The 48,182-nt window shown below is 63.8% G+C and carries 39 protein-coding genes; 16 read left to right on the forward strand and 23 right to left on the reverse strand.

Annotated features, from left to right (window positions below):
* Positions 1-110: 110 nt before the first annotated feature.
* The 11 genes from pilO to mnxG form a co-directional block, all read right to left on the reverse strand.
* Entirely contained in the window at positions 111-674 is a 564-nt protein-coding gene (gene pilO, locus ACLEJU_RS25780) for a type 4a pilus biogenesis protein PilO (RefSeq protein ID WP_435424415.1), read from the reverse strand.
* Positions 661-1,203: a PilN domain-containing protein gene (locus ACLEJU_RS25785; RefSeq protein ID WP_435424414.1), complete on the reverse strand. Its 543-nt coding sequence runs from the start codon at positions 1,201-1,203 to the stop codon at positions 661-663. Before ACLEJU_RS25785 ends, pilO begins: the two co-directional genes overlap by 14 nt.
* Before the next feature lies 1 nt (position 1,204).
* Positions 1,205-1,996: a hypothetical protein gene (locus tag ACLEJU_RS25790; RefSeq protein WP_435424413.1), complete on the reverse strand. Its 792-nt coding sequence runs from the start codon at positions 1,994-1,996 to the stop codon at positions 1,205-1,207.
* The gene (locus ACLEJU_RS25795; protein WP_435424412.1) at positions 1,980-3,662 is read right to left on the reverse strand and encodes a GspE/PulE family protein; all 1,683 of its coding nucleotides are present in this window, start codon (positions 3,660-3,662) and stop codon (positions 1,980-1,982) included. Before ACLEJU_RS25795 ends, ACLEJU_RS25790 begins: the two co-directional genes overlap by 17 nt.
* A 60-nt stretch (positions 3,663-3,722) precedes the next feature.
* The gene (locus ACLEJU_RS25800; protein WP_435424411.1) at positions 3,723-4,253 is read right to left on the reverse strand and encodes a response regulator; all 531 of its coding nucleotides are present in this window, start codon (positions 4,251-4,253) and stop codon (positions 3,723-3,725) included.
* A gap of 237 nt (positions 4,254-4,490) precedes the next feature.
* Positions 4,491-5,132: a SurA N-terminal domain-containing protein gene (locus ACLEJU_RS25805; protein ID WP_435424410.1), complete on the reverse strand. Its 642-nt coding sequence runs from the start codon at positions 5,130-5,132 to the stop codon at positions 4,491-4,493.
* A gap of 11 nt (positions 5,133-5,143) precedes the next feature.
* The gene (locus tag ACLEJU_RS25810) at positions 5,144-6,658 is read right to left on the reverse strand and encodes a cytochrome c/ABC transporter substrate-binding protein (RefSeq protein ID WP_435424409.1); all 1,515 of its coding nucleotides are present in this window, start codon (positions 6,656-6,658) and stop codon (positions 5,144-5,146) included.
* A gap of 3 nt (positions 6,659-6,661) precedes the next feature.
* Entirely contained in the window at positions 6,662-7,297 is a 636-nt protein-coding gene (locus ACLEJU_RS25815) for an SCO family protein (protein WP_435424427.1), read from the reverse strand.
* Positions 7,298-7,320: 23 nt separating this feature from the next.
* Positions 7,321-7,977 carry an SCO family protein gene (locus ACLEJU_RS25820; RefSeq protein WP_435424408.1) on the reverse strand — a complete coding sequence of 219 codons (657 nt, stop codon included), beginning with the start codon at positions 7,975-7,977 and terminating at the stop codon, positions 7,321-7,323.
* Positions 7,974-9,962, reverse strand: a complete 1,989-nt coding sequence (locus tag ACLEJU_RS25825) for a cytochrome D1 domain-containing protein (RefSeq protein WP_435424407.1) — start codon at positions 9,960-9,962, stop codon at positions 7,974-7,976. Before ACLEJU_RS25825 ends, ACLEJU_RS25820 begins: the two co-directional genes overlap by 4 nt.
* Positions 9,963-9,980: 18 nt before the next feature.
* Positions 9,981-15,836 carry a manganese-oxidizing multicopper oxidase MnxG gene (mnxG, locus tag ACLEJU_RS25830; RefSeq protein WP_435424406.1) on the reverse strand — a complete coding sequence of 1,952 codons (5,856 nt, stop codon included), beginning with the start codon at positions 15,834-15,836 and terminating at the stop codon, positions 9,981-9,983.
* Between the two features lie 550 nt (positions 15,837-16,386).
* Here mnxG and ACLEJU_RS25835 point away from each other — a divergent pair.
* The 3 genes from ACLEJU_RS25835 (at position 16,387) to ACLEJU_RS25845 (ending at position 18,336) form a co-directional block, all read left to right on the forward strand.
* Positions 16,387-17,157: a DUF6708 domain-containing protein gene (locus ACLEJU_RS25835; RefSeq protein WP_435424405.1), complete on the forward strand. Its 771-nt coding sequence runs from the start codon at positions 16,387-16,389 to the stop codon at positions 17,155-17,157.
* Positions 17,158-17,345: 188 nt separating this feature from the next.
* On the forward strand, positions 17,346-17,633 hold the full coding sequence (locus ACLEJU_RS25840; RefSeq protein WP_103447117.1) for a hypothetical protein: 288 nt from the start codon (positions 17,346-17,348) through the stop codon (positions 17,631-17,633).
* 88 nt (positions 17,634-17,721) lie between these two features.
* Entirely contained in the window at positions 17,722-18,336 is a 615-nt protein-coding gene (locus ACLEJU_RS25845; RefSeq protein WP_435424404.1) for a Yip1 family protein, read from the forward strand.
* Between the two features lie 18 nt (positions 18,337-18,354).
* Here the strand turns inward: ACLEJU_RS25845 and ACLEJU_RS25850 are convergent, their stop codons facing one another.
* The 5 genes from ACLEJU_RS25850 to ACLEJU_RS25870 form a co-directional block, all read right to left on the reverse strand.
* Positions 18,355-18,615, reverse strand: a complete 261-nt coding sequence (locus tag ACLEJU_RS25850) for a DUF1652 domain-containing protein (RefSeq protein ID WP_435424403.1) — start codon at positions 18,613-18,615, stop codon at positions 18,355-18,357.
* 217 nt (positions 18,616-18,832) lie between these two features.
* The gene (locus ACLEJU_RS25855) at positions 18,833-19,744 is read right to left on the reverse strand and encodes a DNA-3-methyladenine glycosylase family protein (RefSeq protein ID WP_435424402.1); all 912 of its coding nucleotides are present in this window, start codon (positions 19,742-19,744) and stop codon (positions 18,833-18,835) included.
* Positions 19,745-19,884: 140 nt separating this feature from the next.
* Positions 19,885-20,772 carry a pirin family protein gene (locus ACLEJU_RS25860; RefSeq protein ID WP_435424401.1) on the reverse strand — a complete coding sequence of 296 codons (888 nt, stop codon included), beginning with the start codon at positions 20,770-20,772 and terminating at the stop codon, positions 19,885-19,887.
* A gap of 100 nt (positions 20,773-20,872) precedes the next feature.
* Positions 20,873-21,745 (reverse strand): alpha/beta fold hydrolase, encoded by an 873-nt coding sequence (locus ACLEJU_RS25865; RefSeq protein ID WP_435424400.1) that lies wholly within the window; start codon positions 21,743-21,745, stop codon positions 20,873-20,875.
* Positions 21,746-21,766: 21 nt separating this feature from the next.
* The gene (locus ACLEJU_RS25870) at positions 21,767-22,396 is read right to left on the reverse strand and encodes a LysE family translocator (protein ID WP_435424399.1); all 630 of its coding nucleotides are present in this window, start codon (positions 22,394-22,396) and stop codon (positions 21,767-21,769) included.
* 123 nt (positions 22,397-22,519) lie between these two features.
* On the opposite strand from ACLEJU_RS25870, the gene ACLEJU_RS25875 reads away from it, so the two are divergent.
* The gene (locus ACLEJU_RS25875; protein ID WP_435424398.1) at positions 22,520-22,999 is read left to right on the forward strand and encodes an N-acetyltransferase family protein; all 480 of its coding nucleotides are present in this window, start codon (positions 22,520-22,522) and stop codon (positions 22,997-22,999) included.
* 3 nt (positions 23,000-23,002) lie between these two features.
* Here the strand turns inward: ACLEJU_RS25875 and ACLEJU_RS25880 are convergent, their stop codons facing one another.
* On the reverse strand, positions 23,003-24,136 hold the full coding sequence (locus ACLEJU_RS25880) for an MFS transporter (RefSeq protein ID WP_435424426.1): 1,134 nt from the start codon (positions 24,134-24,136) through the stop codon (positions 23,003-23,005).
* A 352-nt stretch (positions 24,137-24,488) separates the two neighbouring features.
* Here ACLEJU_RS25880 and mexE point away from each other — a divergent pair, with 352 nt between their 5' ends.
* The 5 genes from mexE to ACLEJU_RS25905 all read left to right on the forward strand — a co-directional run bounded on the left by mexE (position 24,489) and on the right by ACLEJU_RS25905 (position 33,258).
* Positions 24,489-25,730, forward strand: a complete 1,242-nt coding sequence (mexE, locus tag ACLEJU_RS25885) for a multidrug efflux RND transporter periplasmic adaptor subunit MexE (RefSeq protein WP_435425058.1) — start codon at positions 24,489-24,491, stop codon at positions 25,728-25,730.
* Positions 25,731-25,742: 12 nt separating this feature from the next.
* Entirely contained in the window at positions 25,743-28,922 is a 3,180-nt protein-coding gene (locus ACLEJU_RS25890; RefSeq protein ID WP_103447103.1) for an efflux RND transporter permease subunit, read from the forward strand.
* Entirely contained in the window at positions 28,919-30,337 is a 1,419-nt protein-coding gene (locus ACLEJU_RS25895; RefSeq protein ID WP_435425059.1) for an efflux transporter outer membrane subunit, read from the forward strand. The genes ACLEJU_RS25890 and ACLEJU_RS25895 overlap by 4 nt, the downstream gene beginning before the upstream one ends.
* A 167-nt stretch (positions 30,338-30,504) precedes the next feature.
* Complete coding sequence (locus tag ACLEJU_RS25900; protein ID WP_435425060.1) at positions 30,505-31,560, forward strand: tetratricopeptide repeat protein; 1,056 nt, start codon at positions 30,505-30,507, stop codon at positions 31,558-31,560.
* 93 nt (positions 31,561-31,653) lie between these two features.
* On the forward strand, positions 31,654-33,258 hold the full coding sequence (locus ACLEJU_RS25905; protein ID WP_435425061.1) for a response regulator: 1,605 nt from the start codon (positions 31,654-31,656) through the stop codon (positions 33,256-33,258).
* A 6-nt stretch (positions 33,259-33,264) separates the two neighbouring features.
* Here the strand turns inward: ACLEJU_RS25905 and ACLEJU_RS25910 are convergent, their stop codons facing one another.
* Positions 33,265-35,376 carry a PAS domain-containing protein gene (locus ACLEJU_RS25910; RefSeq protein WP_435425072.1) on the reverse strand — a complete coding sequence of 704 codons (2,112 nt, stop codon included), beginning with the start codon at positions 35,374-35,376 and terminating at the stop codon, positions 33,265-33,267.
* A 193-nt stretch (positions 35,377-35,569) separates the two neighbouring features.
* Between ACLEJU_RS25910 and ACLEJU_RS25915 the strand changes: the two genes are divergently transcribed.
* On the forward strand, positions 35,570-36,256 hold the full coding sequence (locus ACLEJU_RS25915; RefSeq protein ID WP_435425062.1) for a type 1 glutamine amidotransferase domain-containing protein: 687 nt from the start codon (positions 35,570-35,572) through the stop codon (positions 36,254-36,256).
* 130 nt (positions 36,257-36,386) lie between these two features.
* Positions 36,387-37,196, forward strand: coding sequence for a CSS-motif domain-containing protein (locus tag ACLEJU_RS25920; RefSeq protein WP_435425063.1), 810 nt, complete (start codon positions 36,387-36,389; stop codon positions 37,194-37,196).
* A 16-nt stretch (positions 37,197-37,212) separates the two neighbouring features.
* Here ACLEJU_RS25920 and hppD read toward each other — a convergent pair whose 3' ends face one another.
* Entirely contained in the window at positions 37,213-38,289 is a 1,077-nt protein-coding gene (gene hppD, locus ACLEJU_RS25925; RefSeq protein ID WP_079227918.1) for a 4-hydroxyphenylpyruvate dioxygenase, read from the reverse strand.
* A 302-nt stretch (positions 38,290-38,591) separates the two neighbouring features.
* On the opposite strand from hppD, the gene ACLEJU_RS25930 reads away from it, so the two are divergent.
* Positions 38,592-40,178, forward strand: a complete 1,587-nt coding sequence (locus ACLEJU_RS25930) for an EAL domain-containing protein (protein ID WP_435425064.1) — start codon at positions 38,592-38,594, stop codon at positions 40,176-40,178.
* A 32-nt stretch (positions 40,179-40,210) separates the two neighbouring features.
* Positions 40,211-41,098 (forward strand): EamA family transporter RarD, encoded by an 888-nt coding sequence (gene rarD / locus ACLEJU_RS25935; RefSeq protein WP_400719678.1) that lies wholly within the window; start codon positions 40,211-40,213, stop codon positions 41,096-41,098.
* Here rarD and ACLEJU_RS25940 read toward each other — a convergent pair.
* Complete coding sequence (locus tag ACLEJU_RS25940) at positions 41,061-42,632, reverse strand: TerC family protein (protein ID WP_435425065.1); 1,572 nt, start codon at positions 42,630-42,632, stop codon at positions 41,061-41,063. The genes rarD and ACLEJU_RS25940 overlap by 38 nt on opposite strands.
* 260 nt (positions 42,633-42,892) lie before the next feature.
* On the opposite strand from ACLEJU_RS25940, the gene ACLEJU_RS25945 reads away from it, so the two are divergent.
* Positions 42,893-43,474 (forward strand): LysE family translocator, encoded by a 582-nt coding sequence (locus tag ACLEJU_RS25945; RefSeq protein WP_435425066.1) that lies wholly within the window; start codon positions 42,893-42,895, stop codon positions 43,472-43,474.
* Here the strand turns inward: ACLEJU_RS25945 and ACLEJU_RS25950 are convergent.
* Both ACLEJU_RS25950 and ACLEJU_RS25955 read right to left on the reverse strand, forming a co-directional pair.
* Positions 43,467-44,252 (reverse strand): AraC family transcriptional regulator, encoded by a 786-nt coding sequence (locus ACLEJU_RS25950; RefSeq protein WP_435425067.1) that lies wholly within the window; start codon positions 44,250-44,252, stop codon positions 43,467-43,469. The two genes, ACLEJU_RS25945 and ACLEJU_RS25950, sit on opposite strands and share 8 nt — an antisense overlap.
* A 10-nt stretch (positions 44,253-44,262) precedes the next feature.
* Positions 44,263-44,805, reverse strand: coding sequence for a helix-turn-helix domain-containing protein (locus ACLEJU_RS25955; RefSeq protein ID WP_435425068.1), 543 nt, complete (start codon positions 44,803-44,805; stop codon positions 44,263-44,265).
* Positions 44,806-44,957: 152 nt separating this feature from the next.
* Here ACLEJU_RS25955 and ACLEJU_RS25960 point away from each other — a divergent pair, with 152 nt between their 5' ends.
* Positions 44,958-45,740: an aldolase gene (locus ACLEJU_RS25960; protein ID WP_435425069.1), complete on the forward strand. Its 783-nt coding sequence runs from the start codon at positions 44,958-44,960 to the stop codon at positions 45,738-45,740.
* Positions 45,741-45,773: 33 nt separating this feature from the next.
* A complete protein-coding gene (locus ACLEJU_RS25965; protein WP_435425070.1) occupies positions 45,774-46,661 on the forward strand; it encodes a dihydrodipicolinate synthase family protein in 888 nt (295 codons plus the stop codon).
* A 58-nt stretch (positions 46,662-46,719) separates the two neighbouring features.
* Here the strand turns inward: ACLEJU_RS25965 and ACLEJU_RS25970 are convergent, their stop codons facing one another.
* Positions 46,720-48,138 carry a short-chain fatty acid transporter gene (locus ACLEJU_RS25970; protein WP_435425071.1) on the reverse strand — a complete coding sequence of 473 codons (1,419 nt, stop codon included), beginning with the start codon at positions 48,136-48,138 and terminating at the stop codon, positions 46,720-46,722.
* Positions 48,139-48,182 lie beyond the last annotated feature (44 nt).

Consider the following 48,182-nt stretch of genomic DNA (forward strand, 5'->3'; position numbering starts at 1 on the left):
CGCGAAGGGAGCGACGCTGTCTTCCTGGCTGAACCAGTGCCCCGGTGCCCAAGCCAGCGCTGCCGACACCCCGAGGAACCCGACCCACATCACTGCGCGTTGTGTGTTCATCACGACCTCGACAGGTAGAGGGTCAGGCGCACCCGGCCGTTGAGTTCGGTGTCGCCGATGGATTTGCGTTTGAGTTCGAGGTCTTCCAGCACCAGGGTCGGCAGCTGGCCGATCAGGCCGCGCAGGAAGCCGCGGATCTGCGGGTAGCTGCCGCGCACTGGCAGGATGATCTGGTAGCGCGACAGCTGGGTCTTCGGATCGACGCCCAGGGCGTACTCGCCGCGCGCCAGGCTGATGTGCTCGGCACTGGCCAAATGGTAGAGGCGCTCGATCAGCTCGCTCGCTTCAGGCTGCCCGGGCAGTTGCTGGCGCAGGCTGTCCAGCGCCTGCTGCTCGGGTTTGACGGCGATCTTCAGCTCGCCGCGCTTGACCCGTTCGACCTGCACGCTGGCATCCGCTTCGCTGGCACGCAGTTCGCGCACGGCCTGCCACTCGGGGACCACGCCGGCCATGGCGACAGCGGCGGCGAGCACGGCGACGGCGGCGGCGCCCAGGCCGACCGGGCCGATGCGGCGCAGGCGCTCCTGGAGGACGAGGCTGTTGACAGCATCAGGGACGCGCATGGCCGATCTCCCAGGTAGCGGTAAGGTTGAAGCGCACCGGGTGCTCAGGCTGCCCGGCCACCACTTCATGGTTGAGCAGCGAGACATCGCTGAGCTCGTCGCTTTGCTCCAGGCGCTGGTGGTACTGCAGCATCGCTTCCAGGTTGCGTGCCTCGGCGGTGATGCGCACCTGGCCCTTGCGCGCATCCGGGGTCAGGGTCAGCAGTGCCACGTCCTCCTGCGGCTGCGCTTCGAGCATGGCGAACAGTTGTTGCCAGGGCCGTTGCAATTGCTGCGAGACGCTGCGCATCTGCGCCAGGCGCTCGGCCTGTTCGCGGCTGGCGGCGCTGTTTTGCGGGGCGACCGGGGCCGGGCGACGGCCCAGTTGCAGTTCCAGGCTGTGCAGACGGGTTTCCAGGTCCACCTGCTCGGCCTGCAGCTGCTGTTGCACCAGCACCAGCCCGGCGACGACGACGGCGCCCAGGGCCAGCAGCGACCAGGCCAACGGGCCACTGCGACGGGGCTGAAATTCCAGGTCGAGGCGGCGCATGTCAGGCCACCGCCCGCCACATGGCGCACAGCGGGTCGCTGTCGCCGGCGGGTTGGCACAGCTGCACTGCTGCCAGTTGCGGCACGTCACCGCGCCCCGGGGCATGCAGGTAGACCCGTGGCAAGTGCTCGCCGTACAGCTCGCAGGTGCGCTCGATCAGCGCCTGCAGGGCCTGGTCGCTGTCGGCGCAGCCCTGGGCCAGCACCTGTTGCCAGGCACCACCGGCGGCCAGCAGCAGCACGCTGCGGCGCGGTTCGGCAAGCACGAACAGGAAGTCGCCCTGCTCCAGTTGCGCCGAGCAGCGGTTGTAGGCGGCCATCAGGTAAGGCTGCACCGAACGCAGGCTCACGCGGCTTTCCCGGCCCAGGCTCTGCAGGCCTTGCAACAGAGCTTCGGGCAGCGCGGTGGCGATGCGCGCGGCACCGGCTGGCTCGGGCGAGAGGACGATGCGCCAGTCGTCCAGCGATTGGCCGTAGAGGTTTTCGAAGCAGGCCCGGGCGTAGGCATCCAGCTCGCGTGGGTGGCCGATGGCATCGCTCCACGGCACCAGGCAGAAGCGGCTGTAGCGGGCCGAGAGCAGCACGCGCAACTGGGCGCCTTTGACGGCGTGTTCGGCGAGCAGACCACTCAATGCTTGCAAGGCGGCTTCCCAAGCCGGTTGTGCGGCATCGCAGGTGAACCCGCGGCTGCCCAGCCACTGAGCTTGATTGGCGTGCCAGCGACCCAGGCCGACACCTTCAGCGCCTAGGACGGCGCTGTATCTATAAGAGCCATGATCAGATGAATGTGACACGGTTGATCTCCTCGAGTGTGGTGCGGCCATCACGGACCAGGTCCAGGGCCGAGGCACGCAGCAGGCGCAGGCCGCGCTGGCAGGCCAGCTGCTTGATCTGCGAGAGGGGGCGGCGTTCGACGATCATCTGCCGCAGGTCATCGTCCAGGTGCAGCAGTTCGGCAATCGCGCTGCGCCCGCGATAGCCGCTGCCGCGGCACTGGCCGCAGCCCTGGGCGCGGATGAACTTCCAGCCGGCTACCGCTTCGCGGGTCAGGCCCGAGGCGGTCAGGGTGTCGTCATCGGCCTCGCACGGCGTGCAGCAGTGCGGGCAGGCCAGGCGGATCAGGCGCTGGGCCAGCACGGCGTTGAGGGCCGAGACGAAGCTGTAGGGGTCGACCTGCATCTGGCTGAAGCGGCCGATCACATCGAACACGTTGTTGGCGTGGATGGTGGTGAACACCAGGTGGCCGGTCAGCGCTGACTGCACGGCGATCTGTGCGGTGTCGGGGTCGCGGATCTCGCCGACCAGGATCTTGTCCGGGTCGTGGCGCAGGATCGAGCGCAGGCCGCGGGCGAAGGTCAGGCCCTTCTTCTCGTTGACCGGGATCTGCAACACGCCGGGCAGCTGGTACTCGACCGGGTCTTCGATGGTGATGATCTTGTCCACGCCATGGTTGATCTCGCTGATCATCGCGTACAGGGTGGTGGTCTTGCCGCTGCCGGTGGGCCCGGTGACCAGGATCATGCCGTAGGGTTCGGCAGCCAGCCGGCGCAGGGCGCGCAAAGTTTCGTCGGCAAACCCCAGGGCCTGCAGCTGCACGCCGCTGACGCGGTCGGACAGGTCCTGCTTGTCGAGCACCCGCAGCACCGCGTCCTCGCCGAAGATGCTCGGCATGATCGACACCCGAAAGTCGATCTGCCGTTCGCCGATGGCAACCTTGAAGCGGCCATCCTGAGGCACGCGCTTCTCGCCGATGTCCAGTTCGGCCATGACCTTGATGCGCGAGATCACCTGATCGGCGAAGGCGCTGCCGCTGGCCTTGCCGGCGCCATTGAGCACGCCGTCGATGCGGTACTTGATGACCAGACCCTGGCCGGTCATGCCCAGGTGGATATCGCTGGCGTGCTGCTTGAGGGCGTCGTACAGGGTCGAGTTGACCAGCTTGACCACCTTGCTCTGGTCTTCGCTGATGCTGGTCAGCGACAGGCGTTGCAGCGGGTCGATCTCACCGCTGGCTTCGGCGTCATGGTCGAGGGCGTCGACGGCGTGGAAGCTTTCTTCGTGGCGGGCCAGGAAGGTGGCCAGGTCGGCTGCGTGGGCCAGGTACAGCGGCGCGCCCGGCAGGTTGTCGTCGATCCAGGCCAGGCGAGCGTGATCGAAGGGGTCGGCGAACACGCCGATCAGCTCGCCGTCCTGCTCGATCAGCACGAACTCGCGCTTCAGGCACTGGGCCAGGCTGACCTTGTCGAAGCGCGGGCTGCTGGCCAGCAGGGCCTGGGTTTCCAGCACCGGGTAATGCAGGGTCAGGCCAAGGCGGCAGATGAAGCGGTCGGGGGTTTCGTTGGCCAGGCGCTCCAGGCAGTTGAGCAGGCGCTCGTCGCCCGCTTGCAGGCGGGCCTGGGCCAGGAGTTCGCGGGGGTAGGCGCTGTGCTTGCCTGCACGTGGATCGAGTACGTCTGACATGGCCTGCGACTCCGCTCAGGGGCGCGTCGCAGGCTGGCTTGGCCAGGGCAGCGGGCGCCGCTATTCCCCGGTGAGCAGTTCGTCGTCAGGGCCTGGGGGCTTGGCGCCATTACGGCGGCGATCGGCCAACACCCAGCTGCCATCGTACAACTGCAAGGGGAACGATTGGTTCCTGTTCTGGCGTCGTTCGACAAACCCTTCGGCTGGATCGTCAGTGGCCCTGCGCTGGCGCTCGATGCCCATCAGGTCGAAGATGGCGCGGGCCAGTTCCGCCAACGGGAACGGCTTGAACAGGACATGACTCACACCAAGTTCGGCGGCGCGCTCACGGACTTCGACAGTCGGGTGGGCGGTGATCAGCACGAAATGGCACTGCCTGTTCTTGCGCACGGTCTCCAGGACCTGAAACCCCTCCATGTCGGGCAAGCGGTAATCCAGCACAATCACTTCCGGTGCCAGGCTTTCAGCCTGCTCGATACCACTGGCACCGTCGTGGGCGACGTGAACTTCCAGGCCTTGTGCCTGCAGGTACGCTTGCAGGTTCTGCGCAAGGGTCTGTTCGTCATCGACTACCAATACTCTGTTCACCAAGGTCGACTCCCCAATACTGCCCGGTTACCCGGTTTGCGAAGTGCGGCCTCGATAAGGCTTGAGCAGGCTTCGTGCCAGGCGTGAATAGTCATCTCGCACCACTGTAAGTCATTGATTTTGCAAGGCTGTGCCAAACCCTGCAACACAGGCGTAGGCCCGGTTCCCCACATCCGGGGGAAGTGATGGCACTTTGCCAAACCGTTATTCCCCAGCTTTGGGGAAATCCGTTCGCGGGCCTCAGTCAGCGATCTCCACTGTAGCGGATTGGCGCAAACGTTGGCGCACCGAATCGCGCGCCTGCGCCTGCAACTGGCCGATGAGCGCGGCCCTGGCCAAGTGCAGGCCCTGTTCGGGTATGACCGAGGTGTTATCACTTTGGTTCTGCGCTCCTTGCAGAATTTGCCGGTTGGCCTGGTAGAACGCCTCGACGTCGGCCCGGCTGGGCTCCTCTACCACGCTGAGCCGGGCGTACAGCTGCTGCGCGGCCAGTTCATGGCGCATGTAATCAGCGTACCCTGCCCGATCGAAACCTGCATCCGCCAGACGCCTTTCGAACAGCGCCGGGCTGCCGAAGGCGGCTTCGATTTCGCCAACTTGCGCTGATACCTGCTCATCACTGATGTGAATACCTGAACGTTGCGCCTCCTGCCAGAGCAGCTCCTTGTCGATCAGTTCGTCCAGGGCCTGATCGCGCAGGCGCTTGTACAGCGTCGGGTTGCGGATGCTGGTCAGTGCCCTGCCCTGGGCTTGCAGGTACTCGGTGAAATAACGCTCCAGGCGCATCACATCAATCGTCACGCCGTTGACGCGCGCAGCAGGCACGTCGGCCCAGCTCACCTTGGCGACCACCAGCAACAGGCACAGCAACAGGATCCGCATGGCACCTCCGCTCAAGGGCTGTCCGGCAGCGGCCGGTACGGGGCAACGGCGGTAAAGCGCGGCCCCGGCAGCGCCACCGCGATCACATGGGCACCGGCCATGCCCTGGCGCCTGCCGGGGCCGAAGCCCAGCGCCGGGGTCAAGCCGGTGTCGACATCGTGCAGGCTCTCCAGGGCGGCCACCAGCTGTTCGCGGCTGGCATCGCGGCCAATCTGCTTCAAGGCTTCCGACAACAACTTCACGGCACACAAGGTGCTGACCTGCAGCGACGCCTGGCGTGGATCGAGGCCTTGGCGTCGTTGCAGCCCGGCCAGCGCCGCCATGCCCTGCTCGCTCCAGTCGTCCGGCACGAACGGATAAGCCAGGAACACCCGCTGCGACCACTGCGCTGGCAAGCCGGCCACGGCTGCCGCCACCTGGCTGGAGGCAGCGAACAGGTAGGGCTCACGGCCTTCGGCCTGTAGCGCCTGGGCCAGCGTGGCAAAGGCCTGGGCGCGGCCGACGAAGACGATGCCAGGCCCATCCACGGCCTGGCCGTCAAACGCCTGGATCGCTGGCGGTGCCCAACCTTGCTGGCGCAAACGTTCGCGCACCCGTTCGGCCAATGCCGCCTGCTCGTTGCCGGCGTACACCACGCGCAAGCCATCGGGTGCCAGGCCCAGGCGGCTCCTGGCATGTTCGGCCAGGCTCAGCAATTGGCTATCAATCGCCGGCAAGGGGTCGAAAATCTGTGAACTGCCACCGCTGCGCGGCGTGCTGCCGATCACCGGCACACCCCGCTGTTCGAGCAGTGCTGGCAGTTGCTGATCGAGCATGGGCGCCAGCGGCGTGATCAGGGTGAAGACCTGCTGGTCGAGCAAGCGTTGCAAGGCGAGCTCGGCACTGGCCTGGTCGGTGCCGGTATCGGCCACCAGCAGCTCCAGGCGCCGGCCATGAATGCCGCCCTGCTGGTTGATCTGGGCCACGCCATCTTCCAGCGTGGCGCGCACCACATGGCCGGCTTCGGCCAGCGGACCGCTGGCTGGCAACAAGGTACCCAGGCGCAGCACGCCTTCTTCCACGCCGGGGTCGCGCTCCTCGCCCAAGCGTTTGAGGTAAGCCGTGAGGTTGCGCTGGTCAGCCAGGGTCAGTTCGAAGCGCGGCATGGCGAGGTCCAGCCGCTGACCCGCCGGGTCGATGCCGCGCTGGATGGCGCGGGCCAGTGTGCCGTCGTTGTAGGCCGGGTAGCTGCGCGCGTTGCTTTGTCGTTCACCCTGCCCCAGCGCCAGGCGCTGCCAGTCGAGGCTGGGTGGGCGCACCCCGCCTTCGGCGCGCCCGCGCCCGTCTGCGCCGTGGCAACTGGCGCAGGGCAGTACGCTGGCGGGGACGCTGATGTCGCTGGCGCCGACCCGAGCCATCAGCTGTGCATCGCTGCTCGATACCCCTTGCCGGTACAGGCGCTTGCCGGCCTGTTCATTCGGAGTGAGGTCGAGCGCCAGTGCCGGGCCACAAAGGGCCAGGCTCATCAGCACTGCCCAGGGTTTCATGGCTCAACGCCCGGCCAGCGGTTGGGCCAGCAGCTGCATGCGCTGGGCGATGGCCGCAGGCGGTGCATCCGGGCGGATCTTGCTCCAGCGCTTGCCCGCCACGTCACCGACGATCAGCTGGGTCGAATGCTGCTCGGGGCTGGGCAGGAACTGGCCGATGCGCCCCAGCACCAAGTCGACATCGGCCTTGTCGCCGGTGAGGAACAGCCAGTTGGCGCTGTCCACGCCTTGCTTCTCGGCAAAGGCCTTGAGCGCTGCGGGAGTGTCGTTGGTCGGGTCGCTGCTGATCGACACGAAGGTCACCTGGCTGGCCAGCTCCGGCCCCATGGCATCGCGCACGTCACGCAGCTTGCGGGTGATCAGCGGGCAGGCGTCGGTGCAGTGGGTGAAGATCACGTTGAGCATCACCACCTTGTCCTTGAGCACATCGCTGTAGAAGCGCAGTTCGCGGCCGTTCTGGTCCTTGAGCACGGTGTCGGTGAACCAGGTCTGCGCATCGCGGGTGCCGCCGCCGCTGGTCATGGTCGGCGGTGCCGGTTGCGGGCTCGGGCCCTGCGGCGCATGGCCCTCATGGGCGAACGCGACCGAGCTGAGGATCCACAACACGGCCACCAGGGCCAGCCAGTCGGTGCTGCGCATCGTGGTGTGGCGGGCTGCGCTGCTCATGGCTGCACCTCATTGTGTTCGGCGATGGCGGTGCTCTTGGCGTGCACACGGCGGGCACTCAGGCGGTTGATTTCCTCGACCAGCACGGCCGGGTCGGTAAAGCCGTAGTAGCGGGTCCAGTGGCCCGTGCGGCCATCACCCACCAGGATCAGCGGCGGATGCTGGCTGAGGTCGGCACTGAAGCTGCCGAGGCCCTTGAGGGTTTCAGTGATCGCGTACTGCGAGCCGGTCAGCCAGCTCCAGCCCGGGCCGTGCTGGAAGGCCTTGGCGTAGTTCTGCAGGCGTTTGGCGTCGTCACGCTGCGGGTCGACGCTGATCGACACCAGCTGGATCTCCTCGCCCACACGCCCGCCCAGCTGTTGCTGGACCTTGCCCATGATCGCCGATACCACCGGGCACACCGTGGTGCAGCTGGTGTAGATGAAGCCCATGACCACCAGGTGCTCGCCCACCAGGTCCTTTTCCAGGCGTACCGGCATGCCGTTCTGGTTGAGCAGCGAGACATCGGCAAAGCGCACGCTGGCCTTCTCCTGGTGCGCCGCTGGCGGCTGCCCGGCGTGGCCGTCGTGGTCATGGCCGGCATGGGCCAGGGCCAGGTTGCTGGCCAATGCCAGGCTCAGGGCAAGCAGCTGGAAAGAATGCTTGGCGTTCATCGCACATTCCTCACTTCGGTCTGGGAAGCAGTGGCCTCAGCGGCGGGCAGCACGCGCAGGCTGGTGTAGTTTTCTTCGGCGAACTTGCGCCCGAGCGACGGCGACTGCACATGCAGGTACCAGGCACCCGCCTCGGGCAGGGTCAACGCTGCCTGATATACGCCCTCGCCCACCTCTTCGAGCGGCAAGTTGCGCGGCAGCGACGAGGGCGCCAGGAAGTAGCGCAGGGTCAGGTCGGCGAGGCCTACCCTTGGCCGACCGTCGTCGCCGACGATGCGCACCTTGGCGGTGAACGCCGTTTGCTGCGGCATGGGCTGGTCGAGGCCGATGAACTCGGCATGTGCCCCGCGTCGCTTGCTCGCATCCGGCGCGGCGGCCACCTCGGTGCTGAAGCAATGGATGATCTGCGGCTGGTTGAGCAGAAAGGCCACATCGAAGGTGCCTGCTGCCGGCATTTTCACCGTCGAGCCGTACACCCCGGGGGCCAGCTCGCGCAGGCTGCGGTCGATGACCAGGGTCGCACGGGCCTGATGGCCACGGTTGTTGTAGCCGGACATCGGGGCGTTCATGCCCTCGGCATAGAAGTAGGTGGTGTTGTCCACCGGGTTGACCACGAATACCGAATTGTCGTCCCGCGACACCGACAGCCCCTGGGCCAGTGGCAGGTCACCGGCCTGGCGTGGCGCCGCAGGGCCGGCCTCGAAGCCCTGCACGATCGGCTGACGCCCTTCGCCCAGGCTGCTCAGGTTGATCATGCTGACCTTGGGCGAGGCCAGGCCACGGATGTAGGCATAGCCTTTGGTGAAGGTCAGCTGGTAAGGCTCGGCCGCCACCGGCACGCGGTGGATCAGCGTGTCGGTACTGGCGTCGATCACCAGGGCCTGGTTGTCCAGGGTGTTGAGCACGATGCCCCAGCGGCCATCGCTGCTGAAGCGCATCGGCCCGAGGCCCTGCTCGGCCTTGACGATGTGGCGCAGCTGATGGCTGCGGGCATCGATCACCCGCACCGTACCCTCTTCACCGTCGGCCACGTAGACCGCCTGGGACAACGCCGAGTAGGCTACCGACAGCGGGTGCGGGCCGACTTCCAGGGTTTTCACCAGGCGCATGCCGGGGATGTCGATGATACTTAGCGTGCCGCCGTCACGGTTGCTGACAAAGGCATAGCGCGAGTCGGCGCTGAAAGCGATTTCGTGGTGCCCGGAACCGGTGGCGAACGACTTCAGGGTGCTGCGCGACGGGACGTCGATCACCGTCACCCCGCCTTTGGCCGGGTCGCGGCTGTTGTTGCCAACCCACAGCCGGTGCTGGTCCGGCTGCAAGGCCACGCGTACCGGTGATTCGCCGGCATCCAGGGTCGCCACACGGGTGAAGGTCTCGGTATCGATCACTGCCACCTGGCCACGCTCGGGGATCGACACGAACACCTGTTTGTCATCCCCGGTTGACGCCCAATCCATGGGACGGCCCGGCAGGTCGATGCGTGCCAGGGTACTGGTGATGCCGCCCACCGAAACCGTCGGGTCGATCACGGTGAGGCTCGCGTCCTTGTTCAGCACCAACAGGAAGTAGCTGTTCAGGTCCAGCAGCGGGCGAGCGCCGATGCTGCTCTTGAGAAACAGCGCAACGCGGGCCTTGCAACTCTGGTCGCGGTTGCCGCCTTCGAGCGGTGCCGCCTGCGCCGGGTCGATCCAGGCACCCGGCGCCATGCCCGACAGCGGCTGGCCGCTGGCCTGGTCGGTGACCTTGAAGCGGATGTTGGCAAAGGCCCCTTCACGCACCTCGCCACCGGCCAATGGCCGCGCCTCGAATTCCACCGTCACGCCGTCGCGGCTGAGCCGGTGCAGGGCCTGTGGGTCGACAGCCTCCTGCAGCAGTTCGCGCGGGTCGCACCAGAGCTTTTCATATGCCACGCCCAGGCCGATCAGCGCCACACCCAGCATCACTCCCAGTACTGCGGGCCGCGTTTTCTTGTTCTTGTACATGCTCGCGCTCCCCTTCCCTTACTGGCCCGCGGCAGTTGCCGGCGGTGCATCGTTGGTCACCCGCAGGATGCCCCACAGTCCCGACAGGTTGCCGTAGGCGGCATAGTCGCGGAACAGGTAGTCACCCGGCACTGCGTTGGCGCCACCGGCACTGGGCAGCATGAAGCTGAAGTGCGCCGCTGGCAGCACGCTCTCCTGGGCGCCGATGTACATGGCCATCGGGTTGTAGCCGAAGCGCACCGAGCCGATGCCTGGCAGGTTCGTCGGGTAGCCGTCGAGGTCGTTCTTCTCGGCCTGGTAGTTGTGCAGCGGCCACAGGTGACCGTCGAGCTGGTAGGTGATGCCGCGGCTGCCACCGCTTGGCATCAGCACATGGCTGCGCACCGGCTGGCCGGGCTTGGCATACAGCACCGGGGTTTGCGGGTCGCCGCCAACCAGGGCATTGCTGTAGGCCATGTGGGCATTGGGCACATCGGCGAAACCGAAGCCATCGGCATGGCCGAACGGTGCGTCCGGTGCCAGGCCGAAGCGCAGCCACAGCGGCTCGGTCTTGTAGTTCAACGCCATGTTGCCGTTGTCCTTCGGATCGCCTGGCACGCCGTTGCCTTCGGTGGCGATACCCTCCACCGGGCGGCCGTCGGCCCAGCGCATGTTCATCGAGCGCTGCCACACCGTGACCAGGTCGCGGTAGTCGGGCTGGCCACTGACCTTCACCGTGGCCTGGGCGCGGCTGGCGCTGTCTTCGGTCCAGGTCGCGGTCTGTGGCAGCACGCTCATGCCGGCGACCAGACCCTTCTGCGGCTGCTTGATGACATCCGCCGGGGTCAGGTTGAGGCCACCGAACTCGATCGCAGTGGTGTTGATGTTGTCCACCGTGCGGCCCAGTTGCAGCAGCGGCTTGCCTTCGCGCTCCAGGTGGCCGGCATAGTACTGGTACACCCGGCTCGGGTAGGCACCGCTGTTACCCGCCCGGGGCGGCACGGTCTGCACCGGGTTGGCACCGACGTTGACGCCGTCCGACTTGGTGATGTCGTAGGCCAGCAATTGCGCATGCAGGCCGACATGGCTGGACGGCCGCATCAGGTTGTTGTTGAAGGCGGTGGAGCCTTCGCTGTCGAAGCGGTCGCGCTTGACCACGTTCTGCATCACCGCCGTACTCGGCAAGTCCGGCATGACCAGCGGCAGGCGGTTTTCCAGGGTGATGCTGATGCAGTCGCCGGCATTGGCACGCAGCACCAGTGGCTCCACCGGGACGCCCGCCTTAAGCTTGCCGGTGGCGGTGTCGAGGTCAGCCTTGCGCACGTACAGCACGGCAGTCGGGTCATGCAACGGCGCGCTGTGGCCACCGACGGTAAAGGTGGTGCCGTCTTCCTCGTCGACCACTGTCACTTGCGGGATGCTTGTGCTGCGGCTGTTGAACACCAGGGTGCCGCCATTGGCCTTGAGCGGGCCGCCGACATGCTGGCCGATACCGGCCGGGTCGTTGATGCTGACGCCGTTGCGGTTCTCGAGAATGTCGTTGGCCAGTGCGGCGACGATCTCGTAGCTGCGCTTGACCGTCGGGCGGGTGCCGATGCCATTGGGGTTGGCCGTGGTTTTCGGGCAGATGCCGTCGAAGTTGACCGTGTTGCGCATGGCCACCGGTTGCGGGTTGTTCGGCAGCGGGAACAGGTCGGCGCGTTGTGCGGTGTAGTTGCGCATCACGCCCCAGATGCCGTTCCAGTAGCCTTCCAGGGCCGCATCCATGCTGTACAGGTAATCACCGTTGGTGGCTGCGGAGCTGGAGATCATCGACACAGGTGCCATGAAGCCCATCTGTTCGGAGATGCCGATCATCTGCGAGGCCTTCCAGCCCGAGTTGGAGCTGTTGCCAAAGCCGGAGCCGTTCTGCAGCCACTTCACACCATGCAGGGTGACGTTGTGCTCCTCTTCATGGCCACCAGCGTGCAGGCGCAGGCGCACGTTGTCGCCGGAATAGGTGCGCAGCATGGGCGTGAACGGGTCACCCGGCTCGCTACCGGCCTTGTTGATGTGCGGTGGGAACAAGGTGGTGCCGCCGGTTGGCCCGACCGCCGACGTGATCGCCGAAGGCGCCAGGTTCATGGCCGGGATCGCCCGGTCGGTGCGGCTCTGCAGGGCGTAGCCCAGGTCGCCGCCGAGGCCGTCGGCCTGCATGCCGCGCTTGCCGTCCGGGCCGACCTTGTTCGGGTCGAACACCCGCAGTGCCAGTGGCTCGTTGCGGTAGTTGACGACGAACATGCCGGGGTCATCCACCGAAATGGCCTGCGGGCAGGGCCGGCTGGGGCAGCCTGGGCTCAAGCCGCCACGGGACTCGACCACCGACTCGAGCAGGTTGGCGGCTTTCTGCCGCACAGGCGGGTTGATGGCGTAGCGGAAGCTGTCTGCGGTGGCCGGATAGGCCTGGCCGTTGGGCACGCCATCGGGGCCGGCGCCGACGTACACGCCTGCTTCATAGGCGTGCTGGAAGTCGCTGTACTCCAGGAAGAACTCGCGGTAGCTGTCGTTCTTGCCGTCGCCGTCATGGTCGCCGGTCTGGATCACCGCCTGCCACGAAGTCGGGCCACCGTCCTGGCGGGTGGCTGGATTGTAGAGCTTCTCGCCGGTTTCGGCGTGGTACCAGGTGGAACCGGCAGGTTCGGCCAGCACAGTGGCGTACAGACCCAGTTGCTGGTGAGTGGATGGGCCGAGGTGGTCGTGGGTGAAGATGGTACCCAGCCCCCGGTCGACGTTATGCACGTTGACCAGCGGGTCGGCGAACCAGCGTTGCATGGCGGTACGCGCACCTAGCCAATCGGCCCTACCAAAGCGGCCGAAGTAAGGGTGCTGCTTGGCCGACGGGCACGCGGCTGTGCCGTCGCGGGCATCGCCCTCGGTGCAGCCGTTGAAACTGCGAATGGCATGCACCCGTTCCACCACGCTGCCGGGCGAGAGAATGCCGTCTTCGTAGTTCCAGCCATTGGCCGAACCGTCGGCGGCGGTCAGGTCCCACTTCGGCAGGTGGATGTGCTGGCCGATCACATCGGTGGGCGTGCGTACCTGGTAGTCGTCCATCTCGTAGTACGACGGGATCAGGTTGGTGTGGGTGTACATCGTGCAGTCGAAGGTGTTCATGCGCATCACCAGCGGCTCAGGCGGGCGCTGCTTGGTGATCACTGGCCAGGCATCTTCCCAGAGCGCCAGGATGCGCGCCTGCGGGAAGTGATAGCCAACCTTGTTGTACACCGCATCGAACTGGATGTTGGCGCCCTTGTAGATGCGCGGGCGGTCAGCGGTGAAAGTGGACGCGCCACGGAAGTTCATGCCGGTGAGGCTTTCACCGCTGAAGAACTCGCCGACGCCCGAGGACTGGGTCAGGCGCTTGCCGCGGTCGTCCATGCAGGGCTCGTAGAAGGGTGCGCCTGCGGTCGGCAGCGCACCGTTGGTGCGGAATGCCTTGGCCACCGGCTGGCTGCCGGGGATCAGCGCGTAGCTTGGGTGCTCGGCCTTGGCGTGGAACTGCATGGCGGCCTGCTCGACGTCGGTGCCCTCTTCCGGCAGGTAGATCGGCTTGGCCTTGTGCACCACCTTCGAGAAGTCCAGTTTGGTGGTGGTGGTCACCGCCTCACCGCCGGCGGAAACCCCATCCAGCGCGTGGCGACCGAGGCCACCGTCCCAACCGTCGACCTGGTTCGGGTCGAGATTGGCCCACAGGGCCTTGCCACTTTCCTTCAGCTGCTTGGCCAAGGCCGGATCGAGCATGTCCAGCGGCGGGGTTGGCGGGCGGTTGCCGACACTGCTTTCCATGCCACCGATCCAGAACGGATAGCCGGGGTTCTTCAAGCTGCCGTCGGCGTTGCGGTTGGCCTCGCTACGGTCGACCAGGGCCAGCGAGCCGACTGCCTTGGCCGCGGCTGGCTCGTGGGCGTGGTCATCGTCGCCTTCCTCTTCGTGCGCCTCATCGTCGTTGGCGGCCAACTGCTCGGTGGCGAGCTTGGGTATCACCACCACCTTGCCTGGCATCGGTGCCATGGCCTTGCCTGGCAACGGGACGATGGCCGGAATCGGCGTACCGGCGACGATTTCGCCATCGGGCAAGGCCCTCGCGCCGACGGCTGGCTTGCCACTGCGCAGGGCAAAGGGTGTGCTGTGGTAGCCGTTCTGGCCTTGCCCGCTGACTTCCAGGCGGGTGCCTTCCTCGAACACGTCGTGCACCCGCCACATGGCCCACATACCCTGGGCGAAGTGCGGATAGAAGTGGCAGTGGTAAATGGCATCGCCGGCCACGCGGTTGCGATTGCCGGAACCGCCGTTGGCGATTTCGTAGGTGTAGCCGATGCCCGGCCCGATGCCTTGGGCATCAATGTAGTCGGAGTTGTCATCGTTGGGGTTGAACAGCCACTGATGCCCATGCAGGTGGAAGATGTGCTGCTCGTGGCCGTTGTGGGTATTGCGGAACTTGGTGAAGTCGCCGATGTAGCTGTGGTGCACGTTGGCCGGCTCTGCCGGGTACAGGGCCATGCTGGCCTTGACCCCGGTGGCGCTGGCCGGCGGCACTTCACCCGGGCGGATGTGCTCCAGGCCGACGTTGGCCGGCACATCGACCAGGGTGCCGATATCGCCCACGGTATGCGCGCTGAGGAAGAATTCCTCATAGGCGCAAGACAGGCAGTCATGCATCGGCCCGACGCCCAGGCGGTTGGCCACCACTTCTGCACCCATGCCGCCCGAACCGTAGTTGATCATGAACGAATCGCGCGTCGGCTCCAGCACATGGCCCATCACCGGGTCGGCCCAGTAGCCCGGGAATGCCTGGGTGGCGGCCACTTCGTCGGCGAACTGCGAGGCGAAATCACGGAATGCCTCGAGGCGGTTGGGCAGTGCCGGGTTGCGCTTGCCGATGCTTTCCAGCGGATAGGTGGTCTTGGGGAAACTGCCGTCGGGGTTGGGGCCCATGACGATGGCATCGGTTTCGCTGTTGAGGATCTCATTGCCATCGACCATGGCAATGATCGGCTTGCCGGCCTTGCCTTCGCTGAGCCATGGCTCGGTTTGCGGGTACCGCGCCTGGTAATCGATCACAGGCTGGCCGGTTGCCGTGCGCCCGGTGGTTGCCAGGCGCATTTCTTCTTCGGTGAGGGTATTGCGGAAGGTTCGCCCACCTTTGGGGACGACCACCACCTGGCCGAACAGGCCGTTGGCAACGTTGCCGGCGCCACCCTGGCCGCCGAAGGTCGCGCCTTGGCTGGTGGCGGCGAACGCACCTTCTCGTTCGGCAAACAGGGTGTAGCTACGGGTGTTGCCGGGGGCCACCAGGAAATTGCCGTTGCGCCCGGTGTTGGCGGCGATGTCGCCGATGCTGTTGACGGCCTGCATGCCGTTGACCTGGAAGCCGACGTGGCGGTCGGTCACCTGTTCATCGGCAACGAAGTGCTCACCGCCCTCATTCTCGACTTCGGTTTCCGGGCCTTCCTCCTCGCCCTCCTCGCCTTCTTCAGGGTCGATCCCGTGCTTGTTGGGGTTGGCCTTGTAGTCGAGCAGGTTAGTCAGGTTGACCGTCAGGCAGTCACCGGCGGCCACCCGTAGCACGATCGGCCGCGGGCGCTTGTCGGGGCGCAGGGTGACCTTGCCCGGCACTGCCGCGCCGCCCTTGCTAAGCGGCACCTGGTGGTCGTCCACCACGTCCTCGCGCAGGGCGAACATCATGCCGTTGGCGTTCTGCGCGCCCAGGCGGTTGAACATCAGCGGCTGGTCCAGCGCCACCACATTGGCCACCAGGGTGCGCTGGCATTGCACGGCTGCTTCGGCGGGCGCTTCCCAGCCAAGCAGGGCCAGGACGAATGATGTCAGGACGGGGCCTTTGGACGGGGTCGACATGCTGCACCTCCGGGACACAGGGACACTGCGAATAGGGCAGCAAGGCGTGTGCCATAAGGGGATGGCGTTTAATTTCAGTGAGTTAGAGAGGGAAGCAGAGCCGATTGGGGAGGATTACCCATGGGAATTCCCCGAATTGGGGGATGATAGGCATTGGCGTTTCGGGGATTGAACGACTCAGCGATTACGTGTCGACAGTTCCTACAACTTCATAAGAAGAGTGGCGCTCCTCCAAGAATGGCTTCCTCGCTAGTGTTCGGCTTCAGCATGATTGCAGCTGATTGCCAATTACCAGCCTGAGGAATCAACAGATGAATGACGCTACCGTGAGCCGCGCCGCATCGCCCCCTGCCTGCAGCGTACGGGTACCGATCCTGGCTTCCCTCCACTGCAGCACTCCGCTTATACGCTGCGTGCCCTGCGTCCCGCTCGCCGCCTTGGCTGCAGCCAGTAAAATCTTAATTGGTGCAGCATTTATCGGAGCAGGATTCTACTTGTTACATAAATCAAGTCAGCGAATTCACACCCATGGGTGACTGACTCTGTCTTCATGGGAAAACTCTACACTGCGGCGATTTTATTCACAGCCATTGCCATGTACTGGGCGACTCTCCACTATGAACTCACATTCAGCCAAAATAACCGCGACGAAGTTTATTTTGCAACATTGCTATCCCTGGCCCCACTAGTCTACAGCCCATTTCTAGTCTATCGAATTATTCTAATTAAAAATCTGTCAAGCATTGCCCTTCAGCGAACAACAAGAAAGATTTACTACCAACGCTTTAACAAATTTTTTGTATTCGATTGGAACAACATCGGAGCTGGCTTATTGAGACGTGTAGAATTCGGGGGCTCATCCTTCACCACCCGTTACGCACTCGCATTCGCCCCTCGCCGAGAGGACGGGACTCTTCACCAGGACGACTGCCTCTGGGTCGACAGCAACGGACCTACCGAGTCCGACATAAAGTATGTCGCCGAAGTCTGGGAATACCTGCGCCAATTCATGGATCACGGCCCCGACAAGCTTCCTCCACCGGGAGAACCCAACTGGTGGCACAGGCCCCTGCACGCCATCTGTCTCACCCCAGCAGAAGCCTGGCGCCACTACGCCCCATGGCGAACCGGCGAACCTGGTGAAATGCAACGCAAGAAGAACTGGCAATTGCCATTCTGGGCCGTGCTGTTTCCCTACAACCTTTGCGTAGCCATCTGTTGGTACGTGATATGTCGTCTCTTCAATGTGCGGGCAGCACCCGCACCTCCTGAGGCGTTTGAAGAGGCGCCGATTCAATTCACCAGGCGCAAACGCAAGTAGACCGAGCAGCAACGGACAGGGCCGCCATGCGGCCCTTCGTCGGCCCCCCAAAAATCCCCTGAAACAAGTTGAACATCTGCCTCCAGTAAGATTCCAAAAGATGATACGTGCCATCCTTTTGCCAGGAGTCTGTCGCCCATGCCCTTCCAGCCTTCCCTGCAGTGCCACCGCCCAGGAGCCCAGCGGCCATGAAGATGCCTGGCCGTGCGCCCAACGCCAGTCTGCAGCTCGACTACGTCCGTGACACCCTGTTCGGCCCGGTAGCCCTGAGCGTGGAATGCCAATGCCAGCTCGCCGCCCTCAATCTGCAGGGCCGCCCCGCCCTGCGCCTGCATATCTGCCCGCCACTGCCGGACAAGGTCGAGCGCGCCCACAGCGTGGCGTTCGTCTGGGATGGGCGGAGCTACCGTGGGGTTGTCCGTGACCAAGGCAAATGCGGCGATGGCGGCCTGAACTTGTTGCTGGAACTGCAGTAACAAGTCGATCAACGGCCACGCACCCGGCTGAACCTGTCGCAAACGGCGGATCTCCATAACTACAAGGCCCTGCCTTCTGGAGAACGCCATGAACAGCCCGTTGCTCAAGCTTTTCACCCACCCCGCCGACGCGTGGATCGACATCCGTCGCGCCGAGGAAGACCACCCGCAACAATATCTGCCGCGCCTGCTGGCGCTGGCCCTGATCCCTGCCCTGTGCCTGTTCGTCGGCACCACCACCTTTGGCTGGAGCCTCGCCGCTGAAGACCGCGTGCGCCTGAGCATGGCCAGCGCCGCGCAACTGGCCGGGCTGCTGTATGCCACCACGGTGGTCGGGGTGATGCTGATGGGGGTGATGATCCGCTGGATGTCGCGCGGCTTCGATGCGCAACCAACCCTCAATCAGTGCATCGGCTTCGCTGCCTATTGCGCCACGCCGTGGTTCTTCGCCGGCGTGTTCGGCCTGGCGCCGATCCGCTGGTTGGCACTGCTGGCGCTGGTCGCCGCATCAGCATACGCCACGGTGTTGCTGTACGGCGGCTTGCAGACCTTCCTGCGCCTGCGCAAGGAACAGGCCATTCTGTTTGCCAGCTGCGTGTGGGGGGTGGGGTTGCTGGTGCTGGTGACCATCCTGGTGTCGATGATCCTGTTCTGGAGCAACGGCCTGATGCCGGAATACGTGCGCCCGGCCAGCCTCGGCTGACCGGTGCACTTCAAGTGCTCAGGCGATGGCCCTGAGCACCGGCGGCTGGGTGTCTCGCAGGGTGTGCAGCTGGCCGACCAGATTCACCAGGTCGCGACAACTGTTCAAGCTCTGCAGTGAGACCCCGGAGAGGGTTACGCCCTCCTCCAGGCTTTGACCTTGCCCCAGGCGGATGGTCAGGGTAGTGCCGTCCGGGCAGCTGACCTCGCAGCGGTCGGGCAGGCAGGCCTGCTCGATGATCTGCCGCATTTCCAGCATCGAAACTCCTATTAACGACATGGTACGACCCTCTATGTACTTGGATGGCCTGTTGTGTGTGAGTACGCCTTTGGCAGGCAGGGCGCCAATTGATATTGCACATGCCCAAGCGGGGCGTCCATGCGCCGGGGCAATGATCGTGCGGAAGAATCATCTAGCACCTTAGTGGAAGAACGATGATCGACCTCGCCTGTTCGATCGAATGCTGGCACTTCGCGACAAGCGGTCGCTGACTACCCTAGCTGGCCGCCAGGGACGCCCATAGATGTTGCGCGGCATAAGCGCGCCAGGGTCGCCAAGCCTGGGCGCGTCCGGCCAGTTGTGCGTCGGGCCCTTCCAGCAGGCGCAGGGCCTTGGCCAATGCCACATCGCCCAACGGCAATGCATCAGCCGCACCCGCTTGGCGCAGCGCCAGATAGAGAGCGCTCCAAGGGCCGATGCCTTTCAGCCGGCAGAGGTTGGCCAACAGCGGCGCCAGGGCCTGGCCCTTTCGCAGCAATTCTGGTTCTGCCAGCAGTGCCCGCGCCAACGTACCCAAGGTGGCAGCGCGTGCGCGGGGCATGCCGAGGTTTTCCAGGTCCGCGTTGGCGAGCACCTTCGGCGTCGGGAAGACATGGGTCAGGCCAGCGGCCGGCAGACGCAATGGCTGGCCATGACGCGCCACCAGGCGTCCGGCCAGGGTCATGGCACCCGCTACGCTGATCTGCTGGCCGAGCACCGTGCGCATGGCTTGCTCGCAGGCGTCCCACCCTTGGGGCACGCGCAGGCCTGGGCGGACGGCGAGCAGCTTGGCCATCAAAGGGTCGCGGCACAGCTCGGCGGCGATGCGTGTGGGGTTGGCGTCGAGGTCGAAGAAGCGGCGAATGCGAGCAATCACGCCTGGGACAGCAGAGGCAGGCACGCCGCTGAGCTGGATGAACAGGCGATTGCCGCTGGCGGGCCGGGCTTCGAGTACAGCGTGTTTGCAGGCCACGGGGAAACTGCGGCGATAGGTGCCAGCGCTGAAGGTTTCGATGCCGGGAATGCAGCGGGCGGCCAGGAAGGCCAGGGTCGAAGGCCAATGGTAGGGCGTGGGATAGCGCAGCCACAAAGTGTGCTGGCCCAAGGCATTGAGTGAGCGGTGGACGGCGTGCAGTCGGGTAAGTGGCATCGCTGCATCATGCCAAGATTTGCAGGGTTTGTACCGGCCTCTTCGCGGGTAAACCCGCTCCCACAGGGACCGCACAGATTTCAGAGCCTGTGCAGTATCTGAGGGAGCGGGTTTACCCGCGAAGAGGCCGGTACAGGCAATCAATGATCCAGGCCAGCCCCCTCGCCCGCCATCTGCCCAAACCGCCCGGCGTGGAAATCATCGAACGACTCGGCAATCTCCGCCTGGCTGTTCATCACGAACGGACCATAACCGACAATAGGTTCATCGATCGGCTCACCACTGAGCAGCAGCAGGCTGGTGCCTTCGAGCGCCTCGATTGCCACATCCTCGCCACCGCGCTCCAGCAAAACCAGGCTGGCCGGGCCGGCTTCGCGCTCGCCGTTGACCCGCACGCTACCGTGCAGCACCACCAGTGCAGCATTGTGGCCGTCGGCGATCGGCAATTGCAGGCTGGCACCCGCCTTCAGACGCAGGTCCCATACCTCCATCGGGGTAAAGGTCCGCGCGGGACCAGCATGCCCTTGATAGGCACCGGCAATCACCCGCAGGCTACCGGCGTCGCCTTCCAGTTGCACCACGGGGATATCCGCGGACAATAGCGTCTGGTACCCGGCGGCCTCTCGCTTGTCACGCCCCGGCAGGTTGACCCACAGCTGCACCATCTCCAGCGTGCCGCCGGTACGGGCGAACTCCGGTGAATGGAATTCTTCATGGATGATGCCGTTGGCGGCCGTCATCCACTGCACATCACCCGGGCCAATCAGGCCGCCGGCACCGGTCGAGTCGCGGTGCTCCAGCTCGCCCTGATAGACGATGGTCACGGTTTCGAACCCGCGATGCGGGTGCTGGCCGACACCGCGACGGTCGCTGGTCGAGGTGAAGTCGTACGGGCCGGCATAGTCCAGCAGCAGGAACGGGCTGATCTTGCTGGCCAGGTCGTCGTAGGTGAACAGGCTGCGCACAGGGAAACCATCACCCACCCAATGGGCGTGAGGGCTGCGGTGGATACCCAGGATCTTTTTCATGAGAAGTCTCCTCTCTAAGCTGGGTTGACCTTACCAATGAGCCCAATAAACCGGTAGCTGGGTGAAATGGCACTGATCGTTCCATCAGTGGAACAGCCAGTCACGCTTGCAGGTAATCGAGCACCTTCTGCGAGGCCATCGCCGGATCCTCCTGCATGAAGCAGTGACCACCAGGGACCTGAACGGCGTCCACCATCGGGTTGAGGCTGGCCAGGCGCTGCACCGAATGTGGTACGAATGGATAAGTGTGTTCGCCATAGAGCACCAGCGTCGGCACTTGGATGGCAGTCAACTGCGCCCACATGCGCGACGGGAACGAGCTGAAGATCTCTACCTCGCGGCTGGGCCGGCACTTGAGCACCACCCCTTCGCCGCAGTCACCGATCGCGTGCTCGACATACGCCTGCAGCGCCGCGTCGGTCCAGCCCTTGAAGATGCCACGCCCCTGCAGCGATGCCCGCGCCGCCTCACGGTCCGGCCAATGGCTACGTCGGCTACCAGCCTTGCGCGCCAGGGCATGTCTGCGGTGCAGGCCGACCAGCGCAGCCACACCCATCACACCGATCATGCGCCGGCTGAACAGCACCGGGTCGAGCAATACGGCACGGGCGAACAACCCCGGCTGGCTGGCCAGCATCAAACCGGTCAGCACGCCACCGAAGCTATGCCCCACTGCATAACGAGGAACCTCGCCATATTCCCCACGGCCAGCCTCGAAGGCTTCCACCGCCAGCGCAGCGGTACGGTTCCAGCCGCGGAAGTCGCCGCCATGGTCGCTGTCACCATGACCCTGCACATCGCAGAGCCACAGATCGAAATGTTCACTCAGGCTCAACAGCAACGGCTGGTAGGCCAGACAGCAAAAGCCATTACCGTGCAGGAAATGCAGCAACGGCTTGCCGCTGGCTGGCGAGCGCCAGCCACGCAGGGTGAAGCCTTCGGAGCTGTCAAAGGACCAGGGAATCAACTGCATTGGCTTGCTGTACTCATGGGTTCATGAAAACGCCGATTCTACAAACAGCAACGGGTAGAGTGAAATCACCAGCAGCAAGGCCATCAGGACATTGAACAGCATCAGCCAGCGCGGGTTCTGCAGCAGGTTGCGCAGGGCGCTGCCAAACATCACCCAGACGCCGACGCTGGGCAGGTTGACCAGGGCGAACAGCGCAGCAATCACCACCACGTTCATCACATAACCTTGAGCTGGCGTGTAGGTGGTGATCGCCCCCACCGCCATCACCCAGGCCTTGGGATTGACCCACTGGAATGCCGCAGCACCCCAGAACCCCAGCGGCTTGCGCGCGCTCGGCGAGTCGCCGCCGAGCGGCCCAGAGGTGGCGATCTTCCAGGCCAGGTACAACAAGTAGGCCGCACCGGTGTAACGCAACGCGGTGTACAGCGACGGCCAGGCCTTGAACACCTCGCCGAGGCCCAGGCCCACCGCCAGCACCATGACCATGAAACCGACGCTGATGCCGATGGCATGCGGGATCGAACGGCGCACGCCAAAGTTCACACCCGAGGCCAGCAGCATGGTGTTGTTGGGCCCCGGTGTGATCGAGGAAACGAAGGCGAACAGCACGAAGGCGGTCAGCAGGTCGGCAGAGGCAAGCATGGCAGGCATTCCAGAATTGTTGCAGGTGCTGTCACACTAACGGAGTCGCCCTGCCCAGCGACCGATACAGTTGTATTAAATTATACAGATACACATTACTGTACCGCTCATTAGAACAAGGAAGCCCCCTGCATGAGCCTGACCATCCGCCCTGCTGTTCGCACCGATGCCGCGCAGATTCTCGCCTACATCACCGAGCTGGCCGAGTACGAGCGCGCCCGTCACGAAGTGGTCGCCACACTGGACGATATCGAGCACAGCCTGTTCGATGAAGGCAGCACCGTGCACAGCCTGATCTGCGAGCGCGACGGCAAGGCCATTGGCTTTGCCGTGTATTTCTACAGCTATTCGACCTGGCAGGGCCGCAACGGTATCTATCTGGAAGATTTGTACATCACCCCTGAGCAGCGTGGCGGTGGCGCGGGGCGGGATGTGCTGCGGCACATTGCACGCGAAGCGGTGGCCAAAGGCTGCGGGCGCTTCGAGTGGAGCGTGCTGAACTGGAACGAGCCAGCGATCGGCTTCTACCAATCGCTGGGCGCCGAGCCGCAGGATGAATGGGTGCGTTACCGACTCGATGGCGACAGGCTGTTGGCGTTTGCCAAGGGCTGAACCTCAAACTGCGCCGGGCGTGGCGCGCACCCGGCGCATCACCACGGCGACCAGCAGCACGTTGGTCAACGCCAGCAGACACAGGGTCAGCAACACCCCCATCGAGCCGAAGTGCTCGAACAGAAAGCCGCCCACGACCGGCGTGAGTGCCTGCCCGATCAGCGACGGCCGCGACATGCGCCCCATCAGCAGCACATATTGCGCCGGCGGCATCATCGCCAGCGGCAGCAGCCCGCGCACGATCGCCCGCAGGCCATTGCCGCAGCCGAACACCAGCAAGCCCACCGCCGTAGCTGCCGGGACAAAGGTCACCATCAGCAACCCGATCAACACCAGGCTCACCCAGGCCAGGGCAGTCCAGATCGGGTGGCGCTTGCCCGCCAGGATCTGCAGCACCCGCGACGCCACCTGGCTGGGCCCGAGCATCGCCGCCAGGCCGATGGCCACCGGCAGCGAGTGCCCCAACCCCTGAAGGACGGCCACCAACTGTACGGCGATGGCGGTCATGATGATCGCGCCGATGGCAAACATGCTGGTCAGCAGCAGGTACAGCGGGCGGTCCACGCCGACCGCGTCGCCTTGTGCCTGCGCCTTGGCCGCCACCTCGACCCGCCCACCCGCGGGCAGCACTCGCCAGTACAACGGTGCGACCACCACGATCAGCACCAGTGCGCAGCAAACGCAGGTCGCCCGCCAGCCGAAGTGTTCGATGGCCAGGGCCACGGTCGGCCAGGACAGGGTCGAGGCGAAGCCGGCAATCAGAGTGATGCCGGTAATCGCCTTGCCCGCGCCTTCGCCATACAGCCCGCCGAGGGTGGCGAACAGCGCTTCATACAAACCCATGGCCATGCCAATGCCGATCACCGCCCAGGCCAGCAGGAACAGGCCGAGGTTGTGGCTGGCAGCCATGATCAGCAAACCCACCGCCACAACCGCGCCGCTGGCGGCCATTTGCGGGCGGCCGCCGTAGTGGGCGACCAGCCGGCTGGACAATGGAGCCAGCAGCGCCGAGACCATCAGGCTCAGGGATAGCGCACCGTAGACCCATTGGCTGGGCCAGCCGGTGTCGCGGCTGATCGGGTCGGCCATTACCGCCATGAGGAAGAACGAGCCGCCCCAGACCAGGATTTGCAGCACGCCGAGGAGGACGATGCCGAGGGGGCCAGGCAGGCGGTGGTAAGTGTGCAAGGTGGGGCCTATTTCAGTCGCTGTGCGGGGGGCTGCACTGGCCTCTTCGCGGGTAAACCCGCTCCCACAGGATTATCACAAGCCTCGCGCTGTGTGCATTACCTGTGGGAGCGGGTTTACCCGCGAAGAGGCCAGTGCAGCAGTTAGAGAGCTTAAGCCCAAGCTCCGTCACATGCCCGCAATCGATGTTTGATCCAGACATATCATTGCGCGTGATAATAGCTTTCGCTCCGTTCGATTCGTGCGCCACGCGCAAGACACTCACACTCCGCCTACTACTAATACATTGGCGGAGTTCTCCATGGATCACTCACTCAAACCCTTGCGCTTCCCCCTCGCTGCCCTGGCAGTGGTGGTGCTCAGCGCTTGTGGCCGCACCCCCGACGCCGTGCAGGCTCCCGCCGCGCCCAAGGTCAGCGTCGCCAAGGTCATCGAGCAGCCGATCAACGAATGGGACGAGTTCACCGGCCGCCTGGAAGCGCCGGAAACCGTGGAAGTGCGCCCACGGGTCTCCGGCCAGATCGACCTGGTGGCCTTCACCGAAGGTGCCCAGGTGAAGAAAGGCGACCTGCTGTTCCAGATCGACCCGCGCCCGTTCCAGGCAGAGGTCCGCCGCCTTGAAGCACAGCTGCAACAGGCCAAGGCCACCGCCATCCGCAGTGCCAACGAAGCCCGCCGTGGCGAGCGCCTGCGTGACAGCAATGCCATTTCCGCCGAGCTTGCCGAGTCGCGCAGCAGCGCCGCTGCCGAAGCCCGCGCCGGGGTCGATGCGATCCAGGCCCAGCTCGACCTGGCCCGCCTGAACCTCAGCTTCACCCGCGTCACCGCGCCGATCAGCGGCCGCGTCAGCCGCGCCGAATTCACCGCCGGCAACATCGTCACCGCCGATGTCACGCCGCTGACCAGCGTGGTGTCCACCGACAAGGTGTACGCCTACTTCGACGCCGACGAGCGCGTGTACCTCAAGTACACCCAGCTGGCGCGTGAAGGCCAGCGCGGCCAGAGCACCCCGGTGTACCTGGGCCTGACCAACGAAACCGGCAACCCGCACCTGGGCCAGATGAACTTCGTCGACAACCAGGTCAACCCGCGCACCGGCACCATCCGCGGTCGCGCCGTGTTCGACAACCGTGACGGCCAGTTCACCCCAGGCCTGTATGCCCGCCTGAAGCTGGTCGGTAGCGCCCAGTACGACGCTGTGCTGATCAACGACGAAGCGGTCGGCACCGACCTTGGCAAGAAGTTCGTGCTGGTCATGGACAAGGACAACAAGGCCGCCTACCGCGCCGTGGAACTGGGGCCGAAGCTCGAAGGCCTGCGCATCGTGCGCAGCGGCCTGGCCAAGGACGACCGCATCGTGGTCAAGGGCCTGCAGCGCGTGCGCCCTGGGTCGCCGGTGACCCCGGAAGAAACGCCGATGGCCAGTGAACAGACCCTCGCCGCCCTCGCCCAACAGCGCCAGGCCCTCGAAGCCAGCAACTCGGCGCAGAAAGTAGCGGGCTCCACCGAAAAAGTCGCCAGCGCCCAGGCGCCACGCGGTTAAGGGATCACACCGATGAACTTTTCGAAATTCTTCATTACCCGGCCGATCTTCGCCGCGGTGCTGTCGCTGGTGCTGCTGATCGCGGGTTCGATCTCGCTGTTCCAGCTGCCGATCAGCGAATATCCCGAAGTGGTACCGCCCACCGTGGTGGTACGCGCCAACTTCCCCGGTGCCAACCCCAAGGTGATCGGTGAAACCGTCGCCGCGCCGCTGGAGCAGGCCATCACCGGTGTCGAGAACATGCTGTACATGTCCTCGCAGTCCACCGCCGACGGCAAGCTGACCCTGACCATCACCTTTGCCCTGGGCACCGACCTGGACAACGCCCAGGTGCAGGTGCAGAACCGCGTCACCCGTACCCAGCCCAAGCTGCCGGAGGAAGTGACCCGGATCGGCATCACCGTCGACAAGGCTTCGCCCGACCTGACCATGGTCGTGCACCTGACCTCGCCGGACAACCGCTACGACATGCTCTACCTGTCCAACTACGCCATCCTCAACATCAAGGATGAGCTGGCGCGCCTGGGCGGCGTCGGTGACGTGCAGCTGTTCGGCATGGGCGACTACTCGCTGCGCGTGTGGCTCGACCCGAACAAGACCGCGTCGCGCAACCTGACCGCCAGCGACGTGGTGGCCGCGATCCGTGAGCAGAACCGCCAGGTCGCCGCCGGTCAGCTGGGCGCCCCGCCCGCCCCCGGTTCGACCAGCTTCCAGCTGTCGATCAACACTCAGGGCCGCCTGGTCAACGAGGAAGAATTCGAGAACATCATCATCCGTGCAGGTGCCGATGGCGAGATCACGCGCCTGAAAGACATCGCCCGGGTCGAGCTCGGTTCCAGCCAGTACGCCCTGCGTTCGCTGCTGAACAATCAGCCGGCCGTGGCCATCCCGATCTTCCAGCGCCCGGGCTCCAACGCCATCGAGATTTCCGACGAAGTGCGGGCGAAGATGGCCGAGCTGAAGAAGGACTTCCCGGAAGGCATGGACTACAGCATCGTCTATGACCCGACCGTGTTCGTCCGCGGCTCCATCGAAGCGGTGGTGCACACGCTGTTCGAAGCGCTGATCCTCGTCGTGCTGGTAGTGATCCTGTTCCTGCAGACCTGGCGCGCCTCGATCATCCCATTGATGGCCGTACCGGTCTCGCTGATCGGTACCTTCGCGGTGATGCACCTGTTCGGCTTCTCGCTCAACGCCTTGTCGTTGTTCGGTCTGGTGTTGGCCATCGGTATCGTGGTGGACGACGCCATCGTCGTGGTGGAGAACGTCGAGCGCAACATCGGGCTGGGCCTGAAACCGCTTGAAGCCACACAAAAAGCCATGAGTGAAGTGACCGGGCCGATCATCGCCACGGCGCTGGTACTGTGCGCGGTGTTCGTACCTGCCGCATTCATTTCCGGCCTTACCGGGCAGTTCTACAAGCAGTTCGCGCTGACCATCGCCATTTCCACGGTGATCTCGGCATTCAACTCGCTGACCCTGTCGCCGGCACTAGCTGCCGTGCTGCTGAAGGACCACCACGCGCCGAAAGACCGCTTCTCGCGGTTCCTCGAGCGCCTGTTGGGCAGCTGGCTGTTCGCCCCGTTCAACCGCTTCTTCGACCGTGCCAGCCACAGCTATGTCGGCGGCGTGCGCCGGGTCATCCGCTCCAGTGGCATCGCCCTGTTCCTCTATGCCGGGCTGATGGGCCTGACCTACCTGGGCTTCTCGTCCACCCCGACCGGCTTCGTGCCGGCCCAGGACAAGCAGTACCTGGTGGCCTTCGCCCAGTTGCCTGACGCCGCCAGCCTCGACCGCACTGAGGCGGTGATCAAGCGCATGAGCGAAATCGCCCTGGAGCAGCCGGGCGTGGCCGATTCGGTGGCCTTCCCGGGCCTGTCGATCAACGGCTTCACCAACAGCCCGAACAGCGGCATCGTGTTCACCCCGCTCAAGCCTTTCGACGAGCGCAAGGACCCGAGCCAGTCGGCCGCGGCCATCGCGGCCGCGCTGAACGCCAAGTTCGCTGACATCCAGGACGCCTACATCGCGATCTTCCCGCCACCGCCCGTGCAAGGCCTGGGCACCATCGGCGGCTTCCGCCTGCAGATCGAGGACCGCGGCAACCTGGGCTACGAAGCGCTGTACAAGGAAACCCAGAACATCATCGCCAAGAGCCATAACGTGCCGGAACTGGCGGGCCTGTTCACCAGCTACCAGGTCAACGTGCCGCAGGTCGATGCCGCCATCGACCGGGAAAAGGCCAAGACCCACGGCGTGGCAATCACCGACATCTTCGACACCCTGCAGGTCTACCTGGGCTCGCTGTACACCAACGACTTCAACCGCTTTGGTCGCACCTACCAGGTCAACGTCCAGGCCGAGCAGCAGTTCCGCCTCGATGCCGAGCAGATCGGCCAGCTGAAGGTGCGCAACAACCTCGGCGAGATGATCCCGCTGGCGACCTTCCTCAAGGTCAGCGACACCTCCGGGCCTGACCGGGTGATGCACTACAACGGCTTCATCACCGCCGAGATCAACGGCGCTGCAGCCCCTGGCTACAGTTCCGGCCAGGCCGAGGCGGCGATCGAGAAGCTGCTCAAGCAAGAGCTGCCCAACGGCATGACCTTCGAGTGGACCGACCTGACCTATCAGCAGATCCTCTCGGGCAACACCGCGCTGTTCGTTTTCCCGCTGTGCGTGCTGCTGGCCTTCCTGGTGCTGGCCGCCCAGTACGAAAGCTGGAGCCTGCCGCTGGCGGTGATCCTGATCGTGCCGATGACCCTGCTGTCGGCCATCACCGGGGTGATCGTGTCGGGTGGTGACAACAACATCTTCACCCAGATCGGCCTGATCGTACTGGTGGGCCTGGCGTGCAAGAACGCCATCCTGATCGTCGAGTTCGCCAAGGATGAACAGGCCAAGGGCCTCGACCCGCTGGCTGCGGTGCTGGAAGCCTGCCGCCTGCGTCTGCGGCCGATCCTGATGACCTCGATCGCCTTCATCATGGGCGTGGTACCGCTGGTGTTCAGCTCCGGTGCCGGCTCGGAAATGCGCCACGCCATGGGTGTGGCGGTGTTCTCGGGGATGATCGGCGTGACCGTGTTCGGCCTGTTCCTGACCCCGGTGTTCTTCTTCCTGATCCGTCGCTTCGTCGAGCGTCGCCAGGCCCGCAAGGCCGAGCACGCAGCCGTGCTGGAGAACCACGCATGAACCTGCTCAAACCACTGACCCCAAGCCTGCTGGCGCTGGCACTGGCAGCCTGCGCGGTCGGCCCGGACTACAAGACCCCGGATACCGAACCCGCACAATTCGACAGCACTGATGTGCAGGCCAAGGCCTTCGACCGCAGCCGCTTCGAAAGCGTGTGGTGGAAGCAGTTCGACGACCCGGTGCTGAACCAGCTGGTGCAGGCATCGCTGGACGGCAACCGCGACCTGCGCGTGGCCTTCGCCCGGCTCAAGGCTGCCCGGGCGATCCACGATGACGTCGCCAACGACCAGTTGCCGGTGGTCACCAGCCGCGCCAGCAGCGAGATCGGTAAAGGCCAGGTTCCCGGCCAGACCACCCAGCGGGTCAATCAGGAGCGCTACGATCTGGGCCTGGACATGGCCTGGGAGCTTGACCTGTTCGGCCGTATCCAGCGCCAGATCGAGGCCAGCGAGGCCCAGGAAGCGGTGGCCCAGGCCGACCTGCAACAGCTGCAGGTCAGCCTGATCGCCGAACTGGTCGACGCTTATGGCCAGCTGCGCGGGGCGCAACTGCGCGAGAAGATCGCCGTGGCCAACCTCAAGACCCAGCAAGAATCACGCAGCATCACCGTGACGCTGCGCGACGCCGGGGTTGGCAACGACCTCGACGTCGTCCGTGCCGATGCCCGCCTGGCGGGTGTCGAGGCCACGGTGCCGCAGCTGCAAGCCGAACAGGCCCGGGCGCGGCACCGCATCGCCACCCTGCTCGGCCAGCGCCCGGACGCACTGAGCGTCGACCTGTCGCCCAAGGCCTTGCCGGCCATCGCCAAGGCCTTGCCGGTGGGCGACCCGGGCGAGCTGCTGCGCCGTCGCCCGGATATCCGCAGCGCCGAGCGCCAGCTGGCCGCGGCCACCGCCAATGTCGGCGTGGCCACCGCCGACCTGTTTCCACGGGTGAGCCTCAGCGGCTTCCTCGGCTTTACCGCGGCCCGTGGCTCGCAGATCGGCTCCTCTGCCGCCAATGCCTGGGCGCTGGGGCCGAGCATCACCTGGGCCGCTTTCGACCTGGGTAGCGTGCGGGCTCGCCTGCGCGGTGCCAAGGCTGATGCCGACGGCGCCCTGGCCAACTATGAACAGCAGGTGCTGCTGGCCCTGGAAGAGTCGGCCAACGCCTTCAGCGACTACGACAAGACCCAACAGCGGCTGTTGTCGCTGATGCGCCAGAGCGAGGCCAGCCGCAAGGCGGCCGACCTGGCCTCGGTGCGTTACCGCGAAGGCACGGTGGACTACCTGGTGCTACTCGATGCCGAACGCGAACGCCTGAGCGCCGAAGACGCCCAGGCCCAGGGCGAGGTCGAGCTGTACCGCGGCATTGTCTCGATCTACAAGGCACTCGGCGGTGGCTGGCAGCCGGAGACCGTCGCCAGCGCTCGCTGATCCGCCCTGTTTCAACGACTCCTTTGGTTGGTTCCTCCCCCAACCGTTTGCCCCGCCGACCTTGGTCTGCGGGGCTTTTTTATGGCCCCTTGGCGCCCCTGCGGCTTGCAGCCCAGGGCATTCTGCCCCAAGCTCTGCCTTCCCACCGCCATGGACCGCAGCGCCCGATGCCCAGACGCCACCGCTACCTGATCGCCGTACTGCTGCTGATCCTGGTGACGCTCGCCATCGTTTTCCTGCGCCGGGACGACAAGCCCGCGCCACCGGTGCTGCCACCCCACAGCTACGGCAAGGCGCTGCGCCAGGCACATGACGGTTTGCCAGGTGCCGCCCGGGTGCTGTACCAACAACTGCAGCGTGATGACCTGACACCGATCCGCCGCGCCGCACTGTATGCCGAATTGCCCAACTACCCATCGCCGCAGGCACTGAAGCTGGCCCGCCTGGACCTGGAAAACGACGATCCACTGGTGCGCCGCGCAGCCATTGCCAGCGTCCGCAAGCTACTGCCACCCTCTCAGCGCAGCCTGGTGCTGGGGCCGCTGCTGGACGATGACGAGCAGAGCGTGCGCTTTGCCGCCGTGGACGCTTTGCTCGGCCTCGACCCGGATGCCATCGGTCTGTATTTCGGCCCGTTGCAGACCGCGCTGGAGCAATACCAGCAGGCCCTGGAAAAACAACCCGACGACGCCGAGGCCCAGGTGCACCTGGCGCGCCTGTACTTGCACGAAAATGATTACGACCAGGCGGCCACAGCCCTGCAGCGCAGCCTGGCCGTGGCCCCCGATGGCCTCGACGCCCTGGCCACCCAGGTGCGTTTGCTGGAACGCCAAGGCCACCATGACCAATCCCGCGAGGTGCTGGCCAAGGCCCTGGCTCTGCGCCCGGACTCGGCGTTTCTGCAATACGAGCTTGGACTGTGGCTGATCCGCCATGATCAGCGCGAATACGCCCTTCTTGCCTTGTCGCGCGCGGTGGAGCTGGAGCCGGAGAATGCCGACTATCGCTACACACTCGCAGTGACCCTGCACGAGCTGGATCAGTCCGACGCCGCGCAGAAGCAGCTGGAAACCTTGCTCAGCCGCCAGCCGGCCAATCGCCGGGCGCGGGTGCTGCTGATCCAGTACTGGAAGGAAACCGGCCAGTTGCAGAACGTTCAGGTGCTGCTGGCTGAACTGGAGCGGCAGAACCCGGACGATCCCTTCCTGCAACAAGGGCTGTAAAATGCGTTGAACCCTGGGCGAATCCCTGTGGTCCAGTGGGTATCGGACCATAGAAGGCGGCAAGGACCTTGTCGACCGTTCAGGAGAATCGCTTTGGCCAGTTCGTTGTCGATGGACGAACGTGCTGTGATCCTGGCCCCGGACCAACTTGCCCACAATGCTTCGAAGTTGTTGGCGGCAGCCGGTGTCGACTGTTTGCGCGCGCAAGATATCGCCAGGCTGCAGGCCTGCCTGATCGAAGGTGCAGCTTTGGCAATCATCGCCGAGCAGGCCCTTGACGTCGAAGCAGCCGACCTGTTGAAAAGCTACATCGATCAACAGCCGGCCTGGTCGGACCTGCCCATACTGCTGTTGACTCGCACGCCTGCGGCCAGCCCTTGCAACGCCAATCTTGCTTTGGGCAATCTGACCCTGCTTGCCCTACCGTTCGAGGATGGGAGCTTGCTGCATCTGACCCAGACAGCGTTGCGCAACCGGCGCCGCCAGTACGTGGCGCGCGACCATATGCTCGACCTGCAACAGCGCTTGGATGCACGTAGCGAGGAACAACACGTCATCGACCACGCCTTGCAACAAACCCGCAAGATGGAAGCGATCGGCCAGCTGGCCGGCGGTGTGGCGCATGACTTCAATAACCTGCTGACCAGCATAGGCGGCAGTTTCGAGCTGATTGACCGGCGCCTGAAGCACGGGCGCACTGACGGCCTTCATGGGATTCTGCGCATGGGCCAGGAGGCCGCGTCACGGGCTGCGATGCTCACCCATCGCCTGCTGGCGTTTTCGTCCAGGCAGTCGCTGCACAGTCAGCGCGTCGACCTGCTTGCGCTCCTGCAACCGCAGCGCCTTGAAGCAGTCATTGGCCAAGGGGTAAACCTGCAACTGGACCTGCCCGCGGACCTCTGGGCTGTGCAGGCGGACGACCAGCAATTGCTAGAGGCGGTGAAAAACCTGCTTATCAACGCCTGCGAGGCCATGCCTAACGGGGGCTTGTTGCGTATAGAAGCCAGCAACCAGAAGGTAGGCACGCAACAGCTCGCCGGTATTTGGCTGGATACCGGTGAATATGCCTGTCTGCGCATCATCGATGAAGGCCAAGGCATGTCACAGAGCACCCTGGAGCATGCCTTCGAGCCTTTCTTCAGTACCAAGCCGGTGGGCCAGGGAATTGGCCTTGGCCTATCGATGGTCTACGGCTTCAGCAAGCAATCCCACGGCCATGTGGCGCTGTTCAGCGAGGTCGGCCACGGCACCCGGGTGGACCTTTACCTGCCTCGCCACCTCGATGCGCAACAACTCCAGGCAAGAAAAGCACGCCCATCGTTTGCCGGTAAAAGCCGGAATGTACTGGTGGTCGAGGATGATCCCCATGTCCGTGACCTGCTCTGCCAGTCGTTGCAAGACGAGGGTTACCCCTGCCGCAGTGTCAGCAACGCCAGCGAAGCCTTGCTGTTGCTGCGTTCAGCGCAGGTGATCGACCTGCTGATCAGTGACGTTGGCCTGCCGGGCATGAATGGCCGGCAACTGGCCGAGATCGCCCGCACGCTCCGCCCGCAACTGCCGGTGCTGTTCATCACCGGCTACGCCGAAACAGCGATGGCGCGCGAAGGGTTTCTCGCGCCGGGCATGCAGCTGATCTGCAAGCCGTTCGAGCTCAAGCAGTTGCAGGCCCAGGTTGCCGACATGTTGGGCAGTCCCTGAGCCCACTCAATCGCCCAGCATCAGCAGGGCCTGGTTCATCAGGCTGGCCAAGGCGAAAGGCTTCAGCATCAACGCCGTGCCTGGGGTCTCGGACAGCTGCGGGTCCAGCGGTTGGTCGTTGAACCCGGTAATGAACAGAATCTTCTGATCCGGCTTGAACATTCGCATCGCCCTGGCGACCTGCCGCCCACTGAAACCACCCGGCAGGCCGATGTCGGTGATCACCAGGTCGAAAGGGCCGTGGTAACGGAAGCGCTCGAGAGCCGAGTTCGCATCCCTTGTATCGCACACGTCGAAACCACGCTCCTGCAGGTACTCCTTCATCACCAAACGCAGGTTTTCCTCGTCATCGACCAGCAGCACGCGTTGACCACTTGCCCGATTGACAGCAGGTACCGGCTGCGGGGGAGCTTGCGCTATGTGTTCAAGGCAACGCGGGAACAACATACAGACCTTGAGACCGTGATCAGGTGCTGACTCGAGCCAGGCGTGGCCACCCGACTGGCCGACGAAGCCATACACCATCGGCAGCCCCATCCCGGCGCCATGCCCCATGGGCTTGGTGGTGAAGAAAGGTTCAAACGCCCGGGCCATGTCCACTTCGGGCATACCATGGCCATCGTCCGTGACGTACACGGCGACATAGTCACCCGGCGCCAAGCCTCGCTCATCGGGGAACGGTGCCTCCAGGCGCTTGTTGACTGTGCGCACTGTCACCACGCCACGCTCTAGGCTGGCCTCACGTGCGTTGGCAAACAGGTTCACCAAGGCATTCTCCAGCTGTGCAACATCCAGGCAGATGGTCCAGGGTTCAACGTCAAGTTCCCAGTCCACCCGCATTTCAGCCCCCAGCACCTGGCGCAATAGCGGTTCCATGGAGGTCAGCTGACGATTGATGTCCAGTGGTTTGGGTGACAGCGGCTGATGGCGGGAGAATGCCAGGAGGCGGTGAGTGAGCGTCATGGCGCGCTGCACTGAGTCAGTGGCTAGCGTCACATAACGTTCGATGTGCTCCAGGCGCCCTTGGTCCATACGCCGCTGCAAGAGCTCCAGGCTGCCGCCAATACCCGACAGCAGGTTGTTCATCTCGTGGGCCATGCCTCCTGCCATATGGCTAACCGATTCCAGGCGCTGGGTTGCCCATAAATGGCTATTGGACTGTCGCAAGGCATCTTCATGATCCTGAGAAATGTCTCGCCCTACGGCCGTCAGCAGCGTGCCATCGAAACTCGCCGTCCAGCGGAAAAAGCGGTAGTGCCCGTCCTTGTGACGCAAGCGTGTTTCCAGCTGCTCGCGCCCACGGTCGCTAACGAACTCCATGACCGCAATCTCCAATTCGGCCCTGTCGGCAGGGTGGACCAGCTCCAGAATCGGTTTACCGCTTACCTCTTCTTCAGTCCAGCCCAGGATGCGCAACCAGGTCGGATTGACCGCTTGCAGCCGGAGGTCGCGGGTCACGACGATCATGGCATCACGAGAAAGCTGCCAGATGTGATCACGATCGGCCATGATGCGCTCGATCTCCCGCTCGAACGCGAGCGCCTGCTCGCGCCACTCATCATGTGCATCGACGCTGGCGTTGGTTTCGATCACCGTGTGCAGGAATCCCACCACCTCATGCTGTTCATCGCGTAACGGTGTGTAGCTGAAGGCGTAGCGGGCTTGGCTACCCGTATGCTTGTTCGTTAGCCTTAGCGGCTGGTCTTCGACGAGGTTCGAGCCACCTTCAAGCACTTTGAACACCCAGGGGGCAATGTCTTTCCAGGACTTTGCCCACAGTCTGTCGAATGCTTGCCCCAAGGCGTGGCCGTCACATTCAAGCAACTTCGCGTAGGCATCGTTGTGAATCACGGTCATCTGGGCGCCCCAGACCACCGCGCAGGGAAACGGGGAAAGCACCATCATGTCGACAGCGATGCGCAAAGGCGCCTGCCAATGCGGGAGCGGCCCGAGCGCGCTGTGACGCCAGTCGAACCGCGTGACCTGCTCAACCATACCCACTGCCGTTGACGACCGAGTGGCGAGTTCCATGCCTTGCGCCGAAGGTTTGCGCGGTGTGCCTTTTACGAACACTGTCTTGATTCCACCATTGCTTGGGTGAAGACTCGGATTGCGCATCATCTGCCCGACGCTTTGCCGCTGCAATAGGTGCATGGTGGATCGCTTCACATTAGACGCACCGCGCAGGCATCGAGCAATAGCATAGAGCCATTAGCGAAATGGCGCCTTGGCAAACGGGAGCTATGCTCAATAGGTTTTCCCCGCGCCAAGGAACGCTTTGCCCTTCAACGACAGACCAGGGAGCGTGGTGATGAGCAAGAAGATTCTGGTAGTACTGACCAACACGGCCAAATACCCGACCCTGAACCGGGCCACCGGCCTGTGGCTGGGGGAAGCTGTGCATTTCGTCGAGGCCGTGCAGAAAGCCGGCTATGAAGTCGATTACGTGAGCCCGAATGGCGGCTATGTACCTATCGACCCACACAGCTTGCAGATGGCCCCGGAGCTGGACTGGCAATGGTACGACGACAAGTCGTTCATGAACCGTCTGGGCGCATCCTCAAGCCCAGGCAAGGTCAAGGCAAGTGATTACTGCGCCATATACTACACAGGTGGGCACGGCGTGATGTACGACTTCCCGGACAACCCGTCGCTGCAGGAACTGGCACGCAAGATCTACGAAAACAACGGCATTGTTGCCGCTGTCTGTCACGGCGTGGTTGGCCTGTTGAATATCAAGCTCAGCGACAACAGCCTGCTGCTCAAGGACCGGCAGGTTACCGGCTTTTCCAATACCGAAGAAAAACTGGTGGAGCTGGACAAGGTGGTGCCTTTTCTTACCGAAAACGAACTGGTTGCCCGGGGCGGCATTTACAGCAAGGACGAAGACCCGTGGAAGCCATTTGTGCAATGCGACCGCCGCTTGATCACAGGGCAGAACCCCGCCTCGACAGGCCTGCTGGCGGAGAAGGTCATTGCTGAACTCAAGCCGAAATAGGTCCTACAACTTAGCAGGGTACTTCGCAAAAGATGCATGGCTTTGGATTACAGCAGGCGCAGTAATTGATTCATAGGCTCTCCACTGGGCTGCCCACCTCGGTCAGCTCGGTAAAGGGGGCTGAACACTCATGTCAAGAACTAAGTTTGCAGGGCAAAGTTTTCTACAACTCTTGCTGACATTGGCAATCAGTTTGCTACCGGTCGGCAGCGGGCTGATGATCATTTTTTATCAGCAAGACAAGAAGCATGAAGAGATCGCACGCATCTCTGTCAAAGAAGCTATCTATTCAGTGGACCTGGCCCTGGATCGAATACACGCTTCGGCGTCCGCTGCCATGAGGTTGGCAGGGGCTCCCTGCGAGAGTGCCCAGGCGCAATTGCTCGATCAGGTTTCCGAAGCACCACACCTGCGCTCACTGGCATTGACCGTTGACGGGCGTACTTATTGCAACACCTTGAAAACGCCTTTCACACCGGATCAGATGGTCCCAGATCAACGATTGCAATTTCGTCTGATGCTGGACCCGCCTGCAATGCCCAATGCCGTTCTGCTTACCTATCAGCTTCAAGAAAAGAATCTGGGGGTCATTGCCACCTCCTATGGCATGTTGCTGCGCAATGAACTTCGTGCCTTTCAAACGGGGCTGACCCTGTTACTCGAATTCGCAGATGTATACATCTGGGCCGACGGCGACAGTCGCGACCCCGCTCGTCCATCGCAAAAGGAGTTTTTCACAGAGGGTATCTCAGCCAAGTATGGCTATACCGTCAAGGCGGGTTATGCAGAAGGCTTTTCGGCACGAGAAACGCGCCAGACGATAAAACAACTTTTCCCGTCGCTGGCGCTGGTCGGAATATTTACTGGCTCGATCACTTACTGGGGTTTGTTCAGGCAACGTAACCAGCGTGTTCGCAGCGCCGCCAGCAAGGAAAACTGACGGCGCTGCGCTTCACTCATTCGGCATTGAGCACGCCACGGCGGACCTGATCACGCTCGATGGACTCGAACAGCGCCTTGAAGTTGCCTTCACCGAAGCCGTCATCCCCTTTACGCTGGATGAATTCGAAGAAGACCGGGCCGAGCAGCGTTTCCGAGAATATCTGCAGCAGCAGACGCTTGTCGCCCGGCTCGGAAGCGCCATCCAACAGGATGCCGCGGGCCTGCAACTGGTCGACCGGCTCGCCATGGCCTGGCAGGCGTTCTTCGAGCATTTCGTAATAGGTCTGCGGCGGTGCGGTCATGAAGCGCATGCCAAAGCCTTTGAGTGCATCCCAGGTCTTGAGCAGGTCGTCGGTGAGGAAGGCCACATGCTGGATGCCCTCGCCGTTGAATTGCATCAGGAACTCTTCGATCTGCCCGGCGCCCTTGGACGACTCTTCATTGAGCGGAATGCGGATCATGCCGTCAGGTGCGGTCATGGCCTTGGAGGTCAGGCCGGTATACTCGCCCTTGATGTCGAAGTAGCGAATCTCGCGGAAGTTGAACAGCTTCTCGTAGAAACCCGCCCAGTAAGCCATGCGCCCGCGATAGACGTTGTGGGTCAGGTGATCGATGATCTTCAAGCCTGCGCCTTGCGGGTTACGATCGACGCCTTCGATGAAATTGAAGTCGATGTCGTAGATCGAGCTGCCTTCTTCGAAACGGTCGATCAGGTAGAGCGGTGCCCCACCGATACCCTTGATGGCTGGCAGGCGCAGCTCCATCGGGCCGGTTTCGATCTCGACTGGCTGGGCGCCCAGTTCCAGGGCCCGGGCATAAGCTTCGTGGGCATTGCGCACGCGGAACGCCATGCCGCACACCGACGGGCCATGTTCAGCCGCGAAGTAGGAGGCGATGCTCTTCGGTTCGTTGTTGAGGATCAGGTTGATGCCGCCCTGGCGATACAGGTGCACGTCCTTGGAGCGGTGGGTGGCCACCTTGGTGAAACCGAGTATCTGGAATACCGGTTCCAGCACGCCCGGCGTCGGCGAGGCCAGTTCGATGAATTCGAAGCCCATCAGGCCCATTGGATTGTCAAAGATGTCAGCCATGTTCGTACCCTCATCTGCAGCGAAAATTAATGAATGCGTAGGATGTGGAACGGCAATGGTGGAGAGCACGGGATACCGCGCACGCTACGGGCGAGGAAGTCACCAATGATCAGCTTGAACCCATGGTATGTCATATGGACCCATTCTCGGCGGGGGTTGATCCCTCGGCAACGAAGGACCTTATTGTTGTATTCGTAAATCGATTCTACATTGCGTAAATGGCTTTGTCGCGCATTAGTTCGCCACCGGCGCCGACAAACGGCTATCCTCAGCACGTCAGTCATCAGGAAGATCACCCCAGCATGCCCCTCTCGGTCAAACGCCCCGCTCGCTGGAGCTGGCGCACGCTCCTGCCCTGGATCGTCGGCGTAGTGCCGCTTGCCTGCGGCCTGGCGGTGATGAACTGGCAGATCGAGCGCGAACTGCGCGCCGCCAGCCAGGCGACTGCGCGCCAAGTGGTCGAGCATGTCGATCATATTCTAGACAACCTCGCCAATGCCGCGCAGGTGCTGCTGCCGCTGGCTGGCAGCCCCTGCGCCGACGCTCAGCTGACGTTGCGCAGCCAGGTCACGCGCAATGCCTTCGTCCGTTCGACCAACCTGGTCCAGCAGCACAACCTGTATTGCAGTTCGCTGTTCGGCGACTTCGACGAGCCCGTGGACGCCCATGACTACACCGATGGCCGGCTGTGGCTGATGAATGGCAACTCGGTAACGCCTGGCCATGCCCTGCTGGTGTACCGGGCCAGCGATGGCGATCGCGGTGCGATCACTACCGTGGATGGCGATCACCTGCTCACCGCATTACGCCTGATAGGCCCGGAGGAAGCGCTGCAGATCCGCGTCGGCAACGCCTGGATGGGCAAGGACGGCGCGGTGCATGACGGTGTCCCACCGGCCGCCGCCGCCGCCGATGTGACCCTGGGCTCGACCCGCTACCCGTTCAGCGTGCATGGTGGCTACGAGGCCGGCAAGCAAGGCGAGCTGGTGCGAAGCCACTACCCTGCCCTGCTCAGCCTGCTGCTAGTCCTCGGCGTGGTGGCCGGCGGCGCCTGCCGCTGGCAGATTCGCCGGGCCAGCTCGCCGCGGGCCGAATTGCAGCGGGCCCTGGAGGCAGACGAGTTCCTGCCGTATTTCCAGCCGGTGGTGCGCAAGGGTGACTACCGCTGGGCAGGGGCTGAAGTGCTGATGCGCTGGAACCATCCCAGAGAAGGCCTGGTACGCCCGGACCTATTCATCCCCTACGCCGAACACAGTGGCCAGATCGTCGCCATGACCCGGGCCCTGATGCTGCACACCGCGCAGAACCTGGCACCCTACACCGCGCTATTGGAAGACGGCTTCCACATCGGGATCAACATTACAGCCGACCACTGCCGCGACCTGAGCCTGCTCGACGACTGCCAGACCTTCCTCCAGCATTTCCCCCCTGGGCGGGTACGGCTGACCCTGGAATTGACCGAGCGCAAGCTGATAGAAGCCACCCCGGTAGCCCTCGATCTGTTCGCCAAGCTGCATGACATGGGGGTGATGATCGCCCTGGATGATTTTGGTACCGGCCAATCCAGCCTCAACTACCTGCGCCAGTTCAAGGTCGATTACCTGAAGATCGACCAGAGCTTCGTGGCCATGATCGGTGGCGACGCCTTGTCCCAGCACATTCTCGACAGCATCATCGAGCTGTCGGCCAAGCTGGGCTTGGGTATCGTTGCCGAAGGGGTGGAAACCGAGGTCCAGCGTGATTACCTGGCGCGAAGCGGGGTGGACTTTCAGCAAGGTTATCTGTTTGGCCGGCCGATGCCTGCAAGCGACTTCCTCAAGGCACTCGCCGCACAACCCGGCGTCGCGCGGTTGCCGCAGGGCGCGCCCCCTGAGATCATGCGCGGCTGATCCACCTGCTCACTCCCCTATCCGAGGCATTCGTGTCAAAAGGCATTATTTCGTCGGTCATGGCGTCCTGTCTGTTCGCTGTGATGTATTTCTATACCTCCTTGCTGTCGCCACTCGATGGCGAAGAGATCTTTGGCTGGCGCACCTTGCTCACCCTGCCCTGCCTCACCCTGTTCATGCTGGTCAGCAAGGACTGGAAACGCGTCGGCGAATTGCTCGCCCGCGTGCGCCAGACGCCGATCCTGCTGCTGGGCATGGTCGGTACGTCGTGGTTGATGGGGGTGCAGCTGTGGCTGTTCCTCTGGGCGCCGCTGCACGGGCGCAGCCTGGAAGTGTCGATGGGCTATTTCCTGCTGCCGCTGGCCATGGTACTGACCGGGCGCCTGGTGTATGGCGAGCGCCTGTCACGCCTGCAGAAAGTGGCGGTCAGCTGCGCCGCGCTGGGCGTCGGGCACGAGCTTTACCAGAATGGCAGCTTCGCCTGGGAAACCTTGCTGGTGACGATCGGCTACCCGATCTACTTCGTGTTGCGGCGACGCTGCCGCACCGATCACCTCGGTGGCCTGTGGTGCGACATGTGCCTGTTGTTGCCTTGGGCTGTTTATTTCGTCACCCAGGGGCCGTTGTCGACGGCCGACTTGCATCAGCACCCGGGCCTCTACGGGCTGATCCCGCTGCTGGGGGCGATCAGCGCCTGTGCACTGATCGCCTACGTACTGGCCAGCCGCCTGTTGCCTTTCAGCCTGTTCGGCCTGCTCAGCTACGTCGAGCCGGTGTTGCTGGTGGGGGTCGCCCTGCTGCTGGGCGAAACCATCGGCCCGGATCAGTGGCTGACCTACCTGCCGATCTGGGCCGCAGTGCTGGTGCTGGTGCTCGAAGGCTTCAAGCACCTGTTGCGTCAGCGTCGGCGCTCGGTGTAAGGCGCACCTGGCGCACCCGGCGCTCCTCCACCGCCACCACGGTCATGCGCCAGCCGTTCCAGTCCAGCTGGTCACCCACCACCGGCAGGCGGTCCAGCAAGCTCATCACCAGGCCCGCCAGGGTCTGGTAGTCCTCGGTGGCGCGGGCGCTGAAGCCTGTACGCGCCTGGACCTGGCTCAGGTTCAGGGCACCATTGACGACAAAACTGCCACCTGCCTCGATGATCGCCGGGCCTCCAACCTCGCTGGCATCCGGCAGCTCACCGGCGATCGACTCGAGGATGTCGGTCATGGTCAGCAAACCGGTGAAATCACCGAACTCGTTGATCACGAAGGCAATGTGCGTCGACTGGCTGCGCATCTGCTCCAGGGCGTTGAGGATGCTGAAGCTTTCCAGCAGGTTCAACGGTGCCCGAACCATACGCTCAAGGTCCGGCTGGCTGCCGGTCAGGAGTTCCTTGAGCAACTCCTTCTTGTGCACGAAGCCCAACGGTTCCTCGATATGGCCGTTGCGAATCAGCGGTAGGCGCGAGTATGGCGAGTTGGCCAGCGCTTCGGTGATGGCGTGCGCGGGTTGCGCCAGGTCGATCACGTCGACTTCGGCTCGCGCGGTCATCACCGTGCGAATCGGCCGCTCGGCCAGGTTCAGCACGCCACTGATCATCACCCGCTCGCGGCGGTCGAACAGGACCTGCTCTTCGCCACCTTCAACCAGGTCGGCGATTTCTTCGCCCACCTCGTCAGCCTCGACCCGGCGGCCACCCAGCAGGCGCAGCACGGCATGCGCGGTACGTTCACGCAACGGCCGGTGCTGCTGCAGGCTGCGCTTGCGGCGGGCACGGGCCAGCTGGTTGAACAGCTCGATCAGGATCGAGAAGCCGATGGCCGCGTACAGGTAGCCTTTCGGGATATGGAAGCCAAGGCCTTCGGCGGTCAGGCTGAAACCGATCATCATCAGGAAGCCCAGGCACAGCATGATCACCGTCGGGTGGGCGTTGACGAAGCGGGTCAGCGGCTTGCTGGCGACGATCATGATGCCGATCGAGAAGATCACCGCGATCATCATCACCGACAATTCTTCGACCATGCCTACGGCCGTGATCACGGCGTCCAGCGAGAACACCGCGTCAAGCACGACAATCTGCGCCACGATTGGCCAGAACAAGGCATGACGCACGGCGCCCGTCGCCTGGGTGACATGCCCTTCCAGGCGCTCGTGCAACTCCATGGTGGCCTTGAACAGCAGGAACACACCACCGAACAGCATGATCAGGTCACGGCCGGAGAAGCTCTTGCCAAACACCTCGAATAGCGGCGCGGTCAGGGTGACCATCCACGAGATACTGGCCAGCAAGCCCAGGCGCATGATCAGCGCCAGGCTCAGGCCGATGACCCGCGCGCGGTCGCGCTGATGCGGCGGCAGCTTGTCGGCGAGAATGGCGATGAACACCAGGTTGTCGATACCGAGCACCAGCTCGAGGACGATAAGCGTCAATAGGCCCAGCCAGGCCGTGGGATCGGCTAGCCATTCCATTAGCGGGTACTCACGAAGGAAGCGTCACGAGGACGAAGGGGGGATGGCCGGGAAGGCCGGGGACTGGGGGGCTCCGCGAAGGTGCTCATATAGACCTTGATTGAAAATAGGGAAGACGATCCTACAAGCACAGCAGGTTTTTCTGATAGCGCGAAACTATTACAAAAGCTGTAGCCGCGTCGCAGGGGACTATTCTTCAATACCCAAGCCGGGTAAAGCCGCAGGATGGCGGCATCGTCCAACACACGGAGTTACGGAACATGAGCCTGTCCCTTTCCATGGCCGCATTCGCCCTCGCCGCTTCGATCTCTCCCGGGCCGGTCAATGTCGTCGCCCTCGGCAGCGGTGCCCGTCATGGCCTGCGGGCGAGCCTGTGGCATGTGACGGGGGCGACGCTGGGCTTCTGCCTGCTGCTGGTGCTGGTTGGCCTGGGCTTGCACGAACTGCTGTTGCGCTGGCCGTTGCTGGGTGTGGCGCTGCATTGGGGAGGCGTGGCGTTTCTGCTGTACATGGCCTGGAAGCTGGCCAGCGACGATGGCCAGCTGGGAGGCTCTGATCAGCAGCGTGCACCTTCGGCCTGGCAGGGCGCGGCGATGCAATGGCTGAACCCCAAGGCCTGGATGGCGGCGGTGGCGGGTGTGGGTGCCTATACCGGAGGCGAACAGCAACTGCTTTGGTTGTTCACCTGGATTTACGGGCCGATCTGTTTCGTTTCGGTGGCCTGTTGGGCCTGGGCCGGGAGTGTGATCCGTCAGTATCTGCGCAAGCCGCGTTACTTGCAATTGCTCAATCGGGCGCTGGCCGTATTACTGGTGGGAAGTGCGATCTTTCTGATTATTTGAGGCCACCGGTGCGGTAATGCCCAGGCGTCGCCGCCAGGTGCTGCTTGAACGCCCGCTGAAGGTGCGCCTGATCGGCGAACCCCGCCTCCTGCGCCACCTCGGCAATTGCCCTTCCCTTGCGCAGCAGCGCCCGTGCCTGCTGCACCCTTTGATCCAGCAGGTAACCGTGTGGCGTCAGGCCGAAGCGCTGGCGGAAGGCTCGGATCAGATAAGAGCGTGACAGGCCACAGGCCGCGCAGACATCCTCAAGGCTCAGCGGGTCTGTGCGATGGGCCCGGATGAATGCCGCTGCCGCGTCAAGTTGCGGATGGTCCACTCGCAACTGATCTGCCAATGGCTGTAAATAGCCTGGGAGATCGCCGAAAAAACCCGCAAGGCGATTCTCACGGTCGTCCAACTCGTTGTCGAACAGGTCGGCAAACAGCTGCAGCAAGCGGCTGTACAAAGCCGGCGAAGTACTAACTGTCTGTGCTGGCAATTCGAAGCCCCGAGTCTGCAGCCACGGTAGGTCGACAAACAGCATCAGGTACGACCAGTGCTGGCCGGCGATCGGGTTGCAGGTGTGCACCACTCCTGGGTTCATCAACACCGTGGTACCGGCCATTACCTCGACCTGACTGGCACCGCTCAGGTAGGTACTGCAACCACTGGTGATCACGCCGATGGAAAAACTCTCATGGGAATGGGCGGCATAACAGACCTTGCGCCCATCCCCCACGCGCCGGGCTTCGACGAAGGGCAATGCCGGGTCCCGCCAGAACCGCGACACTTCGATCATCGCCCTGCCCTCATTCGCTGCTGTGCTGCACGACGACCAGCAGCTGCGCCGGCTGCTCGCCGACCGAGCGCAGGCGGTGCGGTGCCTGGGCATTGAAGTGCAGCGCATCGCCCTGCTCCAGCAACACCCGTTCATTCATGAAATCGACCTCCACCTGGCCTGCGTGGACGAACAGAAACTCCTCCCCCTCATGCTCCTTGAAGGTCGGGTCGCTGAACTCGGTCGGCGGCTGGATCAGGAACGGCAACAAGCTGTGTTGCCCGAACTGGCGGGTCAACGCCGCATAGCCCGGCCCATGGCCATCGCCCACCAGCGCCTGGCGTTCGCCCTGGCGTACCAGGCTGTAGCGGCTCTGCCCGGCCTGCTCCTCGGCGAACAGCTCTTCGACATTGACGTTCAATGCCCGTGCCAGCCTGAGCGCCGCAGCGATCGACGGCGTGTTCAGGCCACGCTCCACTTTGGACAGGTAGCTCTTGGTCATGCCGGATTTTTCGGCCAGCGTCTCAAGCGTGACCCCAAGTTTTTTTCTCAATAATTTCAATCGGTTAGGCATGCGACGCGCTTTTCCCGGAACCACAGGCTTGTCCATGACACTTTGTGTCATATAGGATTATTTGTGTCACGAACTGACCCGTTCCTCGACCGACCAAAGCTTTGGAACAGGCCAGCGCTGACATCGCTCATCACGCCACAGAGGAAACCCCCATGGCCAAGACCCTGACACACAGCAAGGACCAACTGGTCCAGCAGGCGCTGACGCAGATGCAAGGCTCGCTTGCCGATAATACGTGGACTGTGCGAGAAAAGCTGGCCCTGACCTGCCGAATTCTGTTCGAGCATGGCCACGACTCCGGTCTGGCCGGGCAGATCAGTGCCCGCGGCCCGCAACCTGGCACCTTCTACACCCAGCAGCTGGGACTGGGTTTCGATGAAATCAGCGCCAGCAACCTGCTGCTGGTCAACGAGGACCTCGAAGTGCTCGAAGGCCAGGGCATGCCCAACCCGGCCAATCGCTTCCACAGCTGGGTGTACCGCGCCCGCCCGGACGTGAACTGCATCATCCACACCCACCCGACCCACGTCGCCGCGCTGTCGATGCTGGAAGTCCCGCTGCAGATTTCGCACATGGACCTGTGCCCGCTCTACGACGACTGCGCCTTCCTCGAAGCCTGGCCTGGCGTGCCGGTGGGCAACGAGGAAGGCGAAATCATCAGCACCGCGCTGGGGGACAAGCGCGCCATCCTGCTCTCGCACCATGGCCAGCTGTCCACCGGCACCAGCATCGAGCAGGCCTGTGTGTATGCCCAGCTGATCGAACGCGCCGCACGCCTGCAACTGCTGGCGATGTCAGCCGGTACCCTCAAGCCCATCGCCCCGGCACTGGGCCGCGAAGCCCACGACTGGATCGACCGGCCCAAGCGCCATGCCGCTGCCTTCAACTACTTTGCCCGGCAGTGCCTGCGCACCCACACCGACTGCCTGAACTGATCCCTGAATGCCTTGCTTGCGGAGCCTTTTAAAATGACCACTGAAATCCACGGCATCATCGGCTACACCATCACCCCCTTCAGCGCTAGCGGCGAACAGCTCGACCTGCCTGCGCTGGGCCAGTCCATCGAACGCCTGATCGACGGCGGCGTACAGGCCATCGCGCCACTGGGAAGCACCGGCGAAGGTGCATACCTCAGCGACAGCGAATGGCAGCAGGTGGCCGAGTACAGCCTCGCCCAGATCGGCAAACGGGTGCCCAGCATCGTCAGCGTGTCCGACCTGACCACCGCCGGCGCCGTGCGCCGCGCCCGCTTTGCCCAGGCCCAGGGCGCCGACGCGGTGATGGTACTGCCGGCCGCCTACTGGAAGCTCAGCGAAGCCGAGATCCTCCAGCACTACCGGGCGATTGGTGAGGCCATCGATATCCCGATCATGCTCTACAACAACCCGGCCACCAGCGGCACCGACATGTCGGTGGAGCTGATCCTGCGCATCGTCCGCGCGGTGGCCAACGTGACCATGGTCAAGGAGAGCACTGGCGACATCCAGCGCATGCACAAGCTGCAGTTGCTGGGTGAAGGCCAGGTGCCGTTCTACAACGGCTGCAATCCACTGGCGCTGGAGGCCTTCGTGGCTGGCGCCAAAGGTTGGTGCACGGCAGCGCCTAACCTGATTCCAGCACTTAACCAAAGCTTGTATCAGGCCGTGCTGAATGGAGAGCTGGCGCAGGCCAGGGCGCTGTTCTACCGGCAGCTGCCGCTGTTGGACTTCATTCTCAAAGGCGGGTTGCCGGCGACCATCAAGGCGGGGTTGGCAATGACCGGATTGCCGGTGGGTGAGCCACGCAAGCCAGTCTTCGGGCTGGACGAGCCGGGTCGAGCGGCGTTGGCGGCATTGTTGGCAAAGCTGGCTGACTGAAAACCTGAACCGGCTTGTTCGCGGGCACGCCCACGAAGAAGCCGGTTTACCCACTATTTCAAGGCATCACTGGCGGCACGTACTGCAAGGTTGTCCCCAGTGCCCACAGCAGCACCAATACCAACGGCACATGCACCAGCAACTGCACGAACGAGAAGCCGATCAGATCACGCGCCTTGAGCCCCAGCACGCCCAGCAACGGCAGCATGTAGAACGGGTTGATCAGGTTCGGTAGCGCCTCGGCGGCATTGTAGATCTGCACCGCCCAGCCCAGGTGGTACTTCAGGTCGTTGGCCACCAGCATCACGTACGGTGCTTCGATGATCCACTTGCCACCGCCCGACGGGATGAAGAAGCCCAGCACTGCCGAGTACACCCCCATCAACAGCGCGTAGGTATCGTGGGTGGCGATCTGGGTGAAGAACAGCGAGATGTGATGGGCCAGGGTCTGCTCGTCCACACCTTTGACCTGGGTGAGGATCGCAGCAATCGAGCCATACAGCGGGAACTGGATCAGCACTCCGGTGGTGGTCGGCACGGCGCGCGCCACGGCATCGAGGAAGCTGCGCGGGCGCCAGTGGAGCAAGGCCCCGAGCATGATGAACAGCAGGTTGTAGGTGTTCAGCCCGGAAATCGCGGTGATCGCCGGTTTGGTGGCGAACTCCTGGTACAGCCAGCCGCCGGCCAGGGCCACCAGCATCAGGATCAGGATTGGGCTGTGCTCCAGCCATTCGCCCGGGCGGGTACGCTTGGCTGCCGGCGGTGCAGTGAAGCTTGGGTCGACGCCACAGTCTTCGGCGCTGCGCGCACTGTTCGGGCCGGGGGCCGTGGCGTAGGCGATCACCAGCGAGACAATCACCAGGGCCGCCAGCATCACGCCGGACTGCCAGAGGAAAATGGTCTCGGTGAACGGGATCACGCCGGTGATCGACAGGATCGATGGCGGCAGGCTGGCCGGGTTGGCCTGCAACTGCGCGGCCGAGGACGACAGGCCCAGCGCCCAGACAGCCCCCAGCCCCAGGTAGGCGGCGGCACCGGCAGCGCGGTAGTCCATCTTCAGTTCGGTACGACGAGCCAGGGCCCGCACCAGCAGGCCGCCGAACACCAGCGACAGGCCCCAGTTGAGCAGCGAGGCCAGCATCGAGATCAGCGCGACCCAGCACACTGCCGAGCGGCCATTTTTCGGGATGCGCGCCAGACGGTCGATCAGGCGGGCGGCGGGTGGCGAGCTGGCCACCACGTAGCCGCCGATAACCACGAAGGCCATCTGCATGGTGAACGGGATCAGGCTCCAGAAGCCATCGCCGAAGGCCTTGGCGGTGTCGGTCGGCTTGGCGCCCATGGCCAGGGCGCCAGTGCACACCAGTAGCACGGCCAGAGCGGCGAATACCCAGGAGTCGGGGAACCAGCGTTCAGCCCAGTTGGAACAGCGCAGGGCAAAGCGGGCGGAGCGGCTGTCTTGGATTTCAGCGGCCACGGTTACTTCCTTTTATTGGTCTTATCGGATTTTTCTGCAAGAAC

The organism is Pseudomonas sp. SMN11 (assembly GCF_052041945.1).
Taxonomy (GTDB): Bacteria; Pseudomonadota; Gammaproteobacteria; order Pseudomonadales; family Pseudomonadaceae; genus Aquipseudomonas.

Excerpts from the sequence above, each read along its gene's own strand:
- ACLEJU_RS25845 (WP_435424404.1), top strand. The coding sequence starts at position 17,722 with ATGAACAGCCCGTTGCTCAAGCTTTTCACCCACCCCGCCGACGCGTGG.
- ACLEJU_RS25840 (WP_103447117.1), top strand. The coding sequence starts at position 17,346 with ATGAAGATGCCTGGCCGTGCGCCCAACGCCAGTCTGCAGCTCGACTAC.
- ACLEJU_RS25860 (WP_435424401.1), bottom strand. The coding sequence starts at position 20,772 with ATGAAAAAGATCCTGGGTATCCACCGCAGCCCTCACGCCCATTGGGTG.
- ACLEJU_RS25930 (WP_435425064.1), top strand. The coding sequence starts at position 38,592 with ATGCCCCTCTCGGTCAAACGCCCCGCTCGCTGGAGCTGGCGCACGCTC.
- ACLEJU_RS25945 (WP_435425066.1), top strand. The coding sequence starts at position 42,893 with ATGAGCCTGTCCCTTTCCATGGCCGCATTCGCCCTCGCCGCTTCGATC.
- mnxG (WP_435424406.1), bottom strand. The coding sequence starts at position 15,836 with ATGTCGACCCCGTCCAAAGGCCCCGTCCTGACATCATTCGTCCTGGCC.
- ACLEJU_RS25940 (WP_435425065.1), bottom strand. The coding sequence starts at position 42,632 with ATGGAATGGCTAGCCGATCCCACGGCCTGGCTGGGCCTATTGACGCTT.
- ACLEJU_RS25950 (WP_435425067.1), bottom strand. The coding sequence starts at position 44,252 with ATGATCGAAGTGTCGCGGTTCTGGCGGGACCCGGCATTGCCCTTCGTC.
- ACLEJU_RS25795 (WP_435424412.1), bottom strand. The coding sequence starts at position 3,662 with ATGTCAGACGTACTCGATCCACGTGCAGGCAAGCACAGCGCCTACCCC.
- ACLEJU_RS25895 (WP_435425059.1), top strand. The coding sequence starts at position 28,919 with ATGAACCTGCTCAAACCACTGACCCCAAGCCTGCTGGCGCTGGCACTG.
- ACLEJU_RS25915 (WP_435425062.1), top strand. The coding sequence starts at position 35,570 with ATGAGCAAGAAGATTCTGGTAGTACTGACCAACACGGCCAAATACCCG.
- ACLEJU_RS25785 (WP_435424414.1), bottom strand. The coding sequence starts at position 1,203 with ATGCGCCGCCTCGACCTGGAATTTCAGCCCCGTCGCAGTGGCCCGTTG.
- ACLEJU_RS25835 (WP_435424405.1), top strand. The coding sequence starts at position 16,387 with ATGGGAAAACTCTACACTGCGGCGATTTTATTCACAGCCATTGCCATG.
- ACLEJU_RS25820 (WP_435424408.1), bottom strand. The coding sequence starts at position 7,977 with ATGAACGCCAAGCATTCTTTCCAGCTGCTTGCCCTGAGCCTGGCATTG.
- ACLEJU_RS25965 (WP_435425070.1), top strand. The coding sequence starts at position 45,774 with ATGACCACTGAAATCCACGGCATCATCGGCTACACCATCACCCCCTTC.
- ACLEJU_RS25870 (WP_435424399.1), bottom strand. The coding sequence starts at position 22,396 with ATGCCTGCCATGCTTGCCTCTGCCGACCTGCTGACCGCCTTCGTGCTG.
- ACLEJU_RS25875 (WP_435424398.1), top strand. The coding sequence starts at position 22,520 with ATGAGCCTGACCATCCGCCCTGCTGTTCGCACCGATGCCGCGCAGATT.
- ACLEJU_RS25910 (WP_435425072.1), bottom strand. The coding sequence starts at position 35,376 with ATGCGCAATCCGAGTCTTCACCCAAGCAATGGTGGAATCAAGACAGTG.
- ACLEJU_RS25955 (WP_435425068.1), bottom strand. The coding sequence starts at position 44,805 with ATGCCTAACCGATTGAAATTATTGAGAAAAAAACTTGGGGTCACGCTT.
- ACLEJU_RS25825 (WP_435424407.1), bottom strand. The coding sequence starts at position 9,962 with ATGTACAAGAACAAGAAAACGCGGCCCGCAGTACTGGGAGTGATGCTG.
- ACLEJU_RS25900 (WP_435425060.1), top strand. The coding sequence starts at position 30,505 with ATGCCCAGACGCCACCGCTACCTGATCGCCGTACTGCTGCTGATCCTG.
- ACLEJU_RS25960 (WP_435425069.1), top strand. The coding sequence starts at position 44,958 with ATGGCCAAGACCCTGACACACAGCAAGGACCAACTGGTCCAGCAGGCG.
- ACLEJU_RS25855 (WP_435424402.1), bottom strand. The coding sequence starts at position 19,744 with ATGCCACTTACCCGACTGCACGCCGTCCACCGCTCACTCAATGCCTTG.
- mexE (WP_435425058.1), top strand. The coding sequence starts at position 24,489 with ATGGATCACTCACTCAAACCCTTGCGCTTCCCCCTCGCTGCCCTGGCA.
- ACLEJU_RS25920 (WP_435425063.1), top strand. The coding sequence starts at position 36,387 with ATGTCAAGAACTAAGTTTGCAGGGCAAAGTTTTCTACAACTCTTGCTG.
- ACLEJU_RS25865 (WP_435424400.1), bottom strand. The coding sequence starts at position 21,745 with ATGCAGTTGATTCCCTGGTCCTTTGACAGCTCCGAAGGCTTCACCCTG.
- ACLEJU_RS25850 (WP_435424403.1), bottom strand. The coding sequence starts at position 18,615 with ATGTCGTTAATAGGAGTTTCGATGCTGGAAATGCGGCAGATCATCGAG.
- hppD (WP_079227918.1), bottom strand. The coding sequence starts at position 38,289 with ATGGCTGACATCTTTGACAATCCAATGGGCCTGATGGGCTTCGAATTC.
- ACLEJU_RS25890 (WP_103447103.1), top strand. The coding sequence starts at position 25,743 with ATGAACTTTTCGAAATTCTTCATTACCCGGCCGATCTTCGCCGCGGTG.
- ACLEJU_RS25815 (WP_435424427.1), bottom strand. The coding sequence starts at position 7,297 with ATGCGCAGCACCGACTGGCTGGCCCTGGTGGCCGTGTTGTGGATCCTC.
- ACLEJU_RS25805 (WP_435424410.1), bottom strand. The coding sequence starts at position 5,132 with ATGCGGATCCTGTTGCTGTGCCTGTTGCTGGTGGTCGCCAAGGTGAGC.
- ACLEJU_RS25810 (WP_435424409.1), bottom strand. The coding sequence starts at position 6,658 with ATGAAACCCTGGGCAGTGCTGATGAGCCTGGCCCTTTGTGGCCCGGCA.
- pilO (WP_435424415.1), bottom strand. The coding sequence starts at position 674 with ATGCGCGTCCCTGATGCTGTCAACAGCCTCGTCCTCCAGGAGCGCCTG.